Genomic DNA, 56,935 nt, shown 5'->3' on the forward strand with positions numbered 1-56,935 from the left:
ATTAGTAAACATAGTTTCAATCTGTGGAATATCGAAATGAATGCCGACTTCTTTAGCAAAAGCGATAATTACTGACTGAATTTCCTTATCCTCCCTCACTTAATTCAATGTTTGAAACTTGCCTCTGTTGATTTCCCTGTGATATTTCGCTTTCTGCCACGTTCTGTGCATCTGTTTCCACAAATGCAAAACCGTATTCCTTAATGTTGCATACTTCACCTGAGCCGTGCTCAGGCTCGTAAAATTGCACATCTGATAGATTGGATGTAATCCGCGATCTACAGTTATTGACAGGACTCCGAGTCGCTCCGCTGTCGCTCTTTAAAAGATTAAAATCAACGTCAACGGCACTTTTCTTGACGATTTGGTACTTTCTTTCACGGGTTTTAAGTACTGGTGCATCGGCTTTGAGTTGATGATAAATACCAACAACTTTTTGAACCTCTTCGCCGTAAACATTCACGTCACTAACTTCTCGGGCAACTCGTATTGTTTCTTCTCTTCGGCGAATACATGGACCACCTTGTGACATGATGTATTCATCAAATTTGCCTTGGTCGGCAGCAGCTCTAACACGTTCCGCAACATCCCCAAGTTTGTCAGCAATGGAAACACCACGAGGTAAGCGGCGGCATTCACGGTATGCGCCTTTAGATGGGAGCTTATAAAATTGAAATTGCGGAATACGCCATGTTGACGCCCACGCAGTAACCGCTGCCGCCATGCTTTTTAGGTCTTTGCCGGTTTCATGGTCTATCTCACCATCAAGGGCATACCCATCGATATTTTTAGCGATATATTTAGCGATGTAACCCACGGCACCGCCGCGGTTCATGTGCTTATACTCAAACCGGTATTTTTGTGCGCCAGCTTCGTTACCATCCTCTTTCAGGGCACGTTTACGCATAATATCAATGGCTTTTGCTCGGCTGGCCTTATCAACAAAAAGCAGCATATGCCAGTGTGGGGTGCCGTCATGATGCGGCTCGACAACACGAACACCATAAATATTGATATTGTTATCATTAAAAGCAGAACGAATGCGTGACCACACTTTGACTAAATATCGCTGTCCGTCTTTTGGTGTGTAGGCTTCATCTTTCCATTTATGGTTTAGTACGGCGTAATAATCATCTTTTCCGGTTTCTATATTTTTCTCTTTACGTTGCTTCGTCGGGTGGTACTTTGACGGGCACGTCAAAGTGATAAACATCCCGATATCACCGCGTTCTTTTGCCACGCGCTCAATCCCTGCCATTTGCGCCATTAATTCCATGCGGCGAATTTCAGGGTTTGACACACTGGCCATCACTTTATCGAACAGATCAAAACGCTCACCTGTTTCAACATCTTGAATATCCATACCCTGTAAATATTGCATGTTGGATAAACGCTGTGCTTGAACCGCGCGGATGGCTTGTTTGCTGGCGTATGGGTGGCGATTAATGCACACATCCATATTGGCAATCATGATTGCCTCAATCCATTGCGTTCTATGGGCTTTTAGCTTTCGGTGCCAGTAATCTGCATTTACAAGGCGAGAAATAGCTGCGATCACTTGGTGCGTGGTTAGGTTTTGCTTCCCTTTGCGGCGCTTTCGATTTTTTAAAACTTTGAGATAACTTTGATGATAAAGCGGCGTGACATGTAAATTTAGAGATAATTCAGCCAATGCCCCGTAAATTTGAGTTTGTGCTGAATCTTCATAGATAATTTCACGATCACCGCCGTTTTGCTCGGTTAGCTGGTCGCAATAGGCTTCATATAGAGTGAAAAAACCATTAGAAATGTGCTCTGCTAGTTTTTTGATTGGTTTGTCATAAAGGTCAAACAACCGGTTAAATTGACTGATTTCAGGTGTAAAGCGAGTTGAAAGTGTCAATAGTGCTTTCGTTTTTAATTCATATCGTGAATTAACCGCGGTGATACGAGGAAATATCCGCTTATAAAAATCAGAGCGTAAAAATTCATAAGCTTTATAGTGGCCTGACTCTTTAATGATGTATTCATAATGCTTTTGAATACGATAACGTAAAATACGCGGTAAAGTTTCAATTTCATCTAAAATCGCTTGCGCATGAATTTGTTGTTCATGGGTAAGGGATTTCTCAAGTGCGTCAATATCAGCTTTGTAGTAATTATTTTTTTCTGGCTTATTCCACGGATACGGAAAAGTCATATCCGCGGTATAAGTTAACGGTTGCTGCGTAAAATCCAATACCTTAGACATTTAGCGCACCACCCAAGGTTTCAGGTCGTAATGCGTTGATGGCCGTTTCACAACGGCGTGAAATGATATCAACTGTTTGGCGGTAAACATCTAATGATTTGATGCCTTTACCTTTAACGCGGCTAACATGATAAGAAGTTAATTCAATCGCCAGCATCCACGGATTAGAATGGCAACAAACCAACTCATAGCAACGAGCCATTTTATTGATTTGCAATAGTCGCCATTGAACCGCATTTGAATCTTCATCAACATGGCGCTGAATAGCAAAGGCTGTCCCGCTGATGTATACGCCGTCTTTAGGATCGAGAATCATTAATTAACCCCCGCTAAAACAGCAATAATTTCTTTAGCCGGCGTTCGCTTTCCATTACCAGCAATGGTGCGCGGTGCTTCTATCTCGTGAATAGTAAAACCGAGGTCAGCGTAAAGCGCCTTTGCTTCTGGTGAATTAGAAACGGTGATTGGATTACCTTGGATATCATTAATATCTTTTAGAGTAATTGCTAATACTTCGTGGTCTGCATCAGTAAAGCCGGCGGTATGATATTGCGTGAAGCTATCACGCCCGCCCATATAGGGTGGATCACAATAAACACCATCACTGAAATCAACTAATGAAAGGGTATCTTGCCATTCAAGATTTAAAATTTTAGTTTTGGTGAGGTAAGCCTTATCACAAAAACTATCAATTTCATTTTTAGGAAAGTACGGTGCTTTGTATTGTCCAAAGGGGACGTTGAACTTGCCTTGTTGGTTATAACGGCACAACCCGTTGAAGCAATGCCTGTTTAAGTATAGAAATAAACTTGCTTGTCTTAGCCGTGATAATGCTTGTTTACTATCATTAAACTCTGATCTAGCAAGATAATAATCAGCGCTATTATTCCTTTTAAAAAGTGGTAAAGCCTCTATTAACATACTCTCAGGTAAGATAGTAAGAGTTTCATATAAGTTAATTAAATCAGGGTTAGCATCAGCAATTAAATACTGCTCATAGTCTGTATTCATCATCACAGCACATGAACCAGCAAACGGCTCAATTAACCGTTTTGCTTTAGGTAAATGAGGGCGTAATTGGTCCATAATTCGAACTTTAGAACCGGCCCATTTAAGTATGGTTTTATTCGCCACTTCACACGCTCCGATAATGTTTACTTTTAAGCTCAAAAATCGTTTGGCAGTCAATACAACGAATACAGCCCTGTGATGCGATGCGGCGTTCTTCTGGAATCGGTTTGCCACAATCTTCACATTCGAAAGCGGAAACACTGACTAGGCGATTAGTAATGGTTTTGATTTGTTGCTCACGTATGAGCATTTCGTGCTCGCTAGCGCGGTCAATTTCTTTAGACATGATCTAACTCCGCAGCCAGATTTGAGTAATGCTCAGACTCACCAACTAATAACTGGTGAATTTGTTCATCGCTTAATTTTTCGTTAATTAACTTGCACGCGATAGCATCAAGACGAGATGAAAATTTGTCATACATGGTTTTGCGTTCATCTTCGCGAATTGCTGTAATACTGATAGCGACAGCGGAGTAATCGCGCTTACCGGTTGCAGTATCAACACCTATCAAAATTGGCTTTATCTCTTTATTTTTCATTATCCAACCCTCAGATTTAGAATGTAGGAATCCCTGACGCGCTAACGTCATTAATTTGTTTATTTACCTTAAATAGGCATGGCGATATGTTTAGGTAATAGCGCCGCGAGTGCTTTAATTTGATTTATTGCTGAAATAATGGATTGTTGTTCCTCTTTATTAAATTCATCGAAACCTAAATGATGTTGATTGTTTTTTATTTCTGCTAAATAAAAAATCATATTTAGCATCCGTACATCACTTAACCTCAAATACTCAATAAATCCGGCTAGCTCTCTATTATCTGGATTTTCCTTATCAGAATGGAATACTGATGTTCTTAACTTTGCGGCTTGATTTAGTCCATTGACTCGGCTTTCAAAGGTTACCCCTTGGTTCTGATAAAGCTTGATATTTGCTTGGTGCGCGATGATATCGGCCGGCCTTGCATCTTGCTTTACGTTACCTAGTAACTGGATTAACTGTTTAGTTTTCACTAATACAGCCGCTGAATTACTCATTGTTTTTATCTAATAGCAACTGAGAACAAGTACAAGAAAAATAAAATACCACCGACTAATAATATTTTGTCCATCAAAGATAATTGACGTTTTTTATTGCTTTTAAATTTATTAACGGATGAACCGGTTAATTTATGTTTATGCTGTTGCAAATGTAATTGGGTCATTTTTTTCACCATATAAACGATCAATATATTTAGTCGCTTGAGCCATGGAATCAAATAACCCGTAAGAATCATCATTTCGTTGGACATGATAGCGGGTTACGGGATTCATCGTTTTAGCCGGTAGCTTAACTATTAGAAAGTTACGATATTTAAAGCTATGGGTTGATATTTGCTCTATGCAGGCTCTCATGTTTTCACCTAGCCCTTTAAAGCGTTCTCTACAGATTTTAAATTGTCAGGAACGACATCTAAATCTTCCATAAGCTTTTTAGCTCGCTTAAACCAGCTATCTTTCCAGCCCATTCGCTCTGCTGCAGGAAGCTTACGAGCGACTTCCCAACACATTTCTAAATACTCGTTATACATAATCATTAAACGCATATCACTGAAACCCTCTCCGTGAATTTGGCGCTCTGTACGGATAGGTAAACGACGGCGATCCATTAACTTTCTAACACTGCTTTCTGACTTGCCAGTTCGGCGACAAAATTCATCAGCGGTGATCGGGTCCGGGATTTTGAACAACAGTTCTAACAATTTCTCGTTCATGTGATAATCTCTCCTATTGGGGTATTTCTGCACCGAATTACCCCTTGATTGGTCATTTGAACTTAAATTACATCATTTGTTTGGAGAAAGCAACATGTGTTTGACAATAGGTGAGAAGCTAGTTCTCATGCGAGAAAGTGAAATGATTGGTAGTCGTGCTAAGGCTGCTGAATTACTTGATATACCAAGGAATGCTTTATGGCGTTATGAATCAGATGAAGCGATCCCTAAAGGCGATGTGATTATGAAAATTCTATCGCACCCCATTTATGAGAAATATGCTTTGTGGTTTACCACAGGGAAAACAGCACCTGAATATGGACAAATTCAGCCTGTTTTATTAGAACAATATATACAGAATAAAATTAAAAATGAGGGAAATTTAGCTTAGCTATATTCAGAGATAGTAAGGATATGAAATGAAATTAACAGTAGGAGAAAAACTTTTACTTTTACGTGAAAGTGAGAGGCTATTAAGTAGGCCGGTAGTTGCTGAAATGATCGGCATTCCTACTAATGCATTGTGGAGGTATGAAACCGGCAAAACTATTCCAGATATCGAGACCGTAACAAAAATATTAAATCATCCTAAATTTGAAAAGTATGTTCTTTGGTTTATTACGGGTAAGACAGCCTCAGAGTCAGGACAAATAGCACCTGCTTTATATAACCCTAGAAACTACGAACAAATTGAAGGGAAAGCAGCCCATGATATCGATTGGTGAAAAACTAAAGCTCATAAGAGAAAGTGAAAGGCTAACTAGCTTACCGGAAACGGCTAAAATGCTTGGTATAAGCCGTGATGCTTTATGGCGATATGAATCTGGTAGGACAGTGCCGAATGGTGACGTTCTAACAAATATTATTACTCACCCAATATATGAAAAATACACACTCTGGTTCTTTACCGGAAAAGTTGCGTCCGAATCAGGACAAATAGCACCTGCACTTTATGACCCTAAAAATTATGAAACAGACGAGGAAAAACAAGCATGACCTTAAATGAGAAGCTTAACGAAATGCTACATGTAGAAAAGATTAAAATGGCCGTTCCGCAAAATATCAACTGGCTTTCTGTCGAACGTATTTTGAAACACCGAAAATTAGAAAAGTATAGCTTATGGATTACGACCGGAAAGATACTTCCTGAAGCTGGTCAAATTTCACCGGCTATCGCGCACAGTGGGCATACTCTAATAATTTAGTTGTTTATACGTACAAAAATTGGTTGGAAATATACCAATATTATATTTGTAATGAAAATCTAGAATTACCTCGTTTAACCGGAGGGCGCAACAATGACTATTAAGGCGCTTGAAGGTGGACGTTACAAAGTGGATATCAGACCGCAGGGCAGATCAGGAAAGAGAGTTCAGCGGATATTTAAAAAGAAAGCCGATGCGATTGCTTATGAAAGAAGCGTCATGCTGACGGCTAATAGTGAAGAGTGGAACAGCGAAGCAAGAGACTACAGATCATTAAATGATATATGTGATATTTGGTGGAATTTTATTGGTCGCAACCTAAAGTATTCAAAAAAATACAAGGCTATTTTAACAAGAATAACTAAGGATATGGGTAATCCTGCTGTATACCAGATTACACCTAAGTTATTAGCTAGGTACTGCTCTGATAGATTACAAAGTGGCGTGAAGGCATCAACTATCAATAGAGAGTTTAATTTGCTAATGAGCATTTTTACTTCATTGGCCGAAATTGGCGAGTGCTCTAAAAGTAACCCGATTAAGTCTCTTGGTAAGTTGAAAGAAGAAAAACCAGAAATGGCCTATTTGACAAAAAGTGATATTGAAAAATTACTTAATGTCATGACTGATGATTATTTACGCATAACTATTTTATGTCTAAGTACGGGGGCAAGATGGGGAGAAGCCATTAGTTTAAAGGCTGAAAACTTATTACATGGACGAGTTACATTTATGAAAACGAAAAATGGTAGACATAGAACTGTTCCCATTTCTGATGATGTAATGAGAACTGTAAAAGTAAAAGATTCTGGATTACTTTTCGATGTTAATTACGTCACGTACAGATCAATACTGAAAGAAGTTAAACCAGATTTGCCGCATGGTCAGGCAGTGCATGTTTTACGGCATTCTTTTGCAGCTCACTTTATGATGAACGGTGGCAATATTCTCACTCTTCAAAAAATCATGGGTCATGCGAGTATTCAGCAAACAATGACATACGCACACTTTGCCCCTGACTATTTAAATGAGGCCATTTCATGCAACCCTTTAAGGGGAGGCATCCACATTCCATCCACCGATATGGGGTGCAATGATGCGAATTAACTTATCACAACATTCGTAACTTATTGAAAAATATTGCTAGCCCCGATGTTCTGGGGCTGGCAATGACCGCCTAGGCGGTCTTTTTCTATATCAAACGATATAATTACTCTTTCGGTGTTGCTTTTTCTACACGGCTTTTTAATTTTTGGCCTGGGCGGAAAGTAACAACACGGCGTGCAGTAATTGGAATATCTTCCCCAGTTTTTGGGTTACGTCCGGGACGTTGATTTTTATCACGTAAATCAAAGTTACCGAATCCAGATAATTTTACTTGCTCACCATTTTCTAAGGAAAGGCGAACCTCTTCAAAGAAAGTTTCGACAAGGTCTTTAGCATCACGTTTGCTAACACCCAGTTTTTCAAACAAATTTTCTGACATTTCAGCTTTAGTAAGCGCCATAGGTTTAGTCCCTCAAGGAGGCTTGGAATCGCTGTTTTAACGCAGCAATACACAGATCAACGGTAGCAGTGATCTCTTCTTCTTCCATGGTACGTTGGGTATCTTGGAAGACAAGACTGATAGCAAGGCTCTTGTAGCCATCTGCTATTCCTTCACCACAGTACACATCAAATAAGTTTATGCCAACTATATGATTTATGCCAACTTTTTTACACTCTGCTAAAACTTCAGCAGCGGCCACATCTTCTGGCACGACTACAGCGATGTCACGGCGGTTCGATGGATAGCGCGAAATCGCCTTAGCTTCAGGGATGACACGTTGTGCTATCGCATCACTACGAACCTCAAACACCACCGTACGACCATTTAAATCGAGTTTGCGTTCTAATTCTGGGTGGACCACACCAATAAAGCCAATGTGTTCATTTTCCAGATAAATCCCAGCACTTTGACCTGGATGCAATGCAGGGTGTGCCTCAGATTTAAATGTAATTTGATTTAGTTTCCCAGTCAATTCAAAAACAGCTTCAAGATCACCTTTTAAGTCAAAGAAGTCAACAACTTGTTTATCTAATGACCAATGTTCTTCAAATCTATTGCCTGTGATGACCCCTGCAAGCATTGGTTCCTGACGGATTCCATATTCTGCTTGATTATCAGGAATAAAGCGCAGACCTGTCTCAAATAAACGAATTCTATTTTGTTGACGATTCTGATTATAGACAACCGTTCCTAATAAACCAGTCAACAGCGATAAACGCATCGCTGACATATCGACAGAAATCGGGTTAGGTAAAATCAATGCGTCTTGTTGTGGGTGCAGTAAAGCTTGAACTTTAGGATCAACAAAACTATATGTAATTGCTTCTTGATAACCACGGTCAACTAACATCGCTTTAATACGTTTTAAAGGTAAGTTAGCTTCTTTATGATTAGTCATGACCAGGTCGGCACGCAGTGGCACATCAGGAATACTGTTATAGCCATAAACACGCGCGACTTCTTCCACTAAATCTTCTTCGATTTGCATATCGAAGCGCCAACTTGGAGCAACAACATCCCATGTGTTAGCCGAAACCGTGACTTTACATCCTAAACGCGTCAAAATATCAGTGACTAACTCATCTTCAATAAAGTAGCCGATCAAACGGTCTAATTTATTGCGAGTCAGCTTAATATTGGCTGCTTTCGGTAAATGCTGTTCACTGGTGACATCAATGATTTCACCCACTTCCCCACCGCAAATATCCACAATCAGTGAGGTTGCACGTTCAATCGCTTTAAACTGCAACTGTGGGTCAACACCGCGTTCAAAACGGTGTGAAGCATCGGTATGTAAACCGTAGTTACGTGCGCGGCCTGTAATCGATAATGGGTCAAAAAACGCACACTCTAATAAAATATTTTTGGTTTCGTTATTAACGCCTGAGTGCTCACCACCAAAAATACCCGCGATCCCGAGTGCTTTAGACTCATCAGCGATTACTAAGGTGTCTGATTTCAATGTTGCTTCGCTACCGTCAAGAAGAACCAGTTTCTCACCATCTTTAGCCATACGAGCAACAATAGCACCGTCTAAACGGTCTAGATCGTAGGCGTGTTGAGGTTGGCCCAATTCCAATAAAACGTAGTTGGTAATATCCACAACAGCGTCAATAGAACGGACTCCACCACGACGTAGCTTTTCTTTCATCCACATTGGTGTCGGTGCTGAAACATCAATATCTTTGATCACTCGCCCTAAAAAACGTGGGCACGCATTTGGCGCTTCGACTCGAATTGGGAATGTATCTTTTGTTGTCGCAGATACAGCATTAATAACTGGTTCATTTAACGCTAATTTATTAATAACTGCGACATCACGTGCAACCCCAAGAATACTTAAGCAATCTGCACGGTTAGGTGTAATGCTGATTTCAATCGCATTATCATCAAGTTTTAGATATTCACGAATATCGGTACCGATAGTGGCATCCTGCGGCAATTCAATAATTCCGCTATGATCATCGGAAATACCCAGCTCAGAATAAGAACACAGCATACCTTCAGAAGGCTCGCCACGTAATTTTGCGGCTTTAATTTTAAAATCACCGGGTAATACTGCACCCACGGTAGCAACAGCAACTTTCAGACCTTGACGGCAGTTTGGTGCACCACAGACGATATCTAATAAACGCTCACCACCCACGTTAACTTTTGTGACACGCAGTTTGTCTGCATTGGGGTGTTGACCACACTCAACCACCTCACCAACAACAACACCGTGAAATTGGCCAGCAACCGCATCTACACCGTCAACTTCCAAACCTGCCATCGTGATTTGTTCTGATAATGCTTCACTACTGATCGCCGGGTTTACCCATTCGCGTAACCATAGTTCACTGAATTTCATGAGATAGACCCGCCTTATTTAAACTGTTTGAGGAAACGAAGATCATTTTCGAAGAATGCACGTAGGTCAGAAACACCGTAACGCAGCATTGTTAAGCGCTCCATTCCCATACCAAATGCAAAACCTGAATAGACTTCTGGGTCAATACCTACGTTACGTAATACATTTGGATGTACCATACCGCAGCCTAATACTTCTAACCATTTGCCATTTTTGCCCATAACATCAACTTCTGCTGAAGGTTCTGTGAATGGGAAATAAGATGGACGAAAACGAACTTGAACTTCCTCTTCAAAGAAATTATTCAAGAAATCATGCAATGTACCTTTTAGATTGGTAAAGCTGATATCTTTATCAACAATTAGGCCTTCTGTTTGATGGAACATAGGTGTATGCGTTTGGTCGTAGTCATTACGATATACACGACCTGGGGCAATGATACGAATCGGTGGTTGTTGGCCATTCATTGTACGGATTTGTACACCCGATGTTTGCGTTCGCAGTAAGCGTTTTGCATCAAACCAAAAAGTATCATGGTCAGCACGCGCGGGGTGGTGAGCAGGTATATTTAGCGCATCAAAATTATGGTAGTCATCTTCGATTTCTGGACCTGTTTCTACAGAGAAACCCAATTCGCCAAAAAACTCTTCAATTCGCTGAATTGTACGGGTGACTGGGTGTAACCCACCATTTTCCATACGACGCCCTGGTAATGACACATCAATTTTTTCTGACACTAGACGTGCATTAAGAATTTCAGCTTGCATCGCGTCCTTACGGGCGTTCAGTGCATCTTGAACCTGTACTTTAGCTTCATTTATCACAGCCCCTGCTGCTGGACGTTCCTCAGCAGGCAGATCACGCAACGTTTTCATCTGTAGTGTGAAATGGCCGCTCTTGCCTAAATATTCAACACGCACTGACTCCAACGTAGCAACATCTTGGGCCTGTTCAATGGCTGCTTTTGCCTGTGCAACCAACTCAGCGAGATGTGGCATTGTTTCCCCTTTATGACCGCTTGGTCTTTTTGCTAGTTATTCACTATATATTTTAAGCTTCACATTCTATTTGGTAATGAATGAATACTTAACTGATTTTACTGCACTTAATTTAAAACTAGAAACAAAAAAGCCTCCCTAAGGAGGCTTTAGCGTAACTTTTCATTTCTTCTTTCTATTTACGCGCAAAAGCCCCCGAAATTCAGGTGCTAAAGTAAAAAAAGAAACGAAAAATCACAAAATGCATAGAATAAATTCCTAATAACTATCTGAGTCTAAAGTATTAACACAAATAGCTATAAATGAAAAGAGGAAGTTACCCTCCTCTTTTCAAGCAAACAATTAAGCTAAAGCGCCTTTCGCTTTTTCAACTAAAGCAGTGAATGCTGCTTTATCGAAAACTGCGATGTCTGCTAAAATCTTACGGTCGATTTCAATTGAAGCTTTTTTCAAGCCATTAATGAAACGGCTGTAAGACAGACCATTCTGACGAGCCGCAGCGTTAATACGTGCGATCCACAGTTGACGGAACTGACGTTTACGTTGACGGCGGTCACGGTAAGCGTATTGACCAGCTTTGATTACCGCCTGAAACGCTACGCGGTAAACACGTGAACGTGCACCATAGTAACCTTTCGCCTGCTTCAGAATTTTTTTGTGACGTGCACGTGCGATTACACCACGTTTTGCGCGAGCCATAGCTATCTCCTATCGTCTTTTATCTTAATTAACTAAATTGTTTACTTATGCGTAAGGCAGGCAAGCTACTACCAGACCCAGATCGCCCTTAGATACCATTCCTTTCGGACGTAAATGGCGTTTACGCTTAGTTGACTTTTTAGTCAGGATATGACGAAGGTTTGCATGCTTACGCTTAAAGCCACCGCCTGCAGTTTTTTTAAAGCGCTTTGCTGCGCCACGTACAGTTTTAATCTTTGGCATTTCTTTTATTTCCAACTTCGCATTGTGATTAACTACGAATTAACTAGGCGAATAACATCTATATTGCTATAAATGAATATTACTTGCAGGCCTAATTATTTCTTCTTCGGTGCCAGCACCATGATCATCTGACGCCCTTCAATTCTTGAAGGGAAAGACTCTACGGATGCCAGCTCTTCCAGATCAGCTTTGATGCGATTAAGCATTTCCAGACCAATCTGCTGGTGAGCCATTTCACGACCACGGAAACGTAGTGTAACTTTAGCTTTATCACCATCTTCCAGAAAGCGAGTCAGGTTGCGTAGTTTGACCTGATAATCACCTTCATCTGTACCAGGGCGGAATTTAATTTCCTTCACCTGAACAACTTTTTGTTTCTTTTTTTGCTCTTTTTGAGATTTGCTCTTCTCATAAAGGAATTTGCCGTAATCCATAATACGACAAACTGGCGGTTCAGCATTTGGGCTAATTTCAACTAGGTCTACACCTGCTTCTTCAGCTTTTTCAAGCGCTTCGCGTGCGCTCATGATGCCTAACTGTTCACCGTCTAAACCCGTTAAACGGACCTCTGGAACACGAATTTCATCATTAATACGATTTGGACGTGTTGTTGGGATTCTTTTTCCGCCTTTAATACTTCATTCCTCCAATTGGATAAAGAGATTTGCTTCTCTCAAGCAAATACACTCGTCACTCAATAGTTAATACCTGACGTGTGTACGATATTCTGTGTTTGTCTTCATGCGCTATGCACTGACAAAGTGATTCGACCGCGGATTTTAATGCTTATTGCCGGATTACTCAAGTAAATCTTGCAATAAATCACACTGAACTGTTTGAAAACTTGGCTATTGAGGCCAAATATTGCTTTGACGTAATTATCTTTATTCATTAATGAAGCAAATAGCAAGACATAAAATACACCCGTATCTTAGCTACTATGAGATTACTTTCATCATTAATAAAAAGAAAACTCGGATAAAACAGAGAAGCAGCGCCCAAAATGAGCGCTGCTAGACTCTAGCAATTACTTCGCTATAACCATACTGGCTTAATTATTTTTTCTTTGGTGCCAATACCATGATCATCTGGCGTCCTTCAATCCTTGATGGGAATGATTCAACAGATGCCAGTTCATCCAGATCGGTTTTGATGCGGTTAAGCACTTCCAAGCCAATCTGTTGGTGAGCCATTTCGCGACCACGAAAACGCAGTGTCACCTTAGCTTTGTCACCATCTTCCAAAAAGCGAATTAGACTACGTAATTTAACTTGGTAGTCGCCTTCGTCTGTTCCTGGACGGAATTTAATTTCCTTCACTTGAACAACTTTTTGTTTTTTCTTTTGTTCTTTCTGAGATTTGCTTTTCTCATAAAGATATTTACCGTAATCCATGATACGACAAACCGGTGGTTCAGCATTTGGGCTGATCTCGACTAAGTCAACACCAGCTTCTTCTGCTTTAAAGAGGGCTTCACGCACACTCATAACACCAAGTTGCTCACCGTCTAAACCAGTGACACGGATTTCTGTTGCGCGAATTTCATCGTTAATACGATTTGGACGCGCTGTTGGGAGTTTTTTTCCGCCTTTAATACCTTATTCCTCCATCTGATTGAGTTGACGACTGCGGATCTCTTCAAGCAGTTTTGTCATGAATTCGTTGACATCAAGGCTGCCTAAGTCTTTACCACGACGGGTACGAACAGCGACTTTACCTGATTCAACTTCTTTATCACCACATACTAACATGTAAGGGACGCGACGCAGTGTGTGCTCACGGATCTTAAAGCCGATTTTCTCGTTACGTAAGTCCGCTTTCGCACGAATGCCAACACTTTGCAGCTTGCTTACTAATTCTTGAACATAGTCTGCTTGGCTATCAGTAATGTTCATTACAACCACTTGTTGTGGTGCTAACCATGTTGGGAAAAAGCCTGCATACTCTTCTGTTAAGATACCAATGAAGCGTTCTAGTGAACCTAACACTGCACGGTGGATCATAACAGGAACGATACGTTCGTTGTTTTCACCTACATAGGAAGCTGTCAAACGACCCGGTAAGAAGAAGTCTAACTGGACAGTACCACATTGCCATGCACGGTCAAGGCAGTCATACAGTGTAAACTCAATTTTCGGGCCATAAAATGCGCCTTCACCTGGTTGGTATTCAAACTCAATACCTTTTGATTTCAGGGCGTTGGCTAAGTCTTCTTCCGCTCTGTCCCACATCTCGTCAGTACCGATACGTTTTTCAGGACGGGTTGATAGTTTTACAACAATTTTTTCGAAACCAAAAGTTGCGTAAACATCATAAATCATTTCAATACAGCTAGTAACTTCACTTAAGATTTGCTCTTCAGTACAGAAGATATGTGCATCATCCTGAGTAAAGCCACGCACACGCATTAAGCCGTGCAATGCACCTGATGGCTCATTACGGTGACAGCTGCCAAATTCTGCCATACGCAATGGTAAGTCACGGTATGATTTCAAACCTTGGTTAAAAATTTGTACGTGACCTGGGCAGTTCATTGGTTTTACACAATATTCACGGTTTTCAGATGACGTCGTGAACATAGCGTCTTTATAGTTATCCCAGTGACCTGTTTTTTCCCATAATACGCGGTCCATCATAAATGGCCCTTTCACTTCTTGATAATTATAAGCTTTCAGTTTAGTGCGTACGAAGGTTTCCAGTTCACGGAAAATTGTCCAACCGTCATTATGCCAGAATGCCATTCCCGGCGCTTCTTCTTGCATATGGTATAAATCTAACTGTTTACCAATTTTACGGTGGTCACGTTTAGCTGCTTCTTCTAAACGTAATAAATAGGCTGCCAATTGTTTTTTATCAGCCCATGCGGTGCCGTAAATACGTTGCAGCATTTTGTTATCGCTGTTACCACGCCAGTATGCACCAGCCACTTTTTGTAGTTTAAAATGGTGGCAAAAACGCATATTCGGTACGTGTGGACCGCGACACATATCAACATATTCTTCGTGATGATATAAACCAGGGCGGTCATCTTGACTAATATTTTGATCTAATATTTCAACTTTATAGTCTTCGCCTCGAGCCACAAATGTTTCACGAGCTTCGCTCCAAGAAACACGTTTTTTCACCACATCATAATCTGTTTTGGCAAGCTCAAGCATGCGCTTTTCAAGCTTTTCCAAGTCTTCCTGGGTCAGCATGTGGTCTAAATCAACATCATAGTAAAAACCATTGTCGATAGTCGGCCCAATCGCCATTTTAGTGTTTGGCCATAATTGTTTGATTGCATGGCCTAACAGGTGAGCACAAGAGTGACGAATAATTTCGAGTCCGTCTTCATCTTTGCTCGTAATAATGGATACATTTGCATCATGTTCAATTATTTCACATGCATCAACGCGTTCGCCATTAATTCGACCCGCGATACAGGCTTTAGCTAAACCCGCTCCGATGTCTCGAGCAACATCCATCACAGAAACGGGATGGTCAAACTGACGCTGACTTCCATCAGGAAGAGTAATAACAGGCATTAAAAAATCCTTATCAGCAGTGGTGACCCACACGAAAGATCACTTGCTTGATTATTCCAAAGTTATAAATCAATACGTTACTAACGATTTCTCACTTCACTATGCAAGATATGTACACAAATATGGGAAACTTAAAACGCCCTATTTCGTTACATCGTGAGCAACTCAACTGCTAATGATAACACAGACCTATTTTATGGTGATAGCGTAATACCGTGAATTGTTCTTCTTCATATGAAAAATCAACGCCTTCCCGATTAAATGATGAATAAGTTATCCAATGCAGGAAATAGTTTTTCTTTTTGCTTGAAAAACACACGATACCAACGGGATCCACTAGGTGCGATTAACTCTTCACTGATTATCTTATTTTGTTGAAGAATGATAACCGATTGAATTGATTGCCATAATGAATAAACGATGTAGGACGTGGCAATTAACCCGAATAATAGTACAAAAATGTTATCTAATTTCTCTATTTGCCAAAATAAATAGACACAAAAGATAATTTGAATTAGCGCCCGAATAATAAAGGCAATACTAAAGAATGACTTCGCATGCTGTATCGTTGCAAAACAGGGATTGGACAGAGTTTGTCTTCTTTCTTGGACTGGAATACCATTCACATATACCATCCAATCAGAAACATCGCTATTTTTTAAGATTATTCCTTTTTCTTTCATTCCATGAATTTTAAATGAGACTACGACAGCCCAAACAATCCCAACGGTAAATAAATAAAGCATAAAACCACTTACCGAAAAAAAAGCAAAAAATACGCTAATCACTATAAAACACGCGAGCTTACCCGAATATATCCAAAATGGCGCAACCTGATAGTTCATTATTATCCTTAATATATTTTGTATAAATTTTGTAGTATACAAAACAGATTAAATGATAAAGCGTCTCATTTCTACTAATCTATAACCAACGTCTCGTTTGCTTACTGTAATCTTCCCACTCATTTTTAAATGATGCAGATAAAAAACGCTCTTCCTGTGGGATCGTATATAAATCAGTAATCAGCCAAAATACTAGCCCTGCGACCAAAAAGTAAGAAGAGTGCGAGAAAAAAGCTAAAGCCAAGCTCATTGATGTAAAAGCTAAATACATCGGATTACGTGAAAATTGATAAGGCCCATTAGTGACTAAATGCGTTGCCTTAACCGTAGGATTTGGTGATGTTTTATGTTTATAAAAGTAGTAAAGACTCGTCGCGACCCAACTCACACTCTCCAGCGCAACTAATATACCTAAAATTCCCATCCAACCAGAAAATGTCCAGTCTAAAAGACCTTGCCTGAAAAGAAAATAAACCGCAATGCCATTAGCCACTAACCAATTCAATAATGGCAATTTAAATATATTCATTACATTACCCTTAAGCCAACATGATGTTATTAGCATAACATATATGAATATATAAATTTGAGTGGAAGAATATATAGAGGGGTAATATTAACTGCAAAAAGATTAGTTACTGGAACCTAATGAAAACACACTTTTTAAACCTTCTAATTTACTGTATTCCTGCTGGCAAACTAAATTTCGGACATCACTTGGCATAGAATCAATTCTGGTTTGAATATTAGCCAGTTGTTCATCTAAACTATTCATTCCTTTTACATCAACGATATCCTGATTCACTTTAAGATAGTTAGCAAAACTTTGCAGGTTATCCTCTAAGCTATTACAAATATCATTACTGGCTAAACTCTGCGGTAAAATAGCACTGAGTGAAGTTGGTAAGACTTGAGATATATTCGGATAAATACTTTGCTTCCACTGCTGAGGAAAAACGATTAGTACCATGGCGGCTGCCAAAACTAATAGCATAGACGCTCCGGCTAATGTCGCTATAAGTTTTTTCATTCTTTTTCCTATTACTCAAAATTAACTGAAAATAGGATATACAACTCTGCGTAAAGCTATTTTTAAAACTAAAAATCCTTTGTAAAGAAATCCATAACTCTTTTTAATAAAATTTCATTTCTTCATACGGTTTTTCTTGGCAGCTCTTTAAGCGTTGTAATAAACCGCCTACATGTAATTCTAATTTGTGGCCATCCGGATCAAGAAAATAAAAAGAATCTCCTTCACTTTTATTTTCTTTCCAGACAATGACATTCGCTTGCATTAGCCTATCAACAACGATAAGAAAGTCTTTCGCATCAACGTTAAAGGCATAGTGTGTATAATCCGTTTTTTCTGGGGACAAAAATTGGCGAGTTGTATCTAATGATAAACACAACCATAAATCGCCACAGGAAATATAGGCGCCCTTTTTCCAACTCGCATGTAACTTCATACCAAGTAGTGATTGATAAAAACCAATACTTTTATCTAAATCAGTTACAGCTAAAGTTAAATGGTTGATTCCGTTTAATATATTTTTTTACTCTTTGGTTATCTGTTACATTGAATTCTTTTAATGAATTTACATAAATTATCAGTAAATAACATTGCAGCAGATATACTACATTCCATATCAACTTAAAGACAACCTGTTACGAAATGCCCTTAACCTTTTTATACCCCTATAAAAAGGTTTTTTTTTGCCTATAAAAATTGAATACTTTTACCACAACAACTCATCCAATTGTTATTTAACAAAAAAAACAAGTTACTCACAGTTCAAGGCCACGGTTATCCACAGTTAATGTGAACAACTCCAATTATCTACAAATTAATAATACTGACTTTTACTCATCAGTACTGTCGCAGTACTCCTACCACAAAACACCTTACTAGATATAAATGCTAACCTACAGATCTATAAGAAATTTTGCTATCATTTGGGATAAGGTGTTTTATTCACATTAATCAGGAGCTTGAATCTAACTTCCATGACAAACTTTTTTGAGCTATTTCAAGCCGTTGGTATTGGCCTGGTACTGTTACTTCCTCTTGCCAACCCTTTAACTGCAATTGCGGTCATGCTAAGCATCTCTGCTAATATGACAAAAGAACAGCGTGATCATCAATCGCTGTTGGCCTCTATTTATGTATTTGCAATCATGACAATCGCTTTTTATGCAGGCCAATTAGTCATGAACACATTTGGAATATCAATCCCAGGGTTGCGAATTGCCGGTGGATTAATTGTGGCATTTATTGGCTTTGGCATGCTATTCCCTAGTAGTGATGTAGGAGAAGACCAGACCACCAATGCGCTTGATGACCCAAATGTCCCCAAAAAACGCCAAGAATCACCGAGTATTGCCTTTGTTCCCCTTGCAATGCCAAGTACTGCAGGCCCGGGGACTATTGCGATGATCATCAGCTCCACTGCATCATTACAAGGTAATGTGAGTTTTGCTCCATGGGTCTTAAAAGTTGCCCCCGTGATTACTTTTTTTATTGCAAGTCTTATCGTTTGGATTGGTTTAAGAGGCGCAACTTCTATCATGAGGTGGCTTGGAAACAGTGGTATTGATGCTATCGCGCGGGTGATGGGGTTCTTATTAATCTGTATGGGAGTGCAGTTTGTTATCAACGGCATTGTTGAAATTGTCGCGCAACTCCCACACTTAATGAGAGAATATCAATAAGACATCGCTAGTGCATTATAAGCATTTTTGACTTTCCACAAATAGCGTGGGGCTTGCGGTGCAGGGTGCTTTGTTTGTACATGTTGATAAAACTCTTCCGGTGATAAGCGATTAATCATCGCTATCGCCCGGCCTTTATCATTATCAAACGTTCTTAATAACGCTCCTGCCCCATTCACATAAGCAACAACCGTTGCATAATATAATGTCTGAGGATGGCTTATTCCCGCAAGGTGCTGTTCCCTTAAAATACGAATATAAGCTGTACCAATATCGATATTTTTTTGTGGATCTTTTAGGTCACGAGAACTCGGCTCCCCCGATTTCCCTTGGTAACGATAGGCGTCACGTCCTGCTGTCGAAGCTTTAATCTGCATCAAACCTATTGCATTGGATTTACTGACAACTTCAGGTCTAAAGTTAGATTCGACCTCAATAATCGCTCTAATTAAAGTTTCATCAACACTGTAACGAGCCGCAGAGTCACGAATAAATTCATCAAAAGGCGTTCTTGGAAATACCGTATTTTGTGCTGTTATTGGCCCGCTAGGCTCTAACATTCGCTGTTTTGTTATAGGCCTATCTGGTTCGCTTGAACAACCTGCAAGTAGCAGTAACACAAAAGTACCGCCAATTATTTTTTTCACTGTCGAATCCTCTGCGATGAAAGCCGATGGCAGAATAACTAATCCTAAGAAAAATAAAATAATTTTTACTTAACTTTTACTTCAGGACGTGTTTTAGTCATACAAATAACCATGGGACTTAGAAGCCTATAATGACAAATAATGCTATTCCACACTTTTTATATTTATTTTTCTCAATTGATATTGATAATCATTATCAATTGAGATATAAAATATAATTGTTATAAACCTTAACAACTGTATGTTAATAAACGCTAAACCAATAATGTCAGGGTCAACTTTTATGAAGAAGAACGTATCTCGGTTATCTGCACCTTTACTAACTAGTATGTTTGCTTTGATAGCAATCATCTTTTTTAGTCAGCCTGCTTTTGCTAAAAAGTTTAAAGTCGTAACCACTTTTACTATTATTCAAGATATCGCTCAAAATGTAGCTGGAGATGCGGCAATTGTCGAGTCTATAACAAAGCCTGGAGCAGAAATTCACGGTTATCAACCGACACCTAAAGATATCATGAAAGCCTATGACGCAGATTTAATCTTATGGAATGGGATGAATTTGGAAGTGTGGTTCCAACGTTTCTTTGAAAACTTTAAAAATGTCCCTGCTGTCGTGGTCACTGAAGGTATTGAGCCAATGCCAATCCGTGAAGGTGAGTATAAAGACAACCCGAACCCACATGCATGGATGTCTCCTGCTAATGCTAAGATTTATATTGAAAATATTCGTCAAGCTCTGGTCAAATATGACCCTGAAAATGCTGAAACATATAATGCCAATGCAAAAAAATATGCGCAACAAATTGCTGAGCTTGACGCCCCTTTGCGTGAACGCTTAAATCGCATTCCTGAAAATGAACGTTGGTTAGTCTCAAGTGAAGGCGCATTTAGCTATTTAACTAATGATTACGGCTTTAAAGAAGTCTACTTATGGCCAATCAATGCGGAAGAGCAAGGCTCTCCTCAACAAGTAAAAAAGGTAATTGATACTGTCCGTAAATACAACATCCCTGTAGTATTCAGTGAAAGTACAATTTCTGACAAACCGGCTCGCCAAGTCAGTAAAGAAACAGGGGCAAAATACGGTGGCGTATTATATGTAGACTCACTTTCAACTGCTGATGGCCCAGTACCAACATATATTGACCTTTTAAATACGACTGTAGACACGATAGCGAAAGGATTTTCACAGTAATATGAATCACTCAAGTCAATTCGAACACCCGAATCTTATCGTCGATGATGCGACTGTGACATATAATAATGGTCACACCGCTATCTATGACGCAAGCTTTACTATCTCTGGTGGCTCTATTTGTGCCTTAGTTGGCGTAAATGGTAGTGGTAAGTCAACGCTATTTAAAACTATTATGGGGCTTGTCACCCCATCTTCTGGCAGTGTGACATTAAATGATCAACCGATAAAAACCGCGCTTAAAGAAAACGTGATTGCGTACGTCCCACAGACAGAAGAAGTAGATTGGAATTTTCCCGTTCTCGTTTCTGATGTCGTGATGATGGGTCGTTATGGCAAAATGGGTTTTTTTCGCATCCCTAAACAAGCCGATAAAGACGCTGTCAAAATGGCATTAGAGCGAGTTGACCTTGCAGGGCTTGAGCATCGACAAATAGGCGAGCTCTCAGGAGGCCAGAAAAAACGAGTTTTTTTAGCGCGGGCGCTCGCACAAGAAGGTAAAGTTTTACTCCTCGATGAACCCTTCACTGGAGTTGATGTTAAAACCGAAAATGCCATTATTGACCTGCTACGTAGTTTGCGTGACGAAGGCCATCTCATTCTCGTTTCAACTCATAACTTGGGCAGTGTGCCTGAGTTCTGCGACCATGTTATCTTAATCAATCGCACTGTTTTAGCGAGCGGGCCTACTGAAACGACATTTACGCAACGAAACCTGCAACAAGCTTTCGGTGGTGTATTGCGTCATATTAACCTGTCTGGTCAAGAGCTTCATGACGATGATGACCCGCGCTCTGTCACCGTCATTACCGATGATGAAAGAGCGGCTGTATTCTATGGTCATGACCATGATGCACCCGTTCGAAAAAACCAAGCTAAGGGTTCCGAATGATTGAGATGTTATTACAGCCCTTTGAATATGATTTTATGATAAAAGCCATTTGGGTCAGCGCCATTGTTGGTGCTGTCTGTGCATTCTTATCGGCGTATTTGATGTTGAAAGGCTGGTCATTGATGGGAGATGCCCTCTCCCACTCCGTTGTTCCTGGGGTGGCGGGTGCTTATGCTTTAGGTTTACCCTATGCGGCAGGCGCCTTTTTTACCGGGATCCTTGCGGCACTTGCCATGACATTAATAAAGCATCTAACTCGTTTACGTGAAGATGCTGTTATTGGCTTTATCTTTTCTACTTTTTTCGCGGCAGGTTTGTTGATTGTTTCATTGAATCCAACATCTGTTAATGTACAAAGTATTATTTTTGGTAATATTTTAGGTATTGCGGATTCTGACGTATTACAAGTAGAAATTATTATCGGCGTTTCATTTATTATCCTGTTGTGCTTATGGAAAGATTTATTAGCCGTTTTTTTCGATGAAAGCCATGCACGCTCAATAGGTTTGAATCCTCTACGCCTAAAAATTATTTTCTTCACATTATTAAGTGCGTGTACTGTTGCTGCTTTACAAACAGTTGGCGCAATCCTTGTGATTGCGATGGTCGTCACACCAGGTGCGACTGCCTATTTATTAACCGACCAATTTAAACGCTTACTCATTATTTCAGTCACGATTGGTACCGTAACCAGTGCTGTTGGTGCTTATATCAGTTATTTCCTTAATGGTGCTACAGGTGGGTTAATAGTCACCTTACAAACCATTATTTTCCTACTGGCATTTTTCTTTGCACCTAAGCACGGTATTTTTGCCTCAAAACGTAAAGCCAAACAGGAAGTCGCCCGGCTGCACCAATCACACCAACAAGGAGCATCTCATGAGTGATTTCATTGACTTACTGATGGCTCCGTTTGCATTTCCCTTTATGCAAAAAGCATTGATTACAGCCATTGTCAGCGGAACGGTATGCGCTATCCTCTCTTGCTTTTTAGTATTGAAAGGTTGGTCATTGATGGGCGATGCAATTTCCCATGCCGTTTTACCGGGGATCATTATTGCTTCTTTACTCGGTATCCCATTAGCAATAGGGGCATTTGCATCTGGCTTGTTTTGTGCTGTGGCTACAGGTTATTTAAAGGAAAATAGCCGTATAAAAGAAGATACGGTGATGGGTATCGTCTTCTCAGGCATGTTTGCTATCGGCTTGGTTATGTTTGCTAAAATAGATACCGAACAGCACCTTACGCATATTCTATTTGGTGATATTTTAGGGATAACCGATAGCGAGTTTAAACAAATATTACTATTTGCAGGGGTAACCATTGCAATTATCCTATTGAAACGTAAGGATTTCATGTTGTATTGCTTTGATCCTAACCAAGCACGAGTCATTGGCTTGCCTGTGAAGTTAATCCATTATGGCTTGCTATCGCTACTCGCTCTCACCATTGTTGCTTCATTGCAAGCAGTTGGTATTATTTTGGTGATTGCAATGCTAATTTCCCCAGGCATCATTGCTTTTGTGTTATGCCGTAGTTTTGGGAAAATGCTCATCGTCGCTATCATTGCTTCGGTAACATCGAGCGTTATTGGGACTATCCTGAGTTTTCACATCAACGCAACAACCGGACCAACTATCGTTGTTACACAGGCTGTGTATTTTGTGATTGCATTACTGTATAGCAAAATCGTATTAGCCCGCAAAAAAGGGCAAGCTAACCCACAAAGTATGCATACAGCCTGATAATTGAATGCTCTAAAAGTAAAAAGCTGAACTCACAAATTCGTAAGTTCAGCTTTTTATTAAAACAACCAATACTTACTACCAGCCTAATGTTTTAACGCATTTTCGTCGTACAACGTTAATCCCGCCCATACTTATCCCTCATAAACTTTCATTGCTAGGCTTCTCGCTGATAATGTGAGGTCTGTAGCTACTTATTTCCCATTATTTGAACATTCTCATTTAGTTCGTCACACGTTAAGTTTGAGTCACTCTCTGATTATAGTTATCAACCTGATAATTAATTAACTATTTCGTGATAGCGGCTTCTTTTTAAGCAATTATCACTGTTAATTCCTAAACTGCCGCTATAGTATTATATTAATGAAGACCAAAGCAGAGCGAGGTGAGTCATGTGGCAAGCAATGTGTCGTTTATTAAGTGAACACTTAGGTGAGGCAGAGCTACGTAACAAAGTCATTCTCTCTGGTGGTGATATTCACCATACGTTAAGAATTGACTATGGCGAACACACCGTGTTCATTAAACAAAATCGGCGTGAGTTTTTGCCTTTATTTAAACAAGAGGCTGAACAACTTGAAATGCTCGCTAAAAGCCAAACTATAACCGTTCCTAAGGTTTACGGTGTTGGCAGTAATAAGCACCATAGTTTTCTTCTGCTCGAATATTTCCCCCTAAAACCTTTCGATAACACCAATGCATGGCATTTTGGTCAACAACTAGCGCGTTTACATCAATGGGAAGAGCAGCCTAGTTACGGGTTTGATTTTGATACAATGCTAAGCACAATTGTACAGCCTAATGGCTGGGAAAAGCGTTGGAATTCATTTTTTGCAGAAAAGCGTATTGGCTTACAATTACAACTCGCCTCCGAAAAAGGAATGGTATTTAGCGATATTCAGCAAATTGTCGATATTGTTAAGGACAAACTTGCAGGACATCAACCACAACCTTCTTTATTACATGGTGATTTATGGCCAGCAAACTGTGCTATCACTCAAAATATTGAAGGAGTGCTGTATGACCCCGCCTGTTATTGGGGCGATAGAGAATGTGATATTGCGATGTTACCGTTATATCAAGAACTTCCGATCCAAATTATCGATGGCTACCAAAGTGTTTGGCCATTGCCAAATGGATTTTTAGATAGGCAACCAATCTATCAGTTATATTATTTACTCAATCAAGCCCATATCTTTGGTAATGAACAAAGCTACCACCAAGCACAAACAATTATTGATAACCTACTCAACGAAAAATAAGCTCCTGTTTTTTAATATTAAGTACGACGAATAGTTAATTTTCTAAATAATTCGCGTTATGAGTAGGCGGCAAGTGCAGATATCTCTGGGAGCATACATAAGTATGTGACCCGAGTAGCTAAACGCAGCCAACACCCTCATAACGTGACGTATGACGAAAATTTAACTTTCTAAATAATTCGAGCCGTGGCAAGGCGGCAATTGAGGATAGTTTGGGGAACATACACAAGTATGAGCCCCGACTAGCCAAAAGAAGCCAACACAGCTAGGGTTCGAAGTATGACGAAAATTACCAGTTAAGGAAGCGTAGAAGAAAATACAAGCCAACCCCCAATACAATTGGCCAAAAATAAAGAAGAAAAAATTGAGAGAAAATGGTGTGACGTGGAATAGTTACCTTAGCTTCTAGTTCTTCTTTTGAGATGTCTATGCCTTTTGCTTTTTCTATAATCACGTGGTCTTCTAAGCTTTCACGGATAAACTTAATTTGTCGGTACATGCGCAAACCTGATGCACTTAATGCAAGCCCAACAAAAATAAAAATAAAAATGATGATAAAGCCGATATTGCTGCCAGAAAACCCATTAGCAACTTGAGGTACTGGTGAGTTATTCCAAAAGAAATTTAGGAAAGGCGTAGTTTGACGGGCCATTTCCGCCATTAATTTAATAAAATCATTAGCGACTGCATTGATCCCTTCACCTGCAAGCCCCTTCATGCCAGCCAGTTTAATTAAAGACGCCAATGTCGAAATTAATGCTAACAGAAAAACAACCCAACCCAGAATACGTTTGCCGATTGCGACATAATTGGCATTATGGTAATTCATTACTGCTTTTCCTCAGCGTTATTATTTTTGATAAATTTTTACAATGATTTTTCAACGCTAATCATAGCTGAAAAAAGTCATCGTCTCCAAATTTCAATTCATAATTGATAATTATATTTAGACTTTCAGACTAATCAAAATAGTATGGTTATTAATTATCATTATATTTTTACTTCATGCTGTCCGATAATTCTTCAATATTGCCCTAATACTGACCTCAAGTAATACGCTTGAAGCCTGTTTACTGATATCATTGCTCCTTCGTTAATAGATACGACATGAATGGAGTTTTGACATGTACCATAATCTTCCCATCCAATCGGTCATTTTTGATATGGATGGTTTACTGATCGACTCGGAACCTTTTTGGGCACAGGCTGAACTTGAGATTTTTTCACAATTGGGTGTCGACGTTTCAATTGCTGATACCCTGCCTGATACCTTAGGTTTACGTATTGACCATGTGGTGGAGCTTTGGTACCACGCTTCCCCTTGGCAAGGATGCAGCCAAGAAGAAGCCACACAACGCATCATTGACCGTGTTGTTGGCTTAGTTGAAGAAACTCGCCCTATTCTACCCGGTGTGCAACATGCCATGGAACTTTGCCGGTCAATGGATTTAAAAATTGCCCTGGCTTCTGCTTCTCCTTTATACATGTTGGAAAAAGTATTAAACCTTCTGGATATTCGTGATTATTTCTCTGCGGTTATTTCTGCGGCTAATTTACCCTTGAGTAAACCTCATCCTGAAGTTTATCTTAAAGCAGCAGCTGAGTTATCAACTAAACCGGTCAATTGCGCATCATTAGAAGATTCATTTAACGGTATGATTTCTGCAAAAGCGGCCAGAATGCGTTCAATTGTGGTACCTGACAGCAAGCATTTTAATGATCCGCGCTTTGGTTTAGCCGATATCAAACTAGCCTCACTGAATGACTTAAAGGCTGAACATTTACGTTAAGAATACTTTGTGTGTCTAAGAAGTGTTCTCCCCTATCTAACTTAGGTAGGGGAATTGTGTTAATTTATAAAATCCTTTCCTTATCTGCTAATAAATAAGAGTTTTTTTACCTTTCTAGTACTATCATATTCTTTTCAAACACTTTATACTGCCAATCAACTGTATAGATAAACAGATGGTATTTTATCCACCATGACAGCTGAAGGGCATCTGCTTTTTTCCGTCGCCTCTTTAATAATGGCTCATAAACTTCAAATCACCCCAGAGATTGCTCATGGTGATTGGCTGCACATGGTTCCAGGAGCCTTATTAGGCGCATTATTGCCCGATATTGACCACCCCTCCTCAATTCCTGGTCGATTACTGCGGATTTTCTCATTACCCATTTCCAAGCTTTGCGGGCACCGTGGGTTTACTCATAGCCTAGTTGCATGGTTTCTATTGATGATTTCTTGTTATCAATGGGTACCTACAGAATGGGCAATCCCAAATGATATTATCCAAGCCTTTTTATTGGGTTATATCAGCCATCTAGTCGCCGATATGCTCACGCCTTCGGGGGTACCGTTACTATGGCCACTCCCCCAACGTTTTTGTTTTCCCATGATCCGCGGTAAAAATAGCCAACGTGGAGAACGCTTTGTTGCCATTATTTTGACCGTTTGTGCCTGCTTATTACCCGCAGGTTACCAATTCGATTTTTATAATCACGTTGATGTGATTATAAAATACATTCATAATCAAATAGATACATACTTCCCTACATAATTTATAGTTTTGTCATATAATGTAAGTATGAATAATACTATCTTATTACTTTTTAGTATAAGAAATGTGTTTTATCAGCTGATAACATATAACCAGTTGTTTGAAGTAACTAAATCCTTATAACAAATAAGGATTAAAGGGCAAGTAACACACCTTATAAAAATATGATTTGGAGTTCGGAATGAATATTCCTCTAATTATTAATGTGCTCGGCTTTGTAGCACTACTAATACTGTTGGCAAAACTAGGGGCTAAAGGCTGGAGCCTATCTAAAAAAGTTTTAGTCGGTCTGGTTTTCGGTGTTGCCTATGGGGTAATACTGCACCTCGTGTACGGTAGTGGCCACCAAACGGTAAAAGACTCCATTCTGTGGTTTAATATTGTCGGAAATGGGTATGTGCAGCTATTACAAATGGTGATTATGCCATTGGTATTTGCTTCAATTCTAAGTGCGGTGGCAAGATTACATAAAGCCTCTTCACTGGGTAAAATTAGCTTTTTAACAATTGGCACTTTGTTATTTACCACTGCTATTGCTGCGTTAGTTGGTATTTTAATTGCCAATGTATTCGGCCTGACCGCAGAAGGTTTAGTTCAAGGTCAATCTGAAACTGCTCGCTTATCTGCAATAGAAAGCAATTATATTGGGAAAGTTTCTGACTTAACCGTACCTCAATTAATTTTATCATTTATTCCAAAAAATCCATTTGCGGATTTAACTGGAGCAAATCCAACATCGATTATTAGTGTCGTTATTTTTGCTGCCTTCCTCGGCGTTGCCGCACTACAATTGTTTAAAGATGATAAAGAGCGTGGTGAAAAAGCCTTAGCTGCAATTGATGTTATGCAAGCTTGGGCAATGAAATTAGTTCGCTTAGTAATGCGTTTAACGCCGTATGGTGTGATGGCGCTGATGATTAAAGTTGTAGCAAGTTCAAACTTACATGACATCATCAACTTAGGAACCTTTGTTATTGCCTCTTATGTTGCATTAGGCATTATGTTTGTCATACACGGTATTTTAGTTGCGACAACAGGCTTAAACCCGATTAAATTCTTTAAAAAAGCTGGGCCAGTGTTAACCTTTGCATTCACGAGTCGTTCAAGTGCAGCAAGTATTCCACTGAATATTGAAACACAAACACGTCGTTTCGGTATCCCTGAGTCCATTGCTAGTTTCTCAGCATCTTTTGGTGCAACGATTGGGCAAAATGGTTGTGCCGGTATCTACCCTGCAATGTTAGCGGTAATGGTGGCACCGACAATGGGAATCAACCCATTCGATCCACTGTGGATTGCGACATTAGTCGGTATTGTTACTATCAGTTCAGCAGGGGTTGCTGGTGTTGGTGGCGGTGCAACTTTTGCAGCGTTAATTGTATTACCCGCAATGGGCTTACCTGTCACATTAGTTGCTCTGTTAATCTCAGTTGAGCCATTAATTGATATGGGCCGTACTGCGTTGAATGTCAGTGGTTCAATGACAGCAGGTACTGTGACTAGCCAATTGATGGGTGAAACCGATAAAGCGATATTCAACCAAAATGATGACGCAGATTTAAAACACGTTTAATTTGTCATCATAGTTCAAACAAAAACCTGCCTTCTGGCAGGTTTTTTTATGGTTATCACAAATACGTCAATTTTATTAATCTTGGTGAACATTAAAAAAACCAGTTTTTTGTGCTAAATAATATTGCAATAAACTGGAATTACGTAAGATAATAAAGCCTGAGCAACGTTTTCTTGAGCTTCCTGCTTGTGTTGCGTCAACCCATTTCCTATGGGTATTTTATCAACATCATTTATGGTTTTTTAATATGACTAATAATGTCCATATCCTAAAAACTGCATCTTCTGAAAACCCTTGTGTAAGCTGCGGTGCATGTTGTGCCTATTTTCGTGTCTCTTTTTATTGGGCTGAGGCAGAAAGTGGCGGTGGTGTTGTACCACAACATTTAACTGAGCAAATTACTCCATTTATGAGTTGTATGCATGGCACCAATCAAAAACAAAATACCCGCTGTACTGCTTTAGAGGGCACTATTGGTGAGTGTGTGTCTTGTTCGATTTACGCACAAAGACCCACACCGTGTCGTGAGTTCGAACAATCTTGGCAGGACGGTGTTTACAACGAAGCCTGCGATAGAGCGCGTGCTGCTCACGGTTTACCCCCCTTAGAGCCTCATCAACCACAAATAGCTTGCTAGCCGTCAATGACCCAGATTTTTCTGGGTTATCTCTTTTTTGCATCAAGTCTGAAAAATGCTTCCTTGCACTGGTGTTAACCGCTCAGCTATATACATTACATAATTTCGTTCATTACCTGCATCGCTAACTCAAAAGAGTGCAAACGAGCTTGATGATCAAAAATTTGGCCATTAACCATAATTTCATCCGCTTGAGTTTGCCTCAATATCGTTTCCAACCCATGGCGTACCTTGGTTTTATCCCCTACCAGTGACATCCCTAATGCTTGTTGAACACCAAATTCCTCGGCAGGTGACCAAATGTTTTCCATGCTCTCGACTGGTGCAGGAAGTTGAGAGGGTTGGCCACGACGTAGCATGACAAAGGCTTGCTGCATCGATGTAAATAAAAATTCCGCTTCACGTTGAGTCTCTGCGGCAATGATATTGATGCAAACCATTGCATACGGCTTAGGTAGTCTCTGCGATGGCTGGAAATTAGCACGATAAACATCCAACGCTTGTAATAGCAAATCAGGTGCAAAATGAGAAGCAAAAGCAAAAGGGAGCCCCATCTGCGCAGCTAACCTTGCACTGTATAAACTCGACCCTAGCAACCAAACTGGAATTTTTTCGCCAAACCCCGGTACTGGACGCACTGCTGGATCTGGGTTTATGGCATCAAACCAATTAATAATTTGCGCTACATCTTGCGGGAAATTATCGATATCCGTGTTCATATGGCGACGTAAAGCTTGCATCGTCCGTTGGTCACTTCCTGGTGCACGCCCTATGCCTAAATCGATACGTTCAGGGTAAAGTGTATTTAGCGTGCCAAATTGCTCTGCAATCACCAACGGTGAATGATTCGGTAACATGACACCACCAGAACCTAAACGTAAAGTGCGCGTATTAGCAGCAAGATAGCCGATTAATACCGAGGTGGCCGCACTTGCAATCCCTGTCATATTATGGTGTTCCGCAAGCCAATAACGATGATAACCGAGTTTTTCGGCTAGTTGGGCAATATCAAGAGAATGAGCAAAGGCCTCTTTCGCTGTCGAACCCTGAATGATTGGTGCAAGGTCGAGCAACGAAAGGGGAATTTTTTTATCTGACATACACACTCACTTTGTTAGAGTTTTGTTGAACCTAACTTACCATCCTAGACTATCCCCTTTGATGTCTCCAGCACTGAAATTTGCATTAGCACAAGTGGTCTAAAAATGTAAATTATCGTCTACTAACCTACTGTTTTATAAAAATTATGGAATAAGCTTGAATAAAAAGTGCAGTAATTATGGAGCTTCCGTCAGGGGAGGTAAAAGCAATTGCGAGACGAAATGAATTGGTGAATGATTTGCTCATCACCAATACAGAGGAAACTGAAATGAAAAAATTAAATACAAGCTTATTAGCCTTAGCATTATTAACCGTCGGTTTTACTGCGGCAGCAAATGGTGTGAATCATAAAATGCCTCGTCAACACATGGGTAACCATCACAATATGGTATACAGCGTGGCAGAACAAACGACGACACCGAATGAAACTGTAAAAAAACTGGCCAATAGTGCGCCTAAAATTGAAGATGGCAAACGCTATATTGTCAAAGTTACAGTGATGGAAGTCCCTGAATTTAAACCAATGAATACCATGCCAACACCAGAACCAATTGGTGCTCCAACTGCAAAGTAACAGTTAGTATCAATGAGGATTAATGAAGTTATCGGCAAAACCTTTTATATCGATAAGTACAACCAGATAGCTGTTACAAGAAAAAGCCGATATTTTAGTCAGATAATAAAGAGTTCTATATATCCTACGATTGCCTCTGCTTCCCAGAGGCTTTTTTTTAAAAAAAAGTTTATCCGAATTGAATCTTTTCCCCTAGTAATAACACCTAATAGCGACTAATCTTAATTCAAGCAGATTGTTAATATCAGCTACCTATTAACACTTTGTTTGACATCCTTTCAATAGAAAATCAGGAGCTTAACATGGGGTATTTTGAATTAAAAAAATCCACTAAAGACGTTGCTCAGCCTTACTATTTCGTTTTAAAAGCAGCAAATCATGAAGTGATTGCTAAAAGTGAAATGTATGCTTCCAAGCAATCTGCGCTAAAAGGGATTGCCTCTGTCCAAAAAAATGGCTCTTCTGAAACAATAAAAGATCTCACTGAGTAAATTTCAGTGACCCCAACTCTCTTCAAGTCGGGGTCACTTTTTTATCTGCTCTAGCTTATATAAGCTACATAAATATGCGCTATTCAGATTAACTCTAATTAGAATAACCTTATTTAGAATAACCTTATTTAGAATAACCTAAGTAACGCAGTCACAATCGCAGCTGACAACACAATGATAATAAATGGCTTTTTAAACCACGTTAGGACCCCTGCCACCAGCACGCCTACAATTTTAGGCCAATCAGAAATCTCATCACCGGAAAATAATGTCGACGTCGCTGCCACTGAGAATAAAATGACAATGGCTGCTGCTGAAAATAACATTTTACTATTTTCAGAAAGTATCACTCGGCCGCGCAACAAAGCACCTGACGCTCGCATTAAATAAGTACCTGCCGCCAACAACAAAATACCGCTAATAATTAACCATGGGTTATTTGTCATTATTATTTCCTTATATAAATAACCAAGCTCAATAATGCCAGTAATACAGGGATCCCCGCGGGTAATACTGGTGTGGTTGCAACCGCAATAACTGCACCAATAATGGCAGTTAACCGCAGGCGTTTATCCGATAACGCAGGCAATGAAAGCGCTAAAATAATTGCAGGAAACATCGCATCCATCCCATATATATGCGTATCACTAATAAAGCTACCCAATACCTCACCTATCACGACCCCTATTGGCCAACACAATAGAATACCTATCCCACACAACCAAAAAGCTGCGCGTTTTTCTGATTCAGTTTCTTGTGCTAAACCAAATACAACACTCTCATCGTTCATAATATGGTAGCCCAGTAATGACTTCGCTCCTTTCCCCGTTAATTCGTTAGTTGCAAAACTAAAAGGAATATGTCGTGAATTGACTAACAACCCCGCAAGTGCAGCAGAAAGCGGGCTACCTCCTGTAAAAATAACACCAATAAACAAAAACTCAGACGCCCCTGCGAGCACTAAAATAGATAAAGTAAGTGGTACCCACCAATCAAAACCTTGCGAAAGCGCTAATGCGCCATAAGAAATGCCGACAATTAAGTCAGCAAAACAGACAAGAGCTATATTTTTCACTGTACTATGATTTAATGTTGAGCTTATTGAAGTTAGCATTCCTAGGCCGTTCGATATATAATACATTCGTTCATTATGTCGATAGATAGTATAAAGTGCAATCTAAATAGGAAAATTAACATTGAATCTACCTTCCCCACCCATTGAGTTGATTTCGAAAGCCCTTAGTCGTGAAAGACAAAAAAGCGGGCTATCCCTATCAGAGCTATCTCGCAAAGCGGGCATCGCTAAATCTACACTTTCTCAATTGGAATCTGGTAGCGGTAACCCAAGCATTGAAACTTTATGGGCACTTTGTGTGGCTTTAGACATTCCTTTTGCACGATTAATTGAAGAAAAACAAGAGGCTGTCACTGTGATCCGTCATGGGGAGGCGATACCGGTCAGCGCTGAACACGCGAACTATTTGGCCTTTTTGCTCTCATCAGCCCCTGCAGATTCGCGACGTGATATTTATACTGTGGTTGCCCAGCCCGGTCGTGACCGTATTTCAGAGCCTCATATGCATGGTGTCAGCGAGCACATCATTATTATGTCCGGCAGAGCGTTAGTCGGCCCATTGGATAACCCTGTTGAGTTACAGGTTGGGGACTATATTCACTACCCCGGAGATGAGCCGCATATAATGCGAGCCTTAGAACCCAATACGATGGCAGTTATGGTGATCGATAAACAGAATTAATCACCTATCTAACCCATTAAATTTTGCGTTATGATAACTTTAGTGAATATTAATTGGAGCCTGCTTTATGTCCTACTATGATGAAATTGTTGAAAAAATAAATCAACTGATTGAAGAAAGCTCAGTTCATAATATGAATGAAATGCTAATGCAGCTATCCCATGATCAGCAAATCAACCAAGAACAACGTTTTGAACAACAACAGCGTTTAAGAGAAGCTATTTTTACTCATCACGACAAATAGCAGCCATACAATAGGCCGCTATTCGCAGTTTTAACCAATCTTAATAGGCAAAATAAATAGGCAGTAGGGCTAGTGGTAACCCCGGTATTGGCAAAATAACTAGCCCTAATAGCATTAACATACTCAATTAAAATTCCTGTTGCTGTAAATAACTCCACGCATATTGCGCATGAAGTTCAGCCCCTGTCGCCATCGTGTCTTCATCAATATTAAAGCAGCCATGATGATGTGCCCATTGAGTGTCTTTTTCGGCATTTCCAGTGCCTAACAAAGCAAAGCACCCTGGGATATTTTCAATGTAGAAGCTGAAGTCTTCACCCCCCGGTGTCGGTCTTTCATTAATCAGAGCTTGTTCACCAAAAGCTTGTGAAATCACTGACTGAGCCAGTAGCGCACTACGCTCCTCATTAATAACAGGCAATGTCCCATAGATATAATCAACATGCGCAGTCGCCCCATAAATAGCCGCTGTATGCTCTGCATAACGACGGATCGCAGCTTCGATACGGTTACGAGTTTCGATATCAAAACAACGTATCGTGCCGTCCAATACTGCATTTTCAGCGATAACATTGAAACGTGTCCCGACATCCATTTTACCTATCGTGACCACGGCTGAGTCTAAAGAAGACGTTTCACGGGAAACAATCGCTTGTAAATTCATGACAAATGCAGAAGCAACAACCGCAGCATCAATGGTGGCCTCTGGCATAGAACCATGACCACCACGGCCTTTAAAGGTGACTTTTAGTAAATCTGCGGAAGCAAAAGAGCCTCCCACATTACAAGACACTTTTCCTGATGGTGTGGTTGTCCAAATGTGCATACCAAAAACGTTATCCACATTTTCGATTGCGCCTTGTTTGATCATGGCTAATGCGCCTTGAGCAATTTCTTCTGCGGGTTGGAAAATCAAACGCACATTACCGGCTAATTCTTCACGTACTTCATACAACGCTTTAGCTGCGGTTAATAGCATTGCCGTATGCGCATCATGGCCACAAGCATGCATTTTACCTTCAATAGTCGATTTATATTCTAATGAATCGTTCAATTCCAAAACGGGTAATGCGTCTATATCTGCACGCAGAGCAACTGTTTTACCTGGCTTACCGCCTTTAATTTCAGCAATAACACCTGTCGGTTCGGTTAATCGATACGCTATTCCAATTTTGTCTAATTCTTCTGCAATACGTTTTGTAGTACGTATTTCTTCAAACGGTAGTTCAGGGTGAGCGTGTAGATCACGACGAAAAGCAATCATTTCCGGTGTGTGTTTTTTGATTGCCGCTGTAATTGTTTTGTTGATCATTTTTCTACCTTTTTACCCTATTACACAACCAGATGATTTACCTGGTTTATTTATTAATTAGCATTCTATTAATGACTTAACAGTAGCAAACATCACATCTGCACCTCTTGCAATTTGTGCATAATCCGTCCATTCATCTGGATGATGGCTTAACCCATTACGACTTGGCACAAATATCAACCCTGTTTGAGTAATACCTGCAAAAATCATAGTGTCATGCCCTGCGCCACTGACCATTGAACGAAAACGTAAGTTTTGGTCGCTAGCATGTTGTTGCATTAGTTGATGAATATCACTATTGAGCTCCGTTGGCTGAACATATAACGGCTGAACAATATCGCTTGAAATAGCTAATGAATTGCTAACTTGCTCAGTTAACTCAATAACTTGCTCAATCACCTTACGTAACGCAATATCATTTTTGGAACGAATATCAACGCTAAAAGTGACTTCACTTGGGATGACATTAGCCCCATTCGGCAATACCGCTAACCGCCCCACAGTCGCCACCGTATTATCCCCCACTGCCATTGCTAGCGCAGGGATTTGGCTAATGATTTGGCTAGCACACACTAATGCATCGGCTCGCATATTCATCGGCGTGGTACCTGCATGGCCTGCTTTACCTGTCAATTTAATTTCTAACTGGCTGATGCCTACGATAGTTTCTACGATCCCTACATCTTCATTCGCCTGTTCTAACACTGGGCCTTGTTCGATATGTAGCTCTAAGAACGCTTTGACATTTTTAGGATTAAGAACCGCTTGCGCTGCATTGTCTGCATTGAACCCAGCTGCGACCATGCGTGCAGCAGCACTCACGCCTTGCCTATCCTTTAACTGATATAATTCTTTGGTGCCAATTAGCCCTGTTATTACACTCGAAGCCATCAAACCACGACCAAAACTGGTACCTTCTTCTTCAACCAACGCAATCACTTCTAAGGGATATTTCGGTGTTAAATTTTGTTCGCGAATACGCGCCACAACATCCAAACCGGTGACAATCCCCGCAGGACCATCAAATGCCCCACCGTGAGGGACCGAATCAAAATGTGAACCGACTATGACTGCAGGCAAATCCGGTTGCTGGCCTTCTAAGCGCCCATAAATATTGCCGATAGCATCTTCACGAACGTGTAATCCTAAGGCGTGCATTTCTTGTTTTAGATAATCACGCGCTTGTTTATCTTGTTCGCTATAGCTCATCCGCGTAGTACCCTGACCCGGCGTTGCGGTGTATTCTGCCAACTGTTCTAAATGGCGCTGAATTCTTGAAGTACTTGTTTCCATTATTTTTACCCTGCAATTGGAACAATATAAGCCACCATAATACCTGCTAATACAACAGAAACCATGGTCACAGAAATAAAGCCACCAACTAGCATTGGCCCTAACATATGGCTAGTTAATACTTGGCGTTCTTTTTCGTTTTTCGTTAACGCGTTGATCGCTTCATTAGTAATAATGTAGTCAGCTGGAAAGCCATATAACGCAGTTAGCGCAACAGCAAATGCCATTTCTTTGGTGACGCCTAATATTTTACCAACCACCCAAGATGCAAGGTACATCCCAATAACCGCTGCACTAATTAACACCACCATCGGATAAACTAGGCGTAATAACATATCGGGGGTTGCGTGGTTTAATGTATCAAAAATAAACAACATTAAGGCCATAATTGCGAACCCAAAGCCATTAGCTTTTTGTAACGGCTGCCTTTCTAAGAAACCTAATGAAGAAGCAATAACACCAAATAACAAACACAATACAAATGGGCTAATACTCACATAAGGAGCAGCATAAGATGAGGCCAAATAAGCCAAATAGCCTACTGCAGCTAAGCGTAAGAATTTAAAATAGCTGGTGTTATAATGATTAGGGATTTTTTTAAACATACGTGGCATTTCATCTTCAGGTACCACCGTTTTAACTTCGACCTCTTTTGCCCCATCTACCGGTAAAGTTTCTTGCCATTGGCCATTGCGATATTTTTCTAAAACTCGGCGTCCTTCTTTTTTTAGCATCACCGCAGTTAATGGATAACCTGCAAACCCCTGCATGACGTAAATTAAAATTGCGAAAACCGAAAGGTCAACAAGACCTGCCTCCGCAGCACCTTTTGACATAATTAACGAAGAAACAATACCACCAACCAACGGAGGAACTGCAACTAATACCGTATTTAAATCAAATAAAGTTATACCAACAATAAAGGTTAATAAAATGATGCCTAGAATCCCAGCTAAAGAGATAAGAATAGTTTTCCATTGGCGCAACAATTCTTTTAGCGATAATAAGGTTCCCATATTTGTAATTAACAAATACATCAAGGTAACCGCAACCACCTGAGGAATACCGGCAATACTCACAATATCTTTCGGAAAAATAGTCCAATAACCTAAAAGAAAGAGCACTGCACATACAAATACAGATGGGATCCAAGCCTTAGTTCTAACGGCTATAGCATCCCCTATATATAATATCCCTACTATCAGAAACAGAGCTAACATCTGTGACATAACTTTTTCCCCGCACTTATCTTTTTTATTAGATTATTTTTTAGTATTACAAACTATTAATTTTAATTAAAATTAGATTATAAATTTTATTTGGCGCAATAAAACACCAGTATAGAGAGTATTTCGCTATAAATACACGAATTTGCAACAAAATTCATCATAACACCTAAAATTCAGATGTATAGAGAGTAAAACCGGATTTAAACAGCTTGGAATAAAGATAAGCTGTGAATTAAATAGTCAGATATAACATTGAAAGAGGGCATGCACCTTAATATTCTCTAAATGCAGGTTTAGAAGTTAATATTTTATGTCATTTAAGTATTTATTTATAAACAAATCGACTATAGTTGTTTTTTTAATCTATGAAATTATATTCTATTGTCCAGCGCTGTATTTTCAATAATTATCGCAATAAGATGAAAAATCACCTTATAAATATGACTCAGATTTCTATTTATAGGAAATATTCTACTTTATTTTATTTTTAAACCGTTTCTCTTTATATTACCTTTGAAAAGGACGATATCCCTTCATGTCCAATTTAGTTTGTCTCAATAATAGAGGTGAATTAAATAAAGAAAAAACCCCAAAGATAATTCACTATCTACAGGGCTTGATGATATTAGGTAAAGTAAATTAATGGCTGGTTTGTTGTTCAGTCGCCACCTTAGCTGGTTTTATTTTGCGATTATTTTCAAAGCCGGGTTGTGGCACTTTAATAAAGAATGTCAGTATACCTGCAAAGATATACAAACCTGTATAGGCCCACACTACGCCCACAATATCAAAGAAAGGCAAGACTAAACTGGCAATTGCTGGTGCGGCAAAATTACTTAACCCCGCAGAAAGGTTGTAAATCGAAACTGCAGCACCTTTATGATGTGGCTCAATACTTGGGAATACCGCAGTCATTGGAACAAAAGCAGCCACAAAGATACCCAATAAAATAGCAGGTATTAATGCGATGGCAAAATTATGACCAAAATAAACGGGTAAGTAGTAAAACATTAAGCTGGATATTGCCATTCCTAAACAACCAAACCATCTGACCTGGCGAACCCAACCAATATGTTCACCAACAATTCCCCAAAAAATATTCGTAAAAATAGTCACAAAGAAGAAAACGGCCCAAATCTGTAACCATTCAGAGATGGTGAACCCTAAGCGGTCAACAAATAATAATGGCATAATAATCGCAAAACCAAACAATGAAATTGTGTTGATAATCCGGATCAGGCTTGCCATAAAAATATCTTTATTCGTGAATAAAATAGTCGCAGCTCGGGATAACTCGGCCATTTTATCTTTCATTGGTAAATTAACTTTAGAGCGATCAACTGGAATATGACGCAGGCTAAAATAAGCAATTGCGCCACCAATAGCGACCCAACCAATTGCCATCCATAATGTTCCCGTTTCTCCCATCATTGGGATTGAAAAGCTAGGTAAATAGCTACCAATGACACCAATTCCGACAGAATACATCGCCCAGAACCAACCGGTAGCGGCAGCAAGATGCGCTCGAGGAATGACCTGCACCAACATCATCATAAATGAATAAATAAACAATGGATAAGCTAATCCACGAATGCCGTAAAATAGTAGCATCAAGGTATAGCTTTTCATGCCCAGACCGAACGCCATAAACAATGCATGCATGACAATCCAGAGAATGAACCCGATCATCATGGCTTTTAGGGGGGTGATAATTTCAGCCACAACACCAGATGCCCACGCCGCAACAGCGGCCATTAAGCCATAGACAGTAAATACCATCGCTGATTGTGCCGGTGTAAACCCTAAATCAGTAATATGTTTTGATAGAAAAGCCATTTCAAAGCCATCACCACTCATAAAAATAGCGATAGCAATAAAACCCCAGAACAAATGCTTAGGTAGACCAAGCCAATACTGCTTCTGTTCCATTGCAGTTTCCTCATTTTAATTTTGTTATTTTAATCAATCGCGAAGAGATAGCTGTGGCGGTGATGTGTAGGGAAACACCGCCACACTCGCCTACTGTGGCAATAATTCCCTTGCTTGTTTTTGCTGTTGGTATAATAAACGGAAAACATCAAGCCGTTGATTTAACCAAGTTTGGTACTGTTTCTGCGGTAAATAGGTACTTAACACCTCTGGTTTTTGGCACACGGTTTCTGTATTACCGCCGTCCGCCAGCCATGCCAAACGAGCCGCACCTAAAGCTCCCGATGAACTCGCTGGGTGGGTCACAATTGGTATATCGATAACATCAGCAATCAGCTGCGCCCAAACAGGACTACGTGCTCCTCCCCCCGTTAAGCTACACCGACTAATTTGCGTTCCTGTTTGCGTTAAAACCTGCATGCCATCCGCCAGGGCGAAGGTCACACCTTCAATCACCGCATAACCAAGCTGAGCACGCGTTGTTTCATTTCTTAACGCAAAAAATGAGCCCATTGCGTAGGGGTCATTATGAGGCGTTCTTTCCCCTGAAAGGTAAGGCAAAAATACAGGCGCTAGCTTCTTCTGGTCATCGGTCAATTTCCCCACTTCCTCCATTAGCTGATTTTCAGTTGTAGAAAGAAGTTGGCAAAGCCACCGTAAACAGTTGGCGGCACTTAACATCACACTCATTTGGTGCCAGCGATTTGGTAATGCATGAGCAAAAGCATGGACACCCTGATGTGGTGCTGCTTGTAGTTGATTATTAACCACAAAAATAACACCAGATGTCCCCAAAGAAATCAGAGCATCGCCATCATTAATTGCGCCAACGCCCACTGCAGAGGCTGCATTGTCCCCCCCTCCACCAGCAATAATCACATCTGCACTTAAACCCCATTGCGAAGCTAAATCGGCCCGTAACACACCACTTTTTTCAGCTCCTTCAACTAAAGCCGGCATTTGTTCACGCGTTAGATTAGTTGCCGCTAATAATTCATCTGACCAATCACGCTTAGCCACATCCAGCCACAATGTGCCTGAAGCATCAGACATATCACTGATAAATTGACCGGTCATTTTCCAACGTAAATAATCTTTAGGAAGCAACACTTTGGCAACTTGTTTGAATATTTCAGGCTCATGACGTGCAACCCACAATAATTTAGGTGCTGTGAAACCTGGCATCACTAAATTAGCGCCAATCGTTAGAAACTCAGGGTGATTTTCCATGAGCCATTCACATTCCTTCGCACTGCGGGTGTCATTCCATAAAATACAGTCGCGAAGTACTTGGTGCTGGCTATCTAATAATACCGCACCGTGCATTTGGCCCGATAAGCCAATCGCTTTTACTGCCGCCCATGCTTCTGGGGCTTTTTGGCGCAAGGTAGCGGCAACCGCATTGGTGGCTTCCCACCAACTATCTGGCGATTGCTCGGCCCACTGAGAATGTGGCCTTTGTACTGTTAATGCCATATGGCTTGAGGCAACAATTTCACCCTGAGCATTAATTAATACAGCCTTAAGTTCTGAAGTGCCTAAGTCAATTCCGAGGTACATCGCCTTTCTCCTTACAGAGGTTGTTGAGGTGACTTGAGCCAATTTTCAACTTTTTCAACGGTGTTGCTCATCAATTCGTGGAATTCGGTAGCATGAGCAAGTGAACCGAATAGCATTTCACTGGAGACAAATTGCGACAATGCATCACTACTATTCATCATTTTTTGATATAGCTCGACATCCAGCACACCATCCTGATACTCATAAGGTAATTCACCACGAGCCCAACGCTGTAAAAACACGAAAAATAAAGCGGGTAGTACAGCCGTCGCCGCCGGAGTCTGCTGGCGCTGATAGCATTCTTGTAAAGTTGGCGTGATAAACCCGGGAATTTTTGATAAACCATCGGCGGCAACGCGTTGATTAGTATCCTGAATATATGGATTACTAAAGCGCGCGAGTACTACATCACGGTATTGTTCTAAATCAAGGGGGCTTGGTGACAATGACGGGATCACATCCTGCGTCACATAATTCCATGCCATTTGTTTGATAGCAGATTGGCAGGTGCTTTCATCAATAAAGCTCAAACCGATTAAGGTTCCTGCCCAAGCAATGCAACTGTGGCTTGCATTCAGAATACGAATTTTCGCTTCTTCCCACGGTAAAACGGACTCAACCATTTCTACATCGACATTTTCTAATGCAGGACGTCCATTAATAAAGTCATCTTCAATCACCCACTGAATGAATGCTTCTCCCATGATAGGTGCTTTATCATCCCAACCCGTTTGCTGTTTAACACGCTCAGCAACATCTGGTGTTGGGCGAGGCGTGATCCTATCAACCATAGTGTTCGGCGAACGCGTATTTTCTTTCACCCATTGGTATAGCTCAGTTTCACCTTTTAACTGTAGAAACGATAAAAAGCCGTGTCTAAACCGTTCGCCATTGTGGCGCAAATTATCACAGTTTAACAAAGTGACAGGTTCACCATGAGCCGCTAAACGTGCGCGTAAAATTTGTGTTAATGCACCGTATATCGTGCTCATTTTGCCCGTTAAATCGGCTTTAATGTCTGGCTGTTCTGCATCTAATTCATGCTGCGGGGTTAAATAATAGCCCGCCTCCGTGACCGTGAAAGCAATAACACGTGTTGCTTTATCACAGCCTTGTTCCACTAATTGGGTTAAATTCTCATCCCAATGTAATACTTTGCGCACAGAAGTAATTTTTTCATAATGACGCTCACCTTCAGGTGAGACTGTTTCAAGGGTATATTCCCCATTTTGCTTGGCTAAGTTATCAAGCAATGCATTCGCATCATTGCGAATATTCCCTAAGGCAATTGACCAACTATCATCCCCTTGTTGAATCAAACGGTGCAAATACCACGCTTGGTGAGCACGATGAAATGACCCAGCACCGATGTGCATCCACACTGATTTCTGCTTTAGCATTGTGACTCCTTAACCTAAAATTAAATAATTGCTATTTTTTTGGGCATATGCCCGTTTGTTATATTTTAGTTTCAATCTGATCACAATTACTGCGATAATGCTCACAGTATTGACTTTTGCCCTTTTAATAAACAATTGCCCAGAATTACAATAAGCGAAACCAGCAGGAGAATGTCCATGCAGAAAGAATTAAAAAAAATGGAACAAGCTGCACGTGCGGCATGGCTATATTTTGTGGCAGGCAAAACACAACAGGAAATTGCACATGAACTTGGGCTATCGAGACAAGTCGCCCAACGCCTTATTTCTCTAGCAAAAGAACAAGGTATGGTTCAGGTGCAAATCACGCACCCTATTACGGAGTGTTTAAGACTCGCTAATGAAATCCAGCAAAAGTATCACCTAACACATTGCTTTGTTGTCCCGTCAGGGCAACTTGATACAGAAGCGACGCTCGATATGATTTCAGTGGCCGGTGCTGAGCTCATGGAACAATTAATCGACCCCGATAAGCCTCAAGTCATTGGTATTGGTTCAGGTAGAACATTACGCAGTATTATTGATGCCCTTCCTTACCTAGAAACCTCCCAGCACCAATGTGTTTCATTAATAGGCGCTATTGCCCGTGATAGCTCAGCAACACGCTATGATATTCCATTACGTTTTGCAGAAAAATTACAATGCCGACACTATATTCTACCTGCGCCACTGTACGCCGATAGCCCAGAAGATAAAGCAATGTGGTGCCAACATCGCGTGTATAAGGAAGTCACGGAAAAAGCCCTGAATGCAGATATTACCTTTATTGGTATTGGTGAAGTCGGCAAAGGCTGTCCACTCAATTCCGAAGGTTTTGTCACAGATGAACAATTGGAAATGCTATTAGAAAAAGGGGTAGCCGCGGAGTTATTGGGGCATTTTATCCAAGCTAATGGCGAGCGACTTTCTACAACTTTGGATGACACTCACACCAGTGTACCACTGTTCCCCTCCCCGAATAAGCCTGTGATCGCATTTGCGGGTGGCGCGCACAAAACAAAAGCAATTCAAGCTGTTATGAATGGCAGTTGGGTAACAGGCTTAGTGACCGATGAAGCCACTGCACATCAATTATTAGCAAATAAATAAATTATCCCTGTGTCAGCCAGTTATGGTACAGCATACCGAGTAAGGTAAAAATCAACGCCCCAATTACGTGGATGGCGATGGTACTAATGGCGAAGCCCAATTTACCTTCTTGGATTAGCACCAGCACTTCGAGTGAAAAGGTCGAAAAGGTGGTAAATGCACCACAGAAGCCCGTCACAATGAATAATTTATAGGCAGGACTAATATTTGCATTGGCAAAATACGAAATGGCAAAGCCAATGACAAAGCCACCAAGCAAATTGACCGCGACAGTGCCTAGTGGAATGTTTGGGTAAAGGTGATTGAGTCTTAAGCTAACAAACCATCTTAGCCATCCGCCAAGCACTGAACCAATCGCTATTGCAAATAATGAGGCATACATAGAAACTTCCTTTAATGTTTGGCGGGATAAATGAAAGGAAAGTCTCCCAGTTATACTCGAAGTATGGCGAGTATAGATCATTTATGCCCTAAATTAGGGCACATAATACCTACGTACCCTATCTAATCAATAGGTTAACGTAGGCATCATTAGCCCTCTACGGGCGGTTTTGTAAAAAGGAGGAATGCCATCTCCCATATATATTTTAAAATAATAAGGTAACTCATTAGGTTATGTAAACCCATTTTATAATAGATGGCATGAATGATTCTAATTACAGCTAGGTAACAAACAAATGAACCTAGTCAACAACGCGACAGCTTGGTGTATGACTAATAATAGCTCTAAATAATTCAAGTTGTCGCTAGGCGACAAGTGAATGAGTCGTTAGGAGCATACACAAGTATGTGACTAATGCGAATGAGCGTAGTCAACAACGCGACAACTTGATGTATGACTAATAATAGCTCTAAATAATTCAAGTTGTCGCTAGGCGACAAGTGAATGAGTCGTTAGGAGCATACACAAGTATGTGACTAATGCGAATGAACGTAGTCAACAACGCGACAGCTTGAAGTATGACGAGCTATTGGGACATCTTCAAAATCGTCCGCACATTACTCGCACTCGTTGCGATAATATCAATCGCTCCCGTACGCAGTGCCCCCATAATGGCCATAGCCTTAGAGGATTCGGAAGCAATCGCTATTACACAAGGGATTTTCTTGAGTTCGTCTATGCTTAGGCCAATCACTCTGTCATTCATCACTGTATCAACATGCTGCCCTTGCGCATTAAAAAAATCATAACCGGCAATATCGCCAATTACCCCTTGATTTAAACTCGCATCAACAATTTCACGCGGTGTAAACCAACCTAGTTTGACCATATAGCTGTCTTCATTCATATCGCCAATGCCAATTAGGGCTATATCCGCTTTACGGGCGCGATCGAGCGTTTCCTTAATGGTGCCGTTTTTCATAAATGATTGTTTTAATTCATTATTTTCAACATAGGCAGGCGCGTATAAAGTTTCACTGGTTCCACCAAATTTCTTCGCTAAGCGGCGGCTGATATGGTCCGCATTGATGGAATCTCCCGGCCGGTGGGTTCCGCCAATTCCGCAAATAAAACGGCAATCTTTTTCAGGAACTGCCCCACCGCTATCAGCCACTACCGCAACATTGCGGCCTTGGCCGACCGTGACTATCATGTTGTCTCGTAATGTTGTTGATAAATAATTAGCGACTAATGTGCCAACTTGGTAGCGTTGTTCTTCTTCATCGGGATGGTCGAGGGCAATTAACGCACGGGAAATCGGGAAGCGAGAAAGTAGCTGTTGCTCTAGCTGAGTGCTAAAAATGGGATGATAGCGAACATTGATCTCAACAATCCCTTCTTCTTTTGCGCGTTTAAGTAAACGCCCAACCTTAATTCGCGATATACCAAACTTATTGGCGATCTCTTCCTGAGTAATTTCATCACGATAATAAGCTATCGCAATTTCAGTCAGTAGCTCGATTTCGGAAGATGTTTGTGATCTATCCATAAGATAGTGGTTTCCTCTTTATTGGTGTTAATCGCAACAAGGATGATAAGGTTTTAGTATAGCGTTTCTAGTGGCAATTAATAAGTGAGTTATAAAAGAGAGTGGATATATAGCAATAGTTTTTGTCTATATATCCACGAAAAGAGTTATATGAAACAATTATGCATTGGTTAATGTGCTCTGTTTTTCAACACTTTGCGCTAATTGACATAATAATAAACAACAAGAAGTCGCGCCTGCATCTAACACGCCCCTTGAACGCTCACCAAGGCGGCTTGCACGGCCAATTTTAGCCACTAAATCTACCGTGGAATCACGGCCTGCAACGGCGGCGGCCTGCATCGCATCAAGCGCTTGTTTAAAGTTTTTTCCTGATTTTGTTGCGTCTTCAAAGGCATTAACTGCGGGGATCAATGTATCCATTAAGCACTTGTCCCCCACTGTCGCGCTACTGATATCTTGCAGTTCAGATAACCCATTTTTTAACATAGCGAGGAAATCTTGTTGTGATAACGCATTTTTCCCTGAAATGCTGTCTGACATCCCCATAAAGAAGCTGCCATAAAGTGGCCCCATTGAACCACCAATGCCTTCCATCAACGCATCAGAAATTTCTTCAAACCCTTCACTGAGTGATAATTCACGGTCTGCAATTGCTTTAGCACATAAGTTGAAGCCTTTCGCCATATTGATGCCATGGTCTCCATCCCCTATTGCACCATCAATTTCGCTTAGATATTCACGGTTAGAAACAATAATGTTCACTAAATCAAGGGTAATTTCCTTACCGTTGCCCGTTGAAATAACTTGCATAGTTGTCTCCTTATTTGACCTGTGTTAAACCCAATGAATACGCAGGAACATCCATCAACGTTTTCAATTCATCATCCACTTTCATTAATGTCAGTGTTACCCCCATCATTTCTAATGAGGTAAAGTAGTTACCAACATAGTTACGAACAATACGCACACCTTTCTCACTGAGTTGTTTTTCAACCTCTGCATAGTAGATGTACAGCTCCATCACGGGAGTGGCACCTAACCCTGAAACTAATACGACAACTTCATCACCTTGCTTTGCCTGCATATCATCTAAAATTGGCGTTAACATGGTTTTTGCCATTTGCGCTGCGGATTGAATTGGCATAATTTCAATGCCTGGTTCACCATGATGACCAATACCGAGCTCCATCATCCCATCTTCAATATGAAAATTGGGATGACCCACCGCAGGTATGGTACAAGACGTTAGCCCAACACCAATAGAGTGGCAGTTATTAATCGCTTTTTGTGCCGCATTAATCACACCGTCTAAATCATAGCCTTTACTTGCTGCGGCAGAACCCACTTTCCACATAAGAATTTCACCCGCAACGCCGCGACGCTTTTCTTTTTCACTGGCAGGTGCTGAAGCGACGTCATCGGTAGCGACCACGGTTTTGACTTGCATACCCGCTTTTTCGGCTTTTTTCATCGCCATCTTAACGTTCATGTTATCGCCCGCGTAATTACCATATAAGCAAGCAACGCCTGCCCCACTGTCTGCGGCTTTGAACGCATCTAAAAATGCCCCAGCCGTTGGCGAGGAGAAAATTTCGCCAATCGCTACCGCATCTAGCATATTTTCACCTACGTAGCCTAAAAACGCAGGTTCATGGCCTGAACCACCACCAGTGACAATGCCCACTTTCCCTTGTATTGGTGCTTTTGGGTATTTTAGAACCCGCGCGTTATCTGTTTGTGCAAAATATTCAGGGTGCGCTTTCAAATAGCCTTGAATTGCATCTTCAACAACAAGATCAGGTTCATTAATGATTCTGTTCATAATTCCCTCTTTTACTTATTTTCTGGTGTTAGCTGCATCTTTGCCGACTGTTCAAGTAATTCTTCCGGCACAGTAATAAATTTCATCAATATCGCACTAAATAAATAGAGCCCCGAGAAAATCCAAATCACGCCAAACGCACCTACGCTACTAATAAAGAGCCCAACAAGTGCAGGCCCGACAAACGTACTTAAACCGGCGCCTAAATTAAGGACTGACATGGCAGCGCCTTTATTTTCAGGCGCTAAACTCGGCATGATGGCTGAAAGTGGTACGTATCCTGCGAGGCACGCACCAAATAAGCCAGCGGCTATCATCATCAGGGTATAACTGTGCCCAAAATAATAAGGCACGTAGTAAAACATTAAGGTACAAACCATACAGCCGACACAACCAAACCAAATTACAATATTGCGCCAACCGATGCGGTCACTGACAACACCAAAGATCAGATTAAAAGCAATGTTCACTGTCCAAAGTGCTGCGTAGATATGTAACCACTCTGTGCGGGAAAAACCAAAGTCAGCAAGAAACATTGGCATAAAGATCACAAAACCATATGCTGCCGAGGTATTAATGGTACGAACAATGCCACCTAAACCAATTTTTGGGTTCTCAAACGCAATAGTGATCCCTTTGAATACATAGCTGAGCGATACTTTTTCTTTCGATGCCTCTGGTGTATCTCCCGCTTTGTTGCGGTTAAGTGCAATAGCAATAAATGCCCCGATAGTGACAAAAATCAGTCCACTCCATAACGTTGCCATTTCACCTAACACTGGCAGCGCATAACTCGAATACATCACCCCTAAAACACCCAGCCCGCCGCTATAAACGAACCAGAAGATCCCGACAGCAGAGCCCAATTTTTTAATTGGTGCCTCATAGGCTACCCAAACTAAGAAGCCGTAGGCAAACATGGGATAACCAAAACCACGCAGTGCATAGGTCGGGATCATGATAGACAGGCTGTTACTCGGTAAGCCAACAGATAAGAAAATAACCGAGCCAATCACAAACATCACAAAACCAAAAATCATCACACGACGAGCGGTATAAATTTCAGCTAATACGCCGGATAACCACGCGGCCACAGCAGCAAAAAAACCATACACACTAAATAGTAATGAAGATTCTTCAATACTCATTCCACGGCTAATTATAAAAGGTGACAGCCAGCCTTGTTCTAGGCCTTCCCCCATCATAAAGATCAGGACGCCAAAATAGCCAAGTAGTAACTTTGGTGAAAACCCCGTTACTTTAGACAGTTTATTGATTATCATATTGTTGACCTCAGTGCTTATTCGCTGGGTTAGGACCTGAATAACAAGCCTTGGTAGGGTGACATTTATTCAGGTCCAATTTTTATCGTTATATTTTTAATTTCGTCTTTTTTTCAACCCACGACAGCTCTACAGGTTCGGGTCGAGAACCACTTTAATGTGCGGGTCGCCTTTCGCCATCATTGAAAAACCTTCCGCAAACTTATCTAAAGGTAAAATATCCGTCACCACGCCTTTGGTTGGGAAATCACCATTACCAATACCTTCAATCACTAGTGGATAACAATATGGGCCAAGGTGAGAACCTAATAAATCCAGTTCTTTACGGTCACTGATAATGCTCCAGTCCACAGTCACTGGGTCTTTAAATACAGAAAACTCGACAAAAGTCCCCAATTTACGGATCATCTTCAGGCCTTGCTCAACCGATTTAGGCGCCCCCGTTGCTTCAATGTAAATGTCACAGCCATAACCTTCAGTCATCTCTTTGACAATTTTGTCGACATCATCACGTTTCGGGTTTAATACGATATCAGCACCAAATTCTTTCGCTAATTCAAGGCGTTTATCAAATAAATCCAGAACGACTAACTTACCAGCACCGGATTTTTTAATTGCCCCAATCATGCCTAGGCCTAATGTTCCTGCGCCAGAAAGCACAACGACATCCCCCAATTTGACATTGGCACGCTGCACGGCATGTAAAGAACAGGCGTAAGGTTCAATCAAAATAGCGTCTTCAATTGGCATCTCGACAGGCACATGGTAGTTGATGGCTTCTTTGGTGAATTTCATATATTGCGCCATACCGCCATTTACATTGTTTTGGAAGCCATACAAGTCATGTTTTTCACACATCCAGTATTCGCCGCGTTTACAGAAACGGCATTCCCAACAAGGTACGATTTGTTCAGAAATAACACGATCACCTAATGCAAAACCTTCCACTTTTGACCCAAAGCCTACGACATGGCCAATAAATTCGTGCCCAGGGATCATTGGCGCCTTGATATAAGCGGGCTGTTCTGCATCTCCCCAAAAACTAGGGGCACCCTCAAAAGCTTTCACATCACCCGCACAGATGCCACAAGCCTCTACGCGAACCAAAATTTCTTCTTCACTAATTTTAGGGACATCGACAGTTTCTAAACGGTAGTCTTTTGGTGCATAAGCAACCACGGCTTTCATTTTTTCTGGAATGCCTGCGCTCATCGTTGCTTTTGAATCACAGTGTTCACACATAGTTCTATCCTCGGCGGTTTGTAAAATGAACATAAGTTCAATGAAGATACAAATTAACCATACCTTCTTTTCTTCATCCTTGCCCATAGTGAGAGTGTCAAAGTGTGATTCAGTGCAAAAATTCTCATAAAATCGCCTTAAAACGACTGTTTTTTACCTTTTTTGCAAAAAAAATTAAATTTAAAGCTGTAGATCACAGAATTCATCATCATAAAAATAAAAACATATGTTCAACTATTGATTATTTGTTCATAAGATCCTATTTTCTAAATAGTACATTTGATTGGTTTATGAACTTTTGTTCAACAATAAGGATCTCTATCATGCTATCTATTGCTATTGGCGCGGATGACGCTGCATTTGAAATGAAAGATTTGATTAAAGCTCACTTAGCAGAACTAAACATTGAAGTGACTGATTACTGTTTAAACACTGGGGTTGCAGACGAAATGTACCCTGATGTTGCCCATGCGGTTGCCACTGCGATCGTACAAGGCAAGCACCAGCGCGGTATTTTAATTTGTGGTACCGGAATTGGTATGTCGATTGTTGCCAATAAAGTCACGGGAATTCGTGCAGCACTGTGCCATGACACATACTCCGCTGAGCGAGCTCAAAAAAGTAATGACGCACAAATTATTACCTTTGGTGCACGAGTAATTGGCCCTGAATTAGCAAAAAGCATTATTGATACATGGCTGGCTTCCCATTATGAAGGAGGACGTTCGGCACCAAAAGTGGCTCGAATCAGTGAGTATGAAAATGGGGAACGTTAGTTTTACTTTAGGCGCTTTTACTTTGGGAGCTTTGTAATGTCCACTCAACCACAAAATAAATTAGCCAATGCCATTCGATTTCTTTCAATAGATGCCGTACAACAAGCTAATTCAGGCCACCCCGGAGCCCCAATGGGAATGGCTGATATTGCTGAAGTTCTTTGGCGAGATTATTTACAGCACAACCCCGCGGACCCGTATTGGCCCAACCGTGACCGCTTTGTATTGTCAAACGGACATGCCTCAATGCTGCTCTATAGTTTGCTTCATTTAACAGGCTATGAGTTATCCATTGATGATTTAAAACAATTCCGACAACTCCATTCCAAAACACCGGGTCACCCCGAATTAAGCTATACCCCCGGTGTTGAAACCACGACAGGCCCGCTGGGGCAAGGCATCGCCAATGCAGTTGGTATGGCAATCGCAGAAAAAACCCTAGCAGCTACATTTAATCGCTCTGGTTTCCCCGTTGTCGACCACTATACCTACACATTTTTAGGTGATGGCTGTTTAATGGAAGGGATTTCCCATGAAGTGTGCTCATTAGCGGGAACGTTAAAACTCAATAAGCTCATTGCATTTTATGATGATAACCGCATTTCTATTGATGGTAACACGCAAGGTTGGTTTACTGATAATACAGCAAAGCGTTTTGAAGCCTATGGTTGGCATGTTATTCGCCAAGTCGATGGCCATTCTAGACCCGCAATCAAAGCGGCCATTGAACAAGCTCACCAACAAACTACGAAACCAACACTCATTATGTGTAGAACCACAATTGGTTACGGTTCTCCTAATAAAGCAGGTACAGCGGATTCTCATGGCGCGCCACTCGGACAAGATGAAATAGCTCTGACTCGCCAACAACTGGGTTGGGAGTACCCTCCTTTTGTGATCCCTGATGACATATATGAACTTTGGAATGCCCTAGAACGTGGTGCTGAGCAACAATTACGTTGGGAACAAGCATTACGAGAATACACAAAACAATACCCAGAACTCGCTAAGCAGCTAACTCAACGATTATCTAATCAACTCCCTGAAAAATTTACAGATATCATTGATAATTTTATTCAAAAATTAAATGATAACCCTGCAACGATAGCTACACGTAAAGCATCACAAAATACCTTAAATATTATTGGCCCTGTTTTACCTGAGTTAATCGGGGGTTCCGCAGACTTAGCCCCAAGCAATCTTACCTATTGGTCTGGTTCACTGCCGATTAATAAACAACCTGCTGGCAACTATATTCATTATGGTGTCAGAGAATTCGGTATGACCGCCATCGCAAATGGGATTTCATTACACGGCGGTTTCCGCCCTTACACGGCAACCTTTTTGATGTTCTCGGAATATGCACAAAATGCCGTGAGAATGGCCTCATTAATGAAATTACCGCAAGTGCTTATTTATACCCATGATTCAATTGGCTTAGGTGAAGATGGCCCAACACATCAACCTGTTGAGCAACTTATGTCACTACGTGCAACACCTAATTTGTCAGTATGGCGCCCTTGTTGCCAAGTAGAAACCGCCGTGGCTTGGAAGCAGGCTATCATTCATCAACAGAACCCAACAGCACTTGTGTTATCCCGTCAAAACCTAATACAGTATTCGCGCACCCCCGAACAGCTCACCAATATCGCTCGAGGCGGATATATTTTACGCAGTAATAGTGAAGCCCCTGAATTACTATTAATTGCGACAGGCTCTGAAGTCACGTTAGCGGTTGAAGCATGGAAACAACTGACAGAACAAGGTTTTAATGTGAATGTCATTTCGATGCCATCAACAGATACCTTCGACCAACAACCCTTAGAATACCAGCAGCGTGTTTTACCCAATCACGTTCGCTATCGCATTGCGATAGAAGCCAGTATTAGTGATTACTGGCGTAAATACGTAGGAATTGATGGGTTAGTTATGGGTATGAATAGCTTTGGTGAGTCGGCTCCTGCGGACCAATTATTTAAACATTTCGGTTTCACCGTAGAAAAGCTTATTACTATGTCGCTTTCATTATTAAAACCTAATGATTAATTGATATAGCAATAATTAATATCTGTTATCCTACTTTGTAATTTCCTATTACAAGCCAAATAATACCTATGTTATTTGGCTTATTTTTTATTTAAATAATAATCATGAAACAATAAAAAAGCGAATATCTAATTATACTCGCTTTTTTTATTATTGATTTAATATCATTATTGGATGCTGTAGCCACCATCAATCACTAAATTATGACCTGTAATCATATCGGATGCATCGCTGGCCAAAAATAGTGCACATGCCGCAATTTCAGAAGGTTCGGCAAAGCGTCTTGCAGGGATTTTTCCTTTCATTTCATCTCCTTTTTCACCTTCCCACGCTTTTTTACCTAATTCTGTCATGACAATGGTTGGTGAAATGGCGTTAGTTTGTATGCCTTTCGGGCTCCACTCCAGTGCTAATACTTGGGTTAAACCAATAATTGCCGCTTTACTCGCACAATAGGCCGCATGCTGGTCTAAGGCAATCACCCCCGCTTGAGATGCCATATTAATAATTTTTCCTTTTCCATTATTAATCATAACATTACCCGCAGCTTGGCAAACCAAAAAAGTCCCTTTTAAGTTCACGTTCATGGTTAAGTCCCAATCGGATTCACTTAAATTTTCAGCGGGAGCCAGTGCTACAATTCCAGCACTATTGACGACAATATCTAGCCGACCATAATGCTCAATGACATGTTCTACCATCTGAGAAACCGCCGTAGAATTTGTGATATCACATTGAATACCAATTGAATTGCCTAATTTCTCTGCAGTCGTTATTACGTTATCTGACTTATCGATTAGGGCAACTTTAGCCCCTTTTTCAACATACAGTTGAGCAATCGCCAACCCAATACCTGCTGCTCCCCCGGTAATTAAAGCGACCTTACCATCAAGTGAAAAGTTGGTGTTATAGCCACTAAATTTTTTCATTTTAATTCCTTAATATCATGATGTGATATTGAATATATAGATGAAATAAATATAGTGCTGTCTTAGAGAGACAGCAAAATATTAAACGAAGATTAAATTACTTGGTATTATTAATATAATCTTATTGCCGATTAAGTTCTATATTATTCATGTAAAAAAAAGAGATATCTCTCAAATTAAATACCTCACTAAATTCCGAATGGGCATATGTTCAAAATAATAATCTAAATGAATATTTGTACTTTATCTTTAACTGTAAAAATCTTCTAAAAACCCCTCTATGTTGTAACTGCTCCGTAAAAATACATTTTTTCATTCCCCTATAAATTTTCGGTTAATTGGCGCATAATATTAGTTATATCTAAATTGATATTAAACAATATCAGCACTGGGTTATTGAGTAAGATATTGAAATGAATATCATTCACACTAAATACTGCACATTTAATTTATAGGTTATTGATAATATGGAAGAAAGTAACTTACTACTACAACTTAATAACATTGGGTATAGCATTGAGGAAAAAACAATTCTTGATAATGTGCAGATTAACTTACAGGCAGGTGACTTCAAACTGATTACAGGACCTTCTGGCTGCGGTAAAAGTACTTTATTAAAAATAATCGCCTCGTTAATTTCACCAACTCAAGGAACTATTCAGTTTCAAGGGAAAGATATCAATACCATCTCACCAGAAACTTATCGGCAGCAAGTTTCATACTGCACTCAAACGCCCACCTTATTTGGACAAACCGTGTATGACAACCTCGTTTTTCCCTATCAAATTCGAAAATTGCCGCTTAATAAAGAGAAAGTCATCAGTGATTTGCATCAATTTTCTCTGCATGAATCTATTTTAGATAAAGGGATCAACGAACTCTCCGGTGGAGAAAAACAGCGTATTTCTCTTATTAGAAACTTACAATTTCTTCCACAAGTCTTACTGTTAGATGAAATCACCAGTGCCCTAGATGAAGAAAACAAAATTATAGTGAATGAATTTATCCATCATTTAACGAGTGACAAAAAAATAGGCGTGTTATGGGTAACCCATGATCAAGATGAAATCGCTCATACCAATGAAGTTATTACCCTTCCTGTTCATCACAACGAATCATAGGATATCACTGTGCATCAACCAACTATTTCCAATGAATCATTAACCTTTTCTATCCTGTTAGTCCTTGTGGCTATTTTTATTAGTCATAAAGAAAAACTGTCCCTTGAAAAAGATATTATCTGGAGTACTTGCCGAGCGATTATTCAACTATTGATCGCTGGCTACATTCTAAAATATATTTTTAATGTTGATCACGAATTGCTCACGATTGCCTTGGTGATGTTTATTTGCGTCAATGCCGCCTGGAACGCTAAGAAAAGAAGCAAATATATTGATAAAATTTATGTTACCGCATTAATTGCCATTACCTCTGGTACATTTCTTACATTGTTAATCTTAATATTAACTAACGCCATCGCATTTACACCCATGCAGGTAATTCCTATCACTGGAATGATTGCAGGTAATGCCATGATTGCAGTAGGATTATGCTTTAATAACCTCGGCCAACGGTTTTCAAGCCAACAACAACAAATTCAAGAAATGTTAAGTTTAGGGGCAACCCCAAAAATTGCTTCTGCTGCTATTATTCGCGACAGTATCCGAGCATCATTAATCCCAACGGTGGATTCAGCCAAAACAGTAGGAATTGTCAGCTTACCGGGTATGATGTCTGGCCTGATTTTTGCTGGAGTTGACCCGTTACAAGCAGTTAAATACCAGATTATGGTGACTTTTATGCTGTTAGGTACCGCAAGCCTTTCAACCATACTGGCTGGGTATATGACTTATACAAAATTCTATAACCAACGCCATCAATTATTGGTTACCACACTGAATAAATAATAACCTTCCGCCGCTTATTTATCATCAACGATAAGCGGCACTTACTTAACATCACTCTTTAACCACGCCCACAGGTAATACTTCAATTAACTGTGCTTTGCTATTTTCATTATCTATCAACTTAAAAATATGATTTAGCATCGTTGGCACATCCTGTTTAACCATTTCGATGTCATTACCTAATAGTGCAACAAAAGGGTCCCAGTCAAAACAGCCTAAATGAGGTTGACGCGAACCGATATAGCCTTTTTTACCTAACCAATCAATAACCCCTTCTAATGAAATAGTTGAATTAATAAATAAACCACATTTCACTATTTTCTGTGGATCTTCGTTATTCTGTTCAAAAAATCGTGAAAGTGCTTTTTCCGCTTTTTCGGGAGCATAACCACAGGCCAAGATATTTTCTTGTGGAACTGTGATCCCTTTTTCATTATGTGCATCAATAAAACCACGAATACGTTCCCGTGTATTGTGGTCATGTTCACGACCACCAATAAAAATTAAAGCTTCATGTGTTGATGTCTGAGATTTATTTTTGCTTAAAATACGTTGTGTTAAATTTTTTGCACCAAGATAGTTGTCTGAAATAACAGAAGGCGCCAACAAGCCTGGTAAGTCTAAATTCAAGGTTGAGACACCGGAAGCTTGGCAAATTTCAGTGATTTTATCCGGATTGGTTGCCCCTGTTGAAACCAACCAATCAACCTGATAAGAAATCATTGCACGTGCGGCTTCTATTTCTAATTCAGGGTCACGCCGCGTGCAGGTAATGATAGGAAATAACCCTCTTTCACGCGCCATTTCCTCAAAATGTTCGACAATAGAACCAAAATAGCGGTTGTCATACTTCGGAACTAACATACCGATTATTTTGGATTTATTACTGCGCAATAAGCTGGCTTGCTTATTGACTGCATAATTTTGTTCTTCGGCGATGCGGATCACTTTTTCAGCAAGTTGTGCGCTAATTCGCCTTTTTTGCCAATTACCATTGAGTATTGCACTCACTGCACTCGCTGAAACCCCTGCTAATTCGGCAAGGTCATAGATCGTTGTTTTCTTATTTTGTCTGATCTTTGTCACAGATTCTCATCTCCATTTTTTACTAGCTTGACACCAAAGTCGAAAAGTCGCAATACTGCTACATCGATTGAGCAATATTGAAATTGATGATGCATGAGTTGATATACTGCAAAATAAATACTATCAACCCATCGCATGTAGCCACCTATCCATCCCCGTGACTCATTGCTGTTTCATTAATTTCAGGCGCTTTTCATTCTT

The 56,935-nt window shown here is 40.4% G+C and carries 64 protein-coding genes, 1 riboswitch and 1 other annotated feature; of the genes, 24 read left to right on the top strand and 40 right to left on the bottom strand.

From position 1 onward, the window contains the following. Positions 1-85: 85 nt before the first annotated feature. From PR767_RS01965 to PR767_RS02000, 8 genes are all read right to left on the bottom strand, one after another. Positions 86-2,230 (bottom strand): replication endonuclease, encoded by a 2,145-nt coding sequence (locus PR767_RS01965; RefSeq protein ID WP_272519816.1) that lies wholly within the window; start codon positions 2,228-2,230, stop codon positions 86-88. Continuing rightward, the gene (locus tag PR767_RS01970) at positions 2,223-2,546 is read right to left on the bottom strand and encodes a DUF5405 family protein (RefSeq protein WP_272519817.1); all 324 of its coding nucleotides are present in this window, start codon (positions 2,544-2,546) and stop codon (positions 2,223-2,225) included. Before PR767_RS01970 ends, PR767_RS01965 begins: the two co-directional genes overlap by 8 nt. Beyond that, positions 2,546-3,364 (bottom strand): DNA adenine methylase, encoded by an 819-nt coding sequence (locus PR767_RS01975; protein ID WP_272519818.1) that lies wholly within the window; start codon positions 3,362-3,364, stop codon positions 2,546-2,548. Before PR767_RS01975 ends, PR767_RS01970 begins: the two co-directional genes overlap by 1 nt. Position 3,365: 1 nt before the next feature. Further along, positions 3,366-3,587: a TraR/DksA family transcriptional regulator gene (locus PR767_RS01980; protein ID WP_129467185.1), complete on the bottom strand. Its 222-nt coding sequence runs from the start codon at positions 3,585-3,587 to the stop codon at positions 3,366-3,368. After that, entirely contained in the window at positions 3,580-3,840 is a 261-nt protein-coding gene (locus PR767_RS01985) for a DUF2732 family protein (RefSeq protein WP_230085561.1), read from the bottom strand. The genes PR767_RS01980 and PR767_RS01985 overlap by 8 nt, the downstream gene beginning before the upstream one ends. A gap of 68 nt (positions 3,841-3,908) precedes the next feature. Beyond that, a complete protein-coding gene (locus PR767_RS01990) occupies positions 3,909-4,340 on the bottom strand; it encodes a DUF5347 family protein (RefSeq protein WP_117161983.1) in 432 nt (143 codons plus the stop codon). A 138-nt stretch (positions 4,341-4,478) separates the two neighbouring features. Continuing rightward, a complete protein-coding gene (locus tag PR767_RS21200) occupies positions 4,479-4,616 on the bottom strand; it encodes a hypothetical protein (RefSeq protein ID WP_324255897.1) in 138 nt (45 codons plus the stop codon). Positions 4,617-4,705: 89 nt separating this feature from the next. Then, positions 4,706-5,056: a hypothetical protein gene (locus PR767_RS02000; RefSeq protein WP_036962129.1), complete on the bottom strand. Its 351-nt coding sequence runs from the start codon at positions 5,054-5,056 to the stop codon at positions 4,706-4,708. Positions 5,057-5,183: 127 nt separating this feature from the next. Here PR767_RS02000 and PR767_RS02005 point away from each other — a divergent pair, with 127 nt between their 5' ends. From PR767_RS02005 to PR767_RS02025, 5 genes are all read left to right on the top strand, one after another. After that, the gene (locus PR767_RS02005; RefSeq protein ID WP_272517349.1) at positions 5,184-5,447 is read left to right on the top strand and encodes a helix-turn-helix domain-containing protein; all 264 of its coding nucleotides are present in this window, start codon (positions 5,184-5,186) and stop codon (positions 5,445-5,447) included. Positions 5,448-5,475: 28 nt separating this feature from the next. Then, a complete protein-coding gene (locus tag PR767_RS02010; RefSeq protein WP_272519819.1) occupies positions 5,476-5,781 on the top strand; it encodes a helix-turn-helix domain-containing protein in 306 nt (101 codons plus the stop codon). After that, complete coding sequence (locus PR767_RS02015; protein WP_272517351.1) at positions 5,765-6,052, top strand: helix-turn-helix domain-containing protein; 288 nt, start codon at positions 5,765-5,767, stop codon at positions 6,050-6,052. The genes PR767_RS02010 and PR767_RS02015 overlap by 17 nt, the downstream gene beginning before the upstream one ends. Continuing rightward, positions 6,049-6,261 (top strand): hypothetical protein, encoded by a 213-nt coding sequence (locus tag PR767_RS02020; RefSeq protein WP_187710828.1) that lies wholly within the window; start codon positions 6,049-6,051, stop codon positions 6,259-6,261. The genes PR767_RS02015 and PR767_RS02020 overlap by 4 nt, the downstream gene beginning before the upstream one ends. Before the next feature lie 93 nt (positions 6,262-6,354). Beyond that, complete coding sequence (locus PR767_RS02025) at positions 6,355-7,368, top strand: phage integrase (RefSeq protein ID WP_272519820.1); 1,014 nt, start codon at positions 6,355-6,357, stop codon at positions 7,366-7,368. A 103-nt stretch (positions 7,369-7,471) separates the two neighbouring features. Here PR767_RS02025 and ihfA read toward each other — a convergent pair whose 3' ends face one another. From ihfA to fos, 13 genes are all read right to left on the bottom strand, one after another. After that, positions 7,472-7,768, bottom strand: a complete 297-nt coding sequence (ihfA, locus tag PR767_RS02030; RefSeq protein ID WP_004263721.1) for an integration host factor subunit alpha — start codon at positions 7,766-7,768, stop codon at positions 7,472-7,474. Between the two features lie 4 nt (positions 7,769-7,772). Further along, complete coding sequence (pheT, locus tag PR767_RS02035; RefSeq protein ID WP_109911247.1) at positions 7,773-10,160, bottom strand: phenylalanine--tRNA ligase subunit beta; 2,388 nt, start codon at positions 10,158-10,160, stop codon at positions 7,773-7,775. Between the two features lie 14 nt (positions 10,161-10,174). Beyond that, positions 10,175-11,158, bottom strand: a complete 984-nt coding sequence (gene pheS, locus PR767_RS02040; RefSeq protein ID WP_004263717.1) for a phenylalanine--tRNA ligase subunit alpha — start codon at positions 11,156-11,158, stop codon at positions 10,175-10,177. A gap of 123 nt (positions 11,159-11,281) precedes the next feature. After that, positions 11,282-11,411, bottom strand: a sequence feature (Phe leader region). Beyond that, positions 11,361-11,405 carry a pheST operon leader peptide PheM gene (gene pheM / locus PR767_RS21240; protein WP_123382177.1) on the bottom strand — a complete coding sequence of 15 codons (45 nt, stop codon included), beginning with the start codon at positions 11,403-11,405 and terminating at the stop codon, positions 11,361-11,363. It overlaps the preceding feature by 45 nt. Before the next feature lie 89 nt (positions 11,412-11,500). Further along, on the bottom strand, positions 11,501-11,857 hold the full coding sequence (rplT, locus tag PR767_RS02045; protein ID WP_004263714.1) for a 50S ribosomal protein L20: 357 nt from the start codon (positions 11,855-11,857) through the stop codon (positions 11,501-11,503). A gap of 45 nt (positions 11,858-11,902) precedes the next feature. Then, entirely contained in the window at positions 11,903-12,100 is a 198-nt protein-coding gene (gene rpmI / locus PR767_RS02050) for a 50S ribosomal protein L35 (RefSeq protein WP_004263702.1), read from the bottom strand. A gap of 95 nt (positions 12,101-12,195) precedes the next feature. Beyond that, positions 12,196-12,735: a translation initiation factor IF-3 gene (infC, locus tag PR767_RS02055; RefSeq protein WP_071524539.1), complete on the bottom strand. Its 540-nt coding sequence runs from the start codon at positions 12,733-12,735 to the stop codon at positions 12,196-12,198. 420 nt (positions 12,736-13,155) lie between these two features. Continuing rightward, complete coding sequence (gene infC / locus PR767_RS02060) at positions 13,156-13,695, bottom strand: translation initiation factor IF-3 (RefSeq protein WP_071524538.1); 540 nt, start codon at positions 13,693-13,695, stop codon at positions 13,156-13,158. Positions 13,696-13,698: 3 nt separating this feature from the next. After that, complete coding sequence (gene thrS / locus PR767_RS02065; protein WP_004910357.1) at positions 13,699-15,627, bottom strand: threonine--tRNA ligase; 1,929 nt, start codon at positions 15,625-15,627, stop codon at positions 13,699-13,701. A gap of 257 nt (positions 15,628-15,884) precedes the next feature. Continuing rightward, positions 15,885-16,472, bottom strand: a complete 588-nt coding sequence (locus PR767_RS02070; RefSeq protein ID WP_109911245.1) for a hypothetical protein — start codon at positions 16,470-16,472, stop codon at positions 15,885-15,887. A 79-nt stretch (positions 16,473-16,551) separates the two neighbouring features. Next, positions 16,552-17,001, bottom strand: coding sequence for a methyltransferase family protein (locus tag PR767_RS02075; RefSeq protein ID WP_272519821.1), 450 nt, complete (start codon positions 16,999-17,001; stop codon positions 16,552-16,554). Positions 17,002-17,103: 102 nt separating this feature from the next. Then, the gene (locus PR767_RS02080; RefSeq protein ID WP_004910352.1) at positions 17,104-17,502 is read right to left on the bottom strand and encodes a hypothetical protein; all 399 of its coding nucleotides are present in this window, start codon (positions 17,500-17,502) and stop codon (positions 17,104-17,106) included. Positions 17,503-17,605: 103 nt separating this feature from the next. Beyond that, positions 17,606-18,019: a fosfomycin resistance glutathione transferase gene (gene fos, locus PR767_RS02085; RefSeq protein ID WP_272519857.1), complete on the bottom strand. Its 414-nt coding sequence runs from the start codon at positions 18,017-18,019 to the stop codon at positions 17,606-17,608. 457 nt (positions 18,020-18,476) lie between these two features. Here fos and PR767_RS02090 point away from each other — a divergent pair, with 457 nt between their 5' ends. Continuing rightward, the gene (locus PR767_RS02090) at positions 18,477-19,181 is read left to right on the top strand and encodes a MarC family NAAT transporter (protein WP_004910345.1); all 705 of its coding nucleotides are present in this window, start codon (positions 18,477-18,479) and stop codon (positions 19,179-19,181) included. Here the strand turns inward: PR767_RS02090 and PR767_RS02095 are convergent. After that, positions 19,175-19,828, bottom strand: a complete 654-nt coding sequence (locus PR767_RS02095; protein ID WP_004910342.1) for a transglycosylase SLT domain-containing protein — start codon at positions 19,826-19,828, stop codon at positions 19,175-19,177. The genes PR767_RS02090 and PR767_RS02095 overlap by 7 nt on opposite strands. Positions 19,829-20,111: 283 nt before the next feature. Here PR767_RS02095 and PR767_RS02100 point away from each other — a divergent pair, with 283 nt between their 5' ends. The 5 genes from PR767_RS02100 to PR767_RS02120 all read left to right on the top strand — a co-directional run bounded on the left by PR767_RS02100 (position 20,112) and on the right by PR767_RS02120 (position 24,923). After that, positions 20,112-21,023, top strand: a complete 912-nt coding sequence (locus tag PR767_RS02100) for a metal ABC transporter substrate-binding protein (RefSeq protein WP_004910339.1) — start codon at positions 20,112-20,114, stop codon at positions 21,021-21,023. A 1-nt stretch (position 21,024) separates the two neighbouring features. Then, positions 21,025-21,915: a manganese/iron ABC transporter ATP-binding protein gene (locus tag PR767_RS02105; RefSeq protein ID WP_109911242.1), complete on the top strand. Its 891-nt coding sequence runs from the start codon at positions 21,025-21,027 to the stop codon at positions 21,913-21,915. Next, positions 21,912-22,802 (top strand): metal ABC transporter permease, encoded by an 891-nt coding sequence (locus PR767_RS02110; RefSeq protein WP_109911241.1) that lies wholly within the window; start codon positions 21,912-21,914, stop codon positions 22,800-22,802. The genes PR767_RS02105 and PR767_RS02110 overlap by 4 nt, the downstream gene beginning before the upstream one ends. After that, positions 22,795-23,661, top strand: a complete 867-nt coding sequence (locus tag PR767_RS02115) for a metal ABC transporter permease (RefSeq protein WP_042851806.1) — start codon at positions 22,795-22,797, stop codon at positions 23,659-23,661. Before PR767_RS02110 ends, PR767_RS02115 begins: the two co-directional genes overlap by 8 nt. 392 nt (positions 23,662-24,053) lie before the next feature. Then, positions 24,054-24,923 carry a fructosamine kinase family protein gene (locus PR767_RS02120; protein ID WP_004910334.1) on the top strand — a complete coding sequence of 290 codons (870 nt, stop codon included), beginning with the start codon at positions 24,054-24,056 and terminating at the stop codon, positions 24,921-24,923. A gap of 289 nt (positions 24,924-25,212) precedes the next feature. Here the strand turns inward: PR767_RS02120 and PR767_RS02125 are convergent, their stop codons facing one another. Next, positions 25,213-25,752, bottom strand: a complete 540-nt coding sequence (locus PR767_RS02125) for a YniB family protein (protein ID WP_004910331.1) — start codon at positions 25,750-25,752, stop codon at positions 25,213-25,215. Positions 25,753-26,047: 295 nt separating this feature from the next. Here PR767_RS02125 and hxpB point away from each other — a divergent pair, with 295 nt between their 5' ends. The 4 genes from hxpB (at position 26,048) to PR767_RS02145 (ending at position 29,691) form a co-directional block, all read left to right on the top strand. Next, positions 26,048-26,713, top strand: coding sequence for a hexitol phosphatase HxpB (gene hxpB, locus PR767_RS02130; RefSeq protein WP_123382036.1), 666 nt, complete (start codon positions 26,048-26,050; stop codon positions 26,711-26,713). 192 nt (positions 26,714-26,905) lie between these two features. Continuing rightward, on the top strand, positions 26,906-27,481 hold the full coding sequence (locus tag PR767_RS02135) for a metal-dependent hydrolase (protein ID WP_004910326.1): 576 nt from the start codon (positions 26,906-26,908) through the stop codon (positions 27,479-27,481). Between the two features lie 181 nt (positions 27,482-27,662). Further along, complete coding sequence (locus tag PR767_RS02140; protein WP_004910323.1) at positions 27,663-29,054, top strand: L-cystine transporter; 1,392 nt, start codon at positions 27,663-27,665, stop codon at positions 29,052-29,054. Positions 29,055-29,301: 247 nt separating this feature from the next. Beyond that, positions 29,302-29,691: a YkgJ family cysteine cluster protein gene (locus PR767_RS02145; protein ID WP_004910319.1), complete on the top strand. Its 390-nt coding sequence runs from the start codon at positions 29,302-29,304 to the stop codon at positions 29,689-29,691. Positions 29,692-29,786: 95 nt separating this feature from the next. Here PR767_RS02145 and PR767_RS02150 read toward each other — a convergent pair whose 3' ends face one another. Continuing rightward, positions 29,787-30,791, bottom strand: coding sequence for a luciferase-like monooxygenase (locus PR767_RS02150; protein ID WP_164528921.1), 1,005 nt, complete (start codon positions 30,789-30,791; stop codon positions 29,787-29,789). A gap of 179 nt (positions 30,792-30,970) precedes the next feature. On the opposite strand from PR767_RS02150, the gene PR767_RS02155 reads away from it, so the two are divergent. Beyond that, entirely contained in the window at positions 30,971-31,366 is a 396-nt protein-coding gene (locus PR767_RS02155; RefSeq protein ID WP_272519822.1) for a hypothetical protein, read from the top strand. A 302-nt stretch (positions 31,367-31,668) separates the two neighbouring features. Beyond that, complete coding sequence (locus PR767_RS02160; protein WP_004263611.1) at positions 31,669-31,857, top strand: YegP family protein; 189 nt, start codon at positions 31,669-31,671, stop codon at positions 31,855-31,857. A gap of 128 nt (positions 31,858-31,985) precedes the next feature. On the opposite strand, the gene PR767_RS02165 is transcribed toward PR767_RS02160, so the two are convergent. After that, positions 31,986-32,303, bottom strand: coding sequence for an AzlD domain-containing protein (locus tag PR767_RS02165; RefSeq protein ID WP_272519823.1), 318 nt, complete (start codon positions 32,301-32,303; stop codon positions 31,986-31,988). A 2-nt stretch (positions 32,304-32,305) separates the two neighbouring features. Continuing rightward, positions 32,306-32,971 carry an AzlC family ABC transporter permease gene (locus PR767_RS02170; RefSeq protein ID WP_272519824.1) on the bottom strand — a complete coding sequence of 222 codons (666 nt, stop codon included), beginning with the start codon at positions 32,969-32,971 and terminating at the stop codon, positions 32,306-32,308. 82 nt (positions 32,972-33,053) lie between these two features. Here PR767_RS02170 and PR767_RS02175 point away from each other — a divergent pair, with 82 nt between their 5' ends. Both PR767_RS02175 and PR767_RS02180 read left to right on the top strand, forming a co-directional pair. Continuing rightward, entirely contained in the window at positions 33,054-33,614 is a 561-nt protein-coding gene (locus PR767_RS02175) for a helix-turn-helix domain-containing protein (protein WP_004910302.1), read from the top strand. A gap of 67 nt (positions 33,615-33,681) precedes the next feature. Then, the gene (locus PR767_RS02180; RefSeq protein WP_272519825.1) at positions 33,682-33,858 is read left to right on the top strand and encodes a DUF2526 family protein; all 177 of its coding nucleotides are present in this window, start codon (positions 33,682-33,684) and stop codon (positions 33,856-33,858) included. Positions 33,859-33,985: 127 nt separating this feature from the next. On the opposite strand, the gene PR767_RS02185 is transcribed toward PR767_RS02180, so the two are convergent. The 6 genes from PR767_RS02185 to dalD all read right to left on the bottom strand — a co-directional run bounded on the left by PR767_RS02185 (position 33,986) and on the right by dalD (position 42,581). Then, entirely contained in the window at positions 33,986-35,170 is a 1,185-nt protein-coding gene (locus PR767_RS02185) for an amidohydrolase (RefSeq protein WP_272519826.1), read from the bottom strand. 57 nt (positions 35,171-35,227) lie between these two features. After that, entirely contained in the window at positions 35,228-36,463 is a 1,236-nt protein-coding gene (locus tag PR767_RS02190; protein WP_272519827.1) for a Zn-dependent hydrolase, read from the bottom strand. A 5-nt stretch (positions 36,464-36,468) separates the two neighbouring features. Further along, a complete protein-coding gene (locus PR767_RS02195; protein ID WP_272519828.1) occupies positions 36,469-37,692 on the bottom strand; it encodes a hypothetical protein in 1,224 nt (407 codons plus the stop codon). Positions 37,693-38,331: 639 nt separating this feature from the next. Next, positions 38,332-39,621 carry an MFS transporter gene (locus PR767_RS02200; RefSeq protein WP_004910288.1) on the bottom strand — a complete coding sequence of 430 codons (1,290 nt, stop codon included), beginning with the start codon at positions 39,619-39,621 and terminating at the stop codon, positions 38,332-38,334. A 90-nt stretch (positions 39,622-39,711) separates the two neighbouring features. Further along, positions 39,712-41,181 (bottom strand): xylulokinase, encoded by a 1,470-nt coding sequence (gene xylB, locus PR767_RS02205; protein ID WP_115167400.1) that lies wholly within the window; start codon positions 41,179-41,181, stop codon positions 39,712-39,714. Positions 41,182-41,192: 11 nt separating this feature from the next. Next, positions 41,193-42,581 (bottom strand): D-arabinitol 4-dehydrogenase, encoded by a 1,389-nt coding sequence (gene dalD / locus PR767_RS02210; RefSeq protein WP_272519829.1) that lies wholly within the window; start codon positions 42,579-42,581, stop codon positions 41,193-41,195. 177 nt (positions 42,582-42,758) lie between these two features. Here dalD and PR767_RS02215 point away from each other — a divergent pair, with 177 nt between their 5' ends. Beyond that, the gene (locus PR767_RS02215) at positions 42,759-43,709 is read left to right on the top strand and encodes a sugar-binding transcriptional regulator (RefSeq protein WP_109911232.1); all 951 of its coding nucleotides are present in this window, start codon (positions 42,759-42,761) and stop codon (positions 43,707-43,709) included. 1 nt (position 43,710) lies between these two features. Here the strand turns inward: PR767_RS02215 and crcB are convergent, their stop codons facing one another. The 6 genes from crcB to PR767_RS02245 form a co-directional block, all read right to left on the bottom strand. Further along, a complete protein-coding gene (gene crcB, locus PR767_RS02220; protein WP_272519830.1) occupies positions 43,711-44,091 on the bottom strand; it encodes a fluoride efflux transporter CrcB in 381 nt (126 codons plus the stop codon). Positions 44,092-44,224: 133 nt separating this feature from the next. Further along, positions 44,225-44,295, bottom strand: a riboswitch (Fluoride riboswitch). 382 nt (positions 44,296-44,677) lie between these two features. Further along, positions 44,678-45,640, bottom strand: coding sequence for a sugar-binding transcriptional regulator (locus tag PR767_RS02225; RefSeq protein ID WP_004910275.1), 963 nt, complete (start codon positions 45,638-45,640; stop codon positions 44,678-44,680). A 159-nt stretch (positions 45,641-45,799) separates the two neighbouring features. After that, positions 45,800-46,453, bottom strand: a complete 654-nt coding sequence (gene dhaL / locus PR767_RS02230) for a dihydroxyacetone kinase subunit DhaL (protein ID WP_272519831.1) — start codon at positions 46,451-46,453, stop codon at positions 45,800-45,802. 10 nt (positions 46,454-46,463) lie between these two features. After that, the gene (locus tag PR767_RS02235) at positions 46,464-47,465 is read right to left on the bottom strand and encodes a dihydroxyacetone kinase subunit DhaK (protein WP_004910269.1); all 1,002 of its coding nucleotides are present in this window, start codon (positions 47,463-47,465) and stop codon (positions 46,464-46,466) included. A gap of 11 nt (positions 47,466-47,476) precedes the next feature. Next, positions 47,477-48,748, bottom strand: a complete 1,272-nt coding sequence (locus PR767_RS02240; RefSeq protein WP_272519832.1) for an MFS transporter — start codon at positions 48,746-48,748, stop codon at positions 47,477-47,479. A 129-nt stretch (positions 48,749-48,877) separates the two neighbouring features. Beyond that, a complete protein-coding gene (locus PR767_RS02245) occupies positions 48,878-49,990 on the bottom strand; it encodes an MDR/zinc-dependent alcohol dehydrogenase-like family protein (protein ID WP_004910265.1) in 1,113 nt (370 codons plus the stop codon). A gap of 323 nt (positions 49,991-50,313) precedes the next feature. Between PR767_RS02245 and rpiB the strand changes: the two genes are divergently transcribed. Both rpiB and tkt read left to right on the top strand, forming a co-directional pair. Then, positions 50,314-50,766: a ribose 5-phosphate isomerase B gene (gene rpiB / locus PR767_RS02250; protein WP_109911228.1), complete on the top strand. Its 453-nt coding sequence runs from the start codon at positions 50,314-50,316 to the stop codon at positions 50,764-50,766. Positions 50,767-50,802: 36 nt separating this feature from the next. Further along, on the top strand, positions 50,803-52,812 hold the full coding sequence (gene tkt / locus PR767_RS02255) for a transketolase (protein WP_272519833.1): 2,010 nt from the start codon (positions 50,803-50,805) through the stop codon (positions 52,810-52,812). Positions 52,813-52,979: 167 nt separating this feature from the next. Here the strand turns inward: tkt and PR767_RS02260 are convergent, their stop codons facing one another. Continuing rightward, positions 52,980-53,741 carry an SDR family oxidoreductase gene (locus PR767_RS02260; protein ID WP_004910258.1) on the bottom strand — a complete coding sequence of 254 codons (762 nt, stop codon included), beginning with the start codon at positions 53,739-53,741 and terminating at the stop codon, positions 52,980-52,982. A 467-nt stretch (positions 53,742-54,208) separates the two neighbouring features. Between PR767_RS02260 and fetA the strand changes: the two genes are divergently transcribed. Next, a complete protein-coding gene (gene fetA, locus PR767_RS02265; protein ID WP_004910255.1) occupies positions 54,209-54,862 on the top strand; it encodes an iron efflux ABC transporter ATP-binding subunit FetA in 654 nt (217 codons plus the stop codon). 9 nt (positions 54,863-54,871) lie between these two features. Continuing rightward, positions 54,872-55,648 (top strand): iron efflux ABC transporter permease subunit FetB, encoded by a 777-nt coding sequence (gene fetB / locus PR767_RS02270; RefSeq protein WP_004910254.1) that lies wholly within the window; start codon positions 54,872-54,874, stop codon positions 55,646-55,648. Between the two features lie 51 nt (positions 55,649-55,699). Here fetB and PR767_RS02275 read toward each other — a convergent pair whose 3' ends face one another. Then, complete coding sequence (locus tag PR767_RS02275; RefSeq protein WP_115167407.1) at positions 55,700-56,734, bottom strand: LacI family DNA-binding transcriptional regulator; 1,035 nt, start codon at positions 56,732-56,734, stop codon at positions 55,700-55,702. Positions 56,735-56,935: the final 201 nt, after the last annotated feature.

Origin of the sequence: Providencia sp. PROV223 (assembly GCF_028479245.1) — a bacterium.
Lineage (GTDB): Bacteria > Pseudomonadota > Gammaproteobacteria > Enterobacterales > Enterobacteriaceae > Providencia > Providencia rettgeri.

What these genes read in the sequence shown, in the direction of transcription:
- PR767_RS21200 (WP_324255897.1), bottom strand. Translation starts at nt 4,616, where the DNA reads ATGAATCCCGTAACCCGCTATCATGTCCAACGAAATGATGATTCTTAC.
- PR767_RS01965 (WP_272519816.1), bottom strand. Translation starts at nt 2,230, where the DNA reads ATGTCTAAGGTATTGGATTTTACGCAGCAACCGTTAACTTATACCGCG.
- dalD (WP_272519829.1), bottom strand. Translation starts at nt 42,581, where the DNA reads ATGCTAAAGCAGAAATCAGTGTGGATGCACATCGGTGCTGGGTCATTT.
- PR767_RS02025 (WP_272519820.1), top strand. Translation starts at nt 6,355, where the DNA reads ATGACTATTAAGGCGCTTGAAGGTGGACGTTACAAAGTGGATATCAGA.
- PR767_RS02105 (WP_109911242.1), top strand. Translation starts at nt 21,025, where the DNA reads ATGAATCACTCAAGTCAATTCGAACACCCGAATCTTATCGTCGATGAT.
- PR767_RS02190 (WP_272519827.1), bottom strand. Translation starts at nt 36,463, where the DNA reads ATGGAAACAAGTACTTCAAGAATTCAGCGCCATTTAGAACAGTTGGCA.
- PR767_RS02005 (WP_272517349.1), top strand. Translation starts at nt 5,184, where the DNA reads ATGCGAGAAAGTGAAATGATTGGTAGTCGTGCTAAGGCTGCTGAATTA.
- fetA (WP_004910255.1), top strand. Translation starts at nt 54,209, where the DNA reads ATGGAAGAAAGTAACTTACTACTACAACTTAATAACATTGGGTATAGC.
- rplT (WP_004263714.1), bottom strand. Translation starts at nt 11,857, where the DNA reads ATGGCTCGCGCAAAACGTGGTGTAATCGCACGTGCACGTCACAAAAAA.
- PR767_RS02245 (WP_004910265.1), bottom strand. Translation starts at nt 49,990, where the DNA reads ATGTGTGAACACTGTGATTCAAAAGCAACGATGAGCGCAGGCATTCCA.
- PR767_RS02110 (WP_109911241.1), top strand. Translation starts at nt 21,912, where the DNA reads ATGATTGAGATGTTATTACAGCCCTTTGAATATGATTTTATGATAAAA.
- PR767_RS02075 (WP_272519821.1), bottom strand. Translation starts at nt 17,001, where the DNA reads ATGAATATATTTAAATTGCCATTATTGAATTGGTTAGTGGCTAATGGC.
- PR767_RS02180 (WP_272519825.1), top strand. Translation starts at nt 33,682, where the DNA reads ATGTCCTACTATGATGAAATTGTTGAAAAAATAAATCAACTGATTGAA.
- PR767_RS02200 (WP_004910288.1), bottom strand. Translation starts at nt 39,621, where the DNA reads ATGGAACAGAAGCAGTATTGGCTTGGTCTACCTAAGCATTTGTTCTGG.
- PR767_RS02125 (WP_004910331.1), bottom strand. Translation starts at nt 25,752, where the DNA reads ATGAATTACCATAATGCCAATTATGTCGCAATCGGCAAACGTATTCTG.
- tkt (WP_272519833.1), top strand. Translation starts at nt 50,803, where the DNA reads ATGTCCACTCAACCACAAAATAAATTAGCCAATGCCATTCGATTTCTT.
- PR767_RS02170 (WP_272519824.1), bottom strand. Translation starts at nt 32,971, where the DNA reads ATGCTAACTTCAATAAGCTCAACATTAAATCATAGTACAGTGAAAAAT.
- PR767_RS01990 (WP_117161983.1), bottom strand. Translation starts at nt 4,340, where the DNA reads ATGAGTAATTCAGCGGCTGTATTAGTGAAAACTAAACAGTTAATCCAG.
- pheT (WP_109911247.1), bottom strand. Translation starts at nt 10,160, where the DNA reads ATGAAATTCAGTGAACTATGGTTACGCGAATGGGTAAACCCGGCGATC.
- PR767_RS02135 (WP_004910326.1), top strand. Translation starts at nt 26,906, where the DNA reads ATGACAGCTGAAGGGCATCTGCTTTTTTCCGTCGCCTCTTTAATAATG.
- PR767_RS02155 (WP_272519822.1), top strand. Translation starts at nt 30,971, where the DNA reads ATGGAGCTTCCGTCAGGGGAGGTAAAAGCAATTGCGAGACGAAATGAA.
- PR767_RS02150 (WP_164528921.1), bottom strand. Translation starts at nt 30,791, where the DNA reads ATGTCAGATAAAAAAATTCCCCTTTCGTTGCTCGACCTTGCACCAATC.
- PR767_RS02020 (WP_187710828.1), top strand. Translation starts at nt 6,049, where the DNA reads ATGACCTTAAATGAGAAGCTTAACGAAATGCTACATGTAGAAAAGATT.
- rpiB (WP_109911228.1), top strand. Translation starts at nt 50,314, where the DNA reads ATGCTATCTATTGCTATTGGCGCGGATGACGCTGCATTTGAAATGAAA.
- PR767_RS02010 (WP_272519819.1), top strand. Translation starts at nt 5,476, where the DNA reads ATGAAATTAACAGTAGGAGAAAAACTTTTACTTTTACGTGAAAGTGAG.
- ihfA (WP_004263721.1), bottom strand. Translation starts at nt 7,768, where the DNA reads ATGGCGCTTACTAAAGCTGAAATGTCAGAAAATTTGTTTGAAAAACTG.
- PR767_RS02185 (WP_272519826.1), bottom strand. Translation starts at nt 35,170, where the DNA reads ATGATCAACAAAACAATTACAGCGGCAATCAAAAAACACACACCGGAA.
- rpmI (WP_004263702.1), bottom strand. Translation starts at nt 12,100, where the DNA reads ATGCCAAAGATTAAAACTGTACGTGGCGCAGCAAAGCGCTTTAAAAAA.
- PR767_RS02100 (WP_004910339.1), top strand. Translation starts at nt 20,112, where the DNA reads ATGAAGAAGAACGTATCTCGGTTATCTGCACCTTTACTAACTAGTATG.
- PR767_RS02140 (WP_004910323.1), top strand. Translation starts at nt 27,663, where the DNA reads ATGAATATTCCTCTAATTATTAATGTGCTCGGCTTTGTAGCACTACTA.
- PR767_RS02240 (WP_272519832.1), bottom strand. Translation starts at nt 48,748, where the DNA reads ATGATAATCAATAAACTGTCTAAAGTAACGGGGTTTTCACCAAAGTTA.
- PR767_RS02260 (WP_004910258.1), bottom strand. Translation starts at nt 53,741, where the DNA reads ATGAAAAAATTTAGTGGCTATAACACCAACTTTTCACTTGATGGTAAG.
- PR767_RS01980 (WP_129467185.1), bottom strand. Translation starts at nt 3,587, where the DNA reads ATGTCTAAAGAAATTGACCGCGCTAGCGAGCACGAAATGCTCATACGT.
- PR767_RS02115 (WP_042851806.1), top strand. Translation starts at nt 22,795, where the DNA reads ATGAGTGATTTCATTGACTTACTGATGGCTCCGTTTGCATTTCCCTTT.
- crcB (WP_272519830.1), bottom strand. Translation starts at nt 44,091, where the DNA reads ATGTATGCCTCATTATTTGCAATAGCGATTGGTTCAGTGCTTGGCGGA.
- pheS (WP_004263717.1), bottom strand. Translation starts at nt 11,158, where the DNA reads ATGCCACATCTCGCTGAGTTGGTTGCACAGGCAAAAGCAGCCATTGAA.
- PR767_RS02195 (WP_272519828.1), bottom strand. Translation starts at nt 37,692, where the DNA reads ATGTCACAGATGTTAGCTCTGTTTCTGATAGTAGGGATATTATATATA.
- PR767_RS02120 (WP_004910334.1), top strand. Translation starts at nt 24,054, where the DNA reads ATGTGGCAAGCAATGTGTCGTTTATTAAGTGAACACTTAGGTGAGGCA.
- PR767_RS02235 (WP_004910269.1), bottom strand. Translation starts at nt 47,465, where the DNA reads ATGAACAGAATCATTAATGAACCTGATCTTGTTGTTGAAGATGCAATT.
- PR767_RS02090 (WP_004910345.1), top strand. Translation starts at nt 18,477, where the DNA reads ATGACAAACTTTTTTGAGCTATTTCAAGCCGTTGGTATTGGCCTGGTA.
- PR767_RS01985 (WP_230085561.1), bottom strand. Translation starts at nt 3,840, where the DNA reads ATGAAAAATAAAGAGATAAAGCCAATTTTGATAGGTGTTGATACTGCA.
- PR767_RS02015 (WP_272517351.1), top strand. Translation starts at nt 5,765, where the DNA reads ATGATATCGATTGGTGAAAAACTAAAGCTCATAAGAGAAAGTGAAAGG.
- PR767_RS02165 (WP_272519823.1), bottom strand. Translation starts at nt 32,303, where the DNA reads ATGACAAATAACCCATGGTTAATTATTAGCGGTATTTTGTTGTTGGCG.
- PR767_RS02000 (WP_036962129.1), bottom strand. Translation starts at nt 5,056, where the DNA reads ATGAACGAGAAATTGTTAGAACTGTTGTTCAAAATCCCGGACCCGATC.
- hxpB (WP_123382036.1), top strand. Translation starts at nt 26,048, where the DNA reads ATGTACCATAATCTTCCCATCCAATCGGTCATTTTTGATATGGATGGT.
- xylB (WP_115167400.1), bottom strand. Translation starts at nt 41,181, where the DNA reads ATGTACCTCGGAATTGACTTAGGCACTTCAGAACTTAAGGCTGTATTA.
- PR767_RS02070 (WP_109911245.1), bottom strand. Translation starts at nt 16,472, where the DNA reads ATGAACTATCAGGTTGCGCCATTTTGGATATATTCGGGTAAGCTCGCG.
- PR767_RS02080 (WP_004910352.1), bottom strand. Translation starts at nt 17,502, where the DNA reads ATGAAAAAACTTATAGCGACATTAGCCGGAGCGTCTATGCTATTAGTT.
- PR767_RS01970 (WP_272519817.1), bottom strand. Translation starts at nt 2,546, where the DNA reads ATGATTCTCGATCCTAAAGACGGCGTATACATCAGCGGGACAGCCTTT.
- dhaL (WP_272519831.1), bottom strand. Translation starts at nt 46,453, where the DNA reads ATGCAAGTTATTTCAACGGGCAACGGTAAGGAAATTACCCTTGATTTA.
- thrS (WP_004910357.1), bottom strand. Translation starts at nt 15,627, where the DNA reads ATGCCTGTTATTACTCTTCCTGATGGAAGTCAGCGTCAGTTTGACCAT.
- PR767_RS02215 (WP_109911232.1), top strand. Translation starts at nt 42,759, where the DNA reads ATGCAGAAAGAATTAAAAAAAATGGAACAAGCTGCACGTGCGGCATGG.
- PR767_RS02145 (WP_004910319.1), top strand. Translation starts at nt 29,302, where the DNA reads ATGACTAATAATGTCCATATCCTAAAAACTGCATCTTCTGAAAACCCT.
- PR767_RS02160 (WP_004263611.1), top strand. Translation starts at nt 31,669, where the DNA reads ATGGGGTATTTTGAATTAAAAAAATCCACTAAAGACGTTGCTCAGCCT.
- PR767_RS02225 (WP_004910275.1), bottom strand. Translation starts at nt 45,640, where the DNA reads ATGGATAGATCACAAACATCTTCCGAAATCGAGCTACTGACTGAAATT.